Origin of the sequence: Candidatus Poriferisodalis multihospitum (genome assembly GCF_028283155.1) — a bacterium.
GTDB lineage: Bacteria > Actinomycetota > Acidimicrobiia > Acidimicrobiales > Poriferisodalaceae > Poriferisodalis > Poriferisodalis multihospitum.
In genome coordinates, this window is the sequence record NZ_JAPYOK010000122.1 from 1 (window position 1) to 42,665 (window position 42,665).

Annotated in this window: 38 protein-coding genes and 4 pseudogenes; 28 read left to right on the plus strand and 14 right to left on the minus strand. The window is 66.6% G+C overall.

From position 1 onward, the window contains the following. Positions 1-299 precede the first annotated feature (299 nt). Positions 300-1,352 (minus strand): hypothetical protein, encoded by a 1,053-nt coding sequence (locus VI480_RS14975; RefSeq protein WP_323673663.1) that lies wholly within the window; start codon positions 1,350-1,352, stop codon positions 300-302. Positions 1,353-1,445: 93 nt separating this feature from the next. On the opposite strand from VI480_RS14975, the gene VI480_RS14980 reads away from it, so the two are divergent. The 5 genes from VI480_RS14980 (at position 1,446) to VI480_RS15000 (ending at position 6,230) form a co-directional block, all read left to right on the plus strand. Beyond that, on the plus strand, positions 1,446-2,075 hold the full coding sequence (locus VI480_RS14980) for a TlpA disulfide reductase family protein (protein ID WP_323673664.1): 630 nt from the start codon (positions 1,446-1,448) through the stop codon (positions 2,073-2,075). A 187-nt stretch (positions 2,076-2,262) separates the two neighbouring features. Then, entirely contained in the window at positions 2,263-3,492 is a 1,230-nt protein-coding gene (locus VI480_RS14985) for a magnesium transporter (protein WP_323673665.1), read from the plus strand. A gap of 188 nt (positions 3,493-3,680) precedes the next feature. Further along, positions 3,681-4,886, plus strand: coding sequence for a potassium channel family protein (locus VI480_RS14990; protein ID WP_323673666.1), 1,206 nt, complete (start codon positions 3,681-3,683; stop codon positions 4,884-4,886). A 136-nt stretch (positions 4,887-5,022) separates the two neighbouring features. Beyond that, positions 5,023-5,880: a PIG-L family deacetylase gene (locus VI480_RS14995; RefSeq protein ID WP_323673667.1), complete on the plus strand. Its 858-nt coding sequence runs from the start codon at positions 5,023-5,025 to the stop codon at positions 5,878-5,880. Continuing rightward, the gene (locus VI480_RS15000) at positions 5,877-6,230 is read left to right on the plus strand and encodes an SCP2 sterol-binding domain-containing protein (protein ID WP_323673668.1); all 354 of its coding nucleotides are present in this window, start codon (positions 5,877-5,879) and stop codon (positions 6,228-6,230) included. Before VI480_RS14995 ends, VI480_RS15000 begins: the two co-directional genes overlap by 4 nt. A 16-nt stretch (positions 6,231-6,246) precedes the next feature. On the opposite strand, the gene VI480_RS15005 is transcribed toward VI480_RS15000, so the two are convergent. From VI480_RS15005 to VI480_RS15020, 4 genes are all read right to left on the minus strand, one after another. Beyond that, positions 6,247-7,092 carry a ChbG/HpnK family deacetylase gene (locus VI480_RS15005; RefSeq protein ID WP_323673669.1) on the minus strand — a complete coding sequence of 282 codons (846 nt, stop codon included), beginning with the start codon at positions 7,090-7,092 and terminating at the stop codon, positions 6,247-6,249. A gap of 9 nt (positions 7,093-7,101) precedes the next feature. Further along, complete coding sequence (locus tag VI480_RS15010; protein WP_323673670.1) at positions 7,102-7,518, minus strand: thermonuclease family protein; 417 nt, start codon at positions 7,516-7,518, stop codon at positions 7,102-7,104. 203 nt (positions 7,519-7,721) lie between these two features. Then, on the minus strand, positions 7,722-8,915 hold the full coding sequence (locus VI480_RS15015; protein WP_323673671.1) for a steroid 3-ketoacyl-CoA thiolase: 1,194 nt from the start codon (positions 8,913-8,915) through the stop codon (positions 7,722-7,724). Between the two features lie 73 nt (positions 8,916-8,988). Then, positions 8,989-9,159 (minus strand): hypothetical protein, encoded by a 171-nt coding sequence (locus tag VI480_RS15020; protein WP_323673672.1) that lies wholly within the window; start codon positions 9,157-9,159, stop codon positions 8,989-8,991. A 109-nt stretch (positions 9,160-9,268) separates the two neighbouring features. On the opposite strand from VI480_RS15020, the gene VI480_RS15025 reads away from it, so the two are divergent. The 6 genes and pseudogenes from VI480_RS15025 to VI480_RS15050 all read left to right on the plus strand — a co-directional run bounded on the left by VI480_RS15025 (position 9,269) and on the right by VI480_RS15050 (position 14,644). Then, positions 9,269-10,255 carry an LLM class F420-dependent oxidoreductase gene (locus VI480_RS15025; RefSeq protein WP_323673673.1) on the plus strand — a complete coding sequence of 329 codons (987 nt, stop codon included), beginning with the start codon at positions 9,269-9,271 and terminating at the stop codon, positions 10,253-10,255. A gap of 75 nt (positions 10,256-10,330) precedes the next feature. Continuing rightward, entirely contained in the window at positions 10,331-11,119 is a 789-nt protein-coding gene (locus VI480_RS15030) for an enoyl-CoA hydratase/isomerase family protein (RefSeq protein ID WP_323673674.1), read from the plus strand. 161 nt (positions 11,120-11,280) lie between these two features. Further along, on the plus strand, positions 11,281-12,405 hold the full coding sequence (locus VI480_RS15035) for a RidA family protein (protein WP_323673675.1): 1,125 nt from the start codon (positions 11,281-11,283) through the stop codon (positions 12,403-12,405). A gap of 32 nt (positions 12,406-12,437) precedes the next feature. Then, positions 12,438-13,463: a MaoC/PaaZ C-terminal domain-containing protein gene (locus VI480_RS15040; protein WP_323673676.1), complete on the plus strand. Its 1,026-nt coding sequence runs from the start codon at positions 12,438-12,440 to the stop codon at positions 13,461-13,463. A gap of 121 nt (positions 13,464-13,584) precedes the next feature. After that, positions 13,585-13,776: pseudogene (locus tag VI480_RS15725) on the plus strand (acyl-CoA dehydrogenase family protein); the annotation flags it as partial. Positions 13,777-13,939: 163 nt separating this feature from the next. Further along, positions 13,940-14,644: an acyl-CoA dehydrogenase family protein gene (locus VI480_RS15050; protein ID WP_323673678.1), complete on the plus strand. Its 705-nt coding sequence runs from the start codon at positions 13,940-13,942 to the stop codon at positions 14,642-14,644. 14 nt (positions 14,645-14,658) lie between these two features. Here the strand turns inward: VI480_RS15050 and proX are convergent, their stop codons facing one another. Further along, a complete protein-coding gene (gene proX / locus VI480_RS15055) occupies positions 14,659-16,707 on the minus strand; it encodes a glycine betaine/L-proline ABC transporter substrate-binding protein ProX (RefSeq protein ID WP_323673679.1) in 2,049 nt (682 codons plus the stop codon). 204 nt (positions 16,708-16,911) lie between these two features. Here proX and VI480_RS15060 point away from each other — a divergent pair, with 204 nt between their 5' ends. Together VI480_RS15060 and VI480_RS15065 are read left to right on the plus strand one after the other, a co-directional pair. Next, positions 16,912-18,738, plus strand: coding sequence for a BCCT family transporter (locus VI480_RS15060; RefSeq protein WP_323673680.1), 1,827 nt, complete (start codon positions 16,912-16,914; stop codon positions 18,736-18,738). Positions 18,739-18,769: 31 nt separating this feature from the next. Beyond that, positions 18,770-19,735, plus strand: a complete 966-nt coding sequence (locus VI480_RS15065) for a glycine betaine ABC transporter substrate-binding protein (RefSeq protein WP_323673681.1) — start codon at positions 18,770-18,772, stop codon at positions 19,733-19,735. Between the two features lie 18 nt (positions 19,736-19,753). Here VI480_RS15065 and VI480_RS15070 read toward each other — a convergent pair whose 3' ends face one another. From VI480_RS15070 to VI480_RS15080, 3 genes and pseudogenes are all read right to left on the minus strand, one after another. Beyond that, positions 19,754-20,086, minus strand: a complete 333-nt coding sequence (locus VI480_RS15070; RefSeq protein ID WP_323673682.1) for a hypothetical protein — start codon at positions 20,084-20,086, stop codon at positions 19,754-19,756. Positions 20,087-20,151: 65 nt separating this feature from the next. After that, positions 20,152-21,288: an amidohydrolase family protein gene (locus VI480_RS15075; RefSeq protein ID WP_416246709.1), complete on the minus strand. Its 1,137-nt coding sequence runs from the start codon at positions 21,286-21,288 to the stop codon at positions 20,152-20,154. Positions 21,289-21,294: 6 nt separating this feature from the next. Next, positions 21,295-22,194, minus strand: a pseudogene (locus VI480_RS15080) (DapH/DapD/GlmU-related protein); the annotation flags it as partial. Between the two features lie 139 nt (positions 22,195-22,333). Between VI480_RS15080 and VI480_RS15085 the strand changes: the two are divergent. The 4 genes and pseudogenes from VI480_RS15085 to VI480_RS15100 all read left to right on the plus strand — a co-directional run bounded on the left by VI480_RS15085 (position 22,334) and on the right by VI480_RS15100 (position 27,973). Next, complete coding sequence (locus VI480_RS15085; protein WP_323673683.1) at positions 22,334-24,232, plus strand: hypothetical protein; 1,899 nt, start codon at positions 22,334-22,336, stop codon at positions 24,230-24,232. Between the two features lie 99 nt (positions 24,233-24,331). Then, the gene (locus VI480_RS15090; protein WP_323673684.1) at positions 24,332-26,026 is read left to right on the plus strand and encodes a hypothetical protein; all 1,695 of its coding nucleotides are present in this window, start codon (positions 24,332-24,334) and stop codon (positions 26,024-26,026) included. Positions 26,027-26,066: 40 nt separating this feature from the next. Then, positions 26,067-27,048 (plus strand): annotated as a pseudogene (locus VI480_RS15095) (NAD(P)H-dependent flavin oxidoreductase). 40 nt (positions 27,049-27,088) lie between these two features. Then, entirely contained in the window at positions 27,089-27,973 is an 885-nt protein-coding gene (locus VI480_RS15100) for an SDR family NAD(P)-dependent oxidoreductase (RefSeq protein ID WP_323673686.1), read from the plus strand. A 27-nt stretch (positions 27,974-28,000) separates the two neighbouring features. Here VI480_RS15100 and VI480_RS15105 read toward each other — a convergent pair whose 3' ends face one another. Both VI480_RS15105 and VI480_RS15110 read right to left on the minus strand, forming a co-directional pair. After that, entirely contained in the window at positions 28,001-28,900 is a 900-nt protein-coding gene (locus VI480_RS15105) for a metal ABC transporter permease (RefSeq protein ID WP_323673687.1), read from the minus strand. Between the two features lie 70 nt (positions 28,901-28,970). Continuing rightward, positions 28,971-30,173 (minus strand): metal ABC transporter substrate-binding protein, encoded by a 1,203-nt coding sequence (locus VI480_RS15110; RefSeq protein ID WP_323673688.1) that lies wholly within the window; start codon positions 30,171-30,173, stop codon positions 28,971-28,973. A 136-nt stretch (positions 30,174-30,309) separates the two neighbouring features. On the opposite strand from VI480_RS15110, the gene VI480_RS15115 reads away from it, so the two are divergent. Both VI480_RS15115 and VI480_RS15120 read left to right on the plus strand, forming a co-directional pair. Next, on the plus strand, positions 30,310-31,200 hold the full coding sequence (locus tag VI480_RS15115) for a metal ABC transporter ATP-binding protein (RefSeq protein ID WP_323673689.1): 891 nt from the start codon (positions 30,310-30,312) through the stop codon (positions 31,198-31,200). A 62-nt stretch (positions 31,201-31,262) separates the two neighbouring features. Then, entirely contained in the window at positions 31,263-31,721 is a 459-nt protein-coding gene (locus tag VI480_RS15120) for a Fur family transcriptional regulator (RefSeq protein WP_323673690.1), read from the plus strand. Between the two features lie 22 nt (positions 31,722-31,743). Here VI480_RS15120 and VI480_RS15125 read toward each other — a convergent pair whose 3' ends face one another. Continuing rightward, on the minus strand, positions 31,744-32,214 hold the full coding sequence (locus VI480_RS15125; RefSeq protein ID WP_416246710.1) for a phosphoribosyltransferase: 471 nt from the start codon (positions 32,212-32,214) through the stop codon (positions 31,744-31,746). Positions 32,215-32,682: 468 nt separating this feature from the next. Between VI480_RS15125 and VI480_RS15130 the strand changes: the two genes are divergently transcribed. From VI480_RS15130 to VI480_RS15155, 6 genes are all read left to right on the plus strand, one after another. Beyond that, complete coding sequence (locus VI480_RS15130) at positions 32,683-33,531, plus strand: HNH endonuclease (RefSeq protein WP_323673692.1); 849 nt, start codon at positions 32,683-32,685, stop codon at positions 33,529-33,531. Between the two features lie 139 nt (positions 33,532-33,670). Then, entirely contained in the window at positions 33,671-34,312 is a 642-nt protein-coding gene (locus VI480_RS15135) for a nitroreductase family protein (protein WP_323673693.1), read from the plus strand. Positions 34,313-34,395: 83 nt separating this feature from the next. Next, the gene (locus VI480_RS15140) at positions 34,396-35,706 is read left to right on the plus strand and encodes a hypothetical protein (RefSeq protein WP_323673694.1); all 1,311 of its coding nucleotides are present in this window, start codon (positions 34,396-34,398) and stop codon (positions 35,704-35,706) included. A 139-nt stretch (positions 35,707-35,845) separates the two neighbouring features. Then, positions 35,846-37,288 (plus strand): AAA family ATPase, encoded by a 1,443-nt coding sequence (locus VI480_RS15145; protein ID WP_323673695.1) that lies wholly within the window; start codon positions 35,846-35,848, stop codon positions 37,286-37,288. A 200-nt stretch (positions 37,289-37,488) separates the two neighbouring features. Continuing rightward, positions 37,489-37,911, plus strand: coding sequence for a hypothetical protein (locus tag VI480_RS15150; RefSeq protein WP_323673696.1), 423 nt, complete (start codon positions 37,489-37,491; stop codon positions 37,909-37,911). A gap of 60 nt (positions 37,912-37,971) precedes the next feature. Continuing rightward, positions 37,972-38,784, plus strand: a complete 813-nt coding sequence (locus VI480_RS15155) for a 2-keto-4-pentenoate hydratase (RefSeq protein WP_323673697.1) — start codon at positions 37,972-37,974, stop codon at positions 38,782-38,784. Positions 38,785-38,796: 12 nt separating this feature from the next. Here VI480_RS15155 and VI480_RS15160 read toward each other — a convergent pair whose 3' ends face one another. After that, positions 38,797-39,306: a DUF1330 domain-containing protein gene (locus VI480_RS15160; protein ID WP_323673698.1), complete on the minus strand. Its 510-nt coding sequence runs from the start codon at positions 39,304-39,306 to the stop codon at positions 38,797-38,799. A gap of 31 nt (positions 39,307-39,337) precedes the next feature. After that, on the minus strand, positions 39,338-40,261 hold the full coding sequence (locus VI480_RS15165; RefSeq protein ID WP_323673699.1) for a TauD/TfdA family dioxygenase: 924 nt from the start codon (positions 40,259-40,261) through the stop codon (positions 39,338-39,340). On the opposite strand from VI480_RS15165, the pseudogene VI480_RS15170 reads away from it, so the two are divergent. The 3 genes and pseudogenes from VI480_RS15170 to VI480_RS15175 all read left to right on the plus strand — a co-directional run. After that, positions 40,260-41,117: pseudogene (locus VI480_RS15170) on the plus strand (mandelate racemase/muconate lactonizing enzyme family protein); the annotation flags it as partial. The gene VI480_RS15165 and the pseudogene VI480_RS15170 sit on opposite strands and share 2 nt — an antisense overlap. A gap of 88 nt (positions 41,118-41,205) precedes the next feature. Further along, entirely contained in the window at positions 41,206-41,490 is a 285-nt protein-coding gene (locus VI480_RS15730) for an enolase C-terminal domain-like protein (protein ID WP_416246711.1), read from the plus strand. Then, a complete protein-coding gene (locus tag VI480_RS15175; protein ID WP_323673701.1) occupies positions 41,483-42,580 on the plus strand; it encodes an MFS transporter in 1,098 nt (365 codons plus the stop codon). The genes VI480_RS15730 and VI480_RS15175 overlap by 8 nt, the downstream gene beginning before the upstream one ends. Positions 42,581-42,665: the final 85 nt, after the last annotated feature.

The following is a 42,665-nucleotide window of genomic DNA, read 5'->3' on the forward strand; positions in this document are numbered from 1 at the left end:
CAACGAGCCGCCGCCGACCGCGCTGCCGCCCGCCCCGACCCCGGCCTCGCGGCCGGACTCGCCGGCGCACGACACCGCGAGAACCACCGCGAGCACCGCAGCGGCCATCCAGCCGCGTCCCGGCCGCGCCCAACGCTGTCTGAACATGTTCGCGAATCTACGGCACCGGTCGGCGGCGCTCCTTCAGGCTGTGAAGCGCCTTGCCGCGCTGTCGAAAAAGGCATCGGGAACGCGGCAGCGTCGCGTACGAAGGCCGCTCGTCAAGCAGACGCCTGAGCCTCAAGTTCCGACGTGCTGCATCAGCCGAGGGGCCGGCCGAAGGGCAGCTCGTCCTGCCATGTCTGCAGGAAGGCCTCGGCCCGGTAGCAGGCGGCCATGAACGGGCCGTCGTCATGGGCGGCGGTCTCGGACATGACAGCGTTCACGGTGTCCGCGGTAGCCGAACGCAGGTCGTTGTGGGTGAGCACCGCGTCGGCCCACCAGCCCAGCGCCGGTCCCACCGCTGCGACAAAGTCAGCCGCGACCGGCGTGCCGGCCGCCCGCAGCACGGCCAGCGCTTTGGATGAGACGGCTGCCGCGGAGAACGCCACGACGGGTGTGGCGCCCGCCATTGACGCGCCGTCGCCTGACATCGCGCCCGGTTTCGAGCCGCAGAACAGCACGTCGACGTCGTCCCTCCAGACCGTCCACGGCTTGGCAGGCTCGCCGTCAGTCGACAGCGCCGCCACACACATCTCGCCGTCCGCCAGCCAGGCCTCCACGAGCACCGCCGGGTCGAGCCGGCCGCCGTCACCCGGAGCGTCAGCGCAGCCTTTGGCGGTGCCGACTCGGGCGATCGCGGCCCCGGCCGCCGCAGCTTCACGCGCAATGCCGACGCCGGCGGGTCCGAACCCCTCGATGGCGACGCGCTTGCCGTCGAGGCCGCCGAGCAGGCTGGCTGCCGCTGCCGCGGCGCCGACGCCGATGAGCTCGTCGTTGAACGAGATGCCATCGCGGTCGTCGTTGCCGATCAGATTGCGCTGATCATGAGCCAGCACCGGTGCGAGCAGCTCGGCGTTCAGCCGCAGACCCGGGCTGGTCGAGAGCCGACCCGAGCTGAAGTCGTCGGCGAGTTCGTCTGCCAGGGCCTCGACTGCAGCAGCAGCCTCGGACGGGTCGGACTTCAGGCCGATGCCGGCACCGCTGCGCTGCTGTTCGAGCGTGGCGAACACATAGGTGACATGCCGGACCAGCATCGTCGCGTTGCCGGGAATGAGCCGGCTGCCGAGGCGGGCCTCCCCGACGTAGTGTTGGGCGCCGGGCAGGTCATAGATGACGAAGCCGGGCGTCGATTCGAGCTTGCGGGTCTCCACCGGCCAAGTCTGCCACCGGCCGCCCGGCACGCCCCGGGCATGGCTGCAGGGTTACGTCGGGAGAGGTCGGCGCCGTGCCTAGCCTTGACGGCGGTGCGACGACTGGCGATGTGTCTGTGTGCAGTGCTGCTGGCTGCCGCATGCGGTGGAGACGATGCGTCGGAACCCGTTGTGACCGACGCCGCTGCTGCAACTACGACACCGAGCGGTGCTGCACCCGACCGGACGCAGGTCTCCGGCACGGCATTGCCGCAATTCGAGCAACTGGAAGACGATCCGGCCGTCGGCCGGCAGGCGCCCTTGGTTGTCGGCGCCGATCTGCTCACCGGTGCCGAGGTTCGCATCGAGAGCCAGGGGCGCCCGATGGTGGTGGCCTTCTACGCCCACTGGTGCCCGCATTGCCAGAACGAGGTCGAGGACCTCACCGGCTGGCTGGAGGCGAACGAGCTGCCCTCTGGCGTGGACTTCTACGCGGTGTCGGTCCTCGAAGACGCCACACGCGGCAACCATCCGCCGGAGAAATGGCTGCGTGACGAGGGCTGGCAGTACCCCGTCGTGGCTGACACGCCGGCGATGTCGGTCGTTGACGCCTTCGGCCTGGTGTCGGTGCCGTACCTCGTTGCCGTCGATGCGGACAACGAGGTGGTGCTGCGCTTCGCGGGCAATGTCGGCCCCGCGGAACTGGCGGCTTTCTTCACCGCGCTGCTCGAACCAACCTCGTAGAGAGTCCTGCTGTCTCCACAACGGGCGCACTAACGCGCGCATCCACCGGTGAGGCTGCCACCCTTGACGTATGGCCGAGGGCGATTCCGCGCCGCGCCGCGCCCCGAGACGCACCAGCACTGCGACTCGGCGCGTCGTCGCCGGGACCGCGCGCGGGCGATCTGCCGGCCGTGCACTGCTTCGCCCGGTGGTACGGCTGCACCCGCTGGGGTTTCTGCGGGGTCTGCTCGGCCCCGACGTCACCGGTGCTCGCCAGAGCCTCTCGGCGCTCGCCGTCAGCAGCCTGACGGCCACTGCAGCCGGCGTGCTGCTAGCGGCCGTCACCGGAACGCTCGAGCGACTGCCGGGCCTGCTGGTGCTGGTTCCGGCTGCCATCGGCATGCGGGGCGACATCTTCGGCGCCCTCGGCAGCCGTCTCGCCACGACCATTCACGCTGGCACCTTTCGGGCCACGGCCCGTCGCGACACGATCGTGGGCCAGAACGTCATTGCTGCAGCAGTGCTGACCTTGGTGACTGCGGTGGCGCTGGGTGTGATGACCAAAGTGCTGGCCCCGGTGTTCGGGCTTGCCGGCATCATCGGCGTCACCGATCTCATCGTGGTGTCGGTCGTCGGGGCCGAGCTGGCCTCGGTGGTCGTGCTGGTGGTGACGCTCGGACTCGCGACCATTTCCACCCGGCGCGGCTGGGACCTCGACAACGTCAGCGCGCCCCTCATCTCGGCAGTCGGCGATGTTGTCACGCTTCCGGCCCTGTTCCTGGCGAGCTATCTCGTGGGCATCACCGCGCTCACACCGCTCATTGCGGTCGCCAGCATCATCGGGGCGGTGGCTGCGACGGCCTGGGCGTGGCGGTCGGGACTGGAGCAGCTCTGGCAGATCGTGCGCGAGTCGATGCCCGTGCTGTTCGTCGGCGGTTTCGTGCTCATCATCGCCGGTGTCGTGATCGAGCACCGCCTCGAGGACTTCATCGACAAGCGCGCCGTGCTCATCCTGGTGCCTGCCTGCCTGGCAGCCGCCGGCGCCATCGGCGGCATCCTGTCGAGCCGGCTGTCGAGCAAGCTGCATCTGGGTGTCATCGAACCGCGGGCGTTGCCGCAGCGGGGTGCTCGCCTGGACATCCTGTTTGCCTTCACACTGACCGTTCCGGTGTTCATGCTGAACGGCCTGCTTGCACATGCCTTTGCCACGGCGTTCTCGATGTCGACGCCGGGCCTGCTCCGGCTGGCCGCGATCTCGCTGATCGGCGGCATGATCGCGACGGTCTTGGCGGGAGCCATCGCTTACTACGGAACGGTGGTCGCGACCCGGGTCGGCGTTGACCCCGATACCTACGGCATCCCACTGGTGAACAGCACCGTCGACCTGGCCGGTGCCGCCGCGCTGGTGCTCGCCGTGAACTGGGTGGGCCTGTCATGACGGGCCTGATGCGATCGCCTGTCGTGAAATCCATCTTCGCCACTCCGTCGCTGTGCCTACGCTTGGCGCAGCGGCGTCATCATGTCCCCGAGCCGACCAATTCAGACCAGCGGCGAGCCCGTCGCGTCGCTCGCTGACGATGTGCAATGCGATCAGATCCTGAAGACAAACCTCGAAATCTGAAATCCATGCTCTCCGAGGCCAAGGACGCCTCCGAGCTCATGGTCGATCTGGCCTACGCCGCGCTCTATTTCGACGACGAGGGCATGGCCGATGCCGTTCTGGGCCTCGAGGAGGACATGTCCGCCCTCGTGCACGAGATGCGATCGCTGGCGATGCTGGCTGTGCGGCACCCGCGCGAGGTCGACGGCATGAGCTCGGTGCTTCAGGTGGTGTCGTCGATCGAGCAGATCGCCAATGCAGCGGTCGACATCTCCAAGATCGTGTTGCATCACTTGGGAATCCCCCGGGCGCTCATCGTGGACCTGGCGCAGGCAGCCGAGGTTTCGCATCGGCTGGTCGTGGCGGAAGGCAGTCACCTGGCCAACCGGCCGCTGCGAGACATGGAGCTGCCCGTGGCGGTCGGCATGCGCGTCGTCGCCATCCAGCGAGGCCGCCACTGGCTCACTGACGTCGGCGGCGACAGCATTGTGGAGCCGGGCGACGTGCTGTTCATGCGCGGCGATCCCGCAGGCATCGTGCGGTTGCGCGAACTGGCGGCCATGGAGCGCTGGAACCCGCCTGAACCCGACGAGGCGCAGGCGCCGAGCGACCTCGACCGAGCGGTCGACACGCTGGTCGAGATGAAGAACCTGTCGGAGGCGGCCATCGGGTTGGCCTATTCCGCACTCGTTTTGCATGACCTGTCGCTCGCTCGCGAGGTGCGGTCGATGCAGGAACGGCTCGACGGCATGAAGGTGTCCATGCAGACATGGGTGCTGCGCGCTGCGGCAGAGGCCGACACGGCAGGGACCGATCCGGCGGGGCTGCGTGGTCTGCTGCACGTCGCCGAGGCTGCCGAGGACATCGGCGACCAGGCTCGCAACATCACCTCGCTCGTGCTCGAGGATGAGGACATTCACCCCGTGCTCGCGCTCGCGCTCGGCGACACCGACGATGTCGTCGTGCAGGTGCCGGTGGCGCCCGGTTCACAGGCCGACGACTCGACACTCGGGTCACTGGGGCTGGCCGTGGATCCCGGCTATCACGTGCTGGCCATCCGCCGCGCCGCCAGCTACATCTACAACCCGCCCCGTACCGTGCGGCTGTGGGTGGGCGACGAGCTGCTGGCATCGGGTCCGGAGGAGGGCCGTGACCGCCTCGCTGCTATCTGCGGCTACTCCATGGACATCGACGAGGAAACCGGACACGTCGAGCTGACACCGGTCGCTTGACCGCCGAGGCTGTGATCGGAGTCACCGGACGGTCGGCCAGCACAGTGCTGACACCGGTCGCTTGACCGCCGAGGCTGTGATCGGAGTCACCGGACGGTCGGCCAGCACAGTGCTGACGCCGATAGCTTGACCGCCGATGTCGCAGGACACGGGACTGTCAATTCTCGCGGTTCACGCTCACCCCGACGATGAAGCGTCGAAGGGGGCAGGCACTGTCCGCCGGTATGCCGACGAGGGCATCCGCACCACGCTCGTGTGCTGCACCGGCGGCGAGGAGGGCGACATCCTCAACCCGGCAATGGACCGGCCCGAGGTGAAGGAGAACCTCGCCGAAGTCCGCCGTGCCGAGCTGGACGCGTCCGCGGTCGAGATCGGCTACGACGAAGTCGTCATGCTGGGCTATCGCGACTCGGGCATGCCCGATACCGAAGCCAACGCCCACCCCGACGCCTTCGCCAATGCCGATCTCGACGAAGCGGTCGCCAGGCTCGTGACCGTGATCCGCCGGGTGCGCCCGCAGGTCATCCTGACCTACCCGCTGGTGCAGTCGCGCTACCCCCATCCCGATCATCTGCAGGTCACGGCCATCTGCATTCCGGCCTTCGCCCACGCCGGTGAACCGGCCTGGCGCCCCGAGTGCGGCCCTGCGTTCACGCCGATGAAGATGTATGCACCGGTGTGGTCGCACAAGCGCATGAGGCTGATCCACCAGGCCTTCTTGGATCTCGGGCTTGAGTCGCCGTTCGACGAGAAGTGGCTGGGGCGACCCAGCCGGGACGACCGCATCACTGCGGTCATCGAGGTGAACAACGCGGTCCGGCGCAAGGCGCTGCTGGCCCATGCCACCCAAGTCGATCCGGACTCGCCGTTCTGGTTCGGCCTGCCCGACGATGTCGCCGACTCGATCCATCCCTACGAGGAGTACATGCTGCTCGAGTCGCGCATCGCGACCGAGCCGATGGAGCATGACCTCTTCGCAGGGCTGCGCCCATGAGCTTTCTCGACGACGAGTTCCTGGCGGCGTGGGCCGAGGCTGGCCACCAACCCCTGGGGAACGTGTCGGGCACCGTCGTGATGAAGACCGCTGGCGGTCCCGACGGCAAAGTCGCCGCGAGCTTGATCTTCGAGGTCGGCGTGCTGACATCTGCGTCTGCGGGGACTACCCGGGGTGCTGATCTGACCCTGGAGGCCCCGTGGCAGCTCGCCGCCGACGTGGTCCGCGGCGATGCCGATCCCGCCCGCTACTACATGGCTGGCGATCTCAAAGTCTCCGGCGACATGGCGCTCTGGCTGGAGCTGCTGCCGGCCTGGTGCGCTGCGGGTTCGCTGGGCACGCCGGGCTGAACAGGGCCGGGTTCGCTCAGCCGGTGCTGGATCGCTGCAGCTGCCGCAGCGTTCGATAACCCACCAGACGTATCTCGCTGCGCTCGATATGGGCACGCAGCTCAGCGTTGTCACGCAGGTGGAGCAGGTCCTCTACGCGTGATCCCCATTGGGCGGTCAGCGATCGCAGCTCCGGCAGGTCAGCCGCTGGCTGGAGCTGCAGTTCGGTCACTCCCGGTTCGAGCGAGTCGAGCAGCGCTTCGATGCGCCGGTACCGCCCCATGGCCCCGGGCGCGATGCGGACAACCCGATCCGGCGTCACAACGCCCTCGGAACCGAGCAGATCCTCAGCGGGGAATCCGAGCTGACGCCGGGCGTCGCTGGAGATGAGCCGCACCGGCAACCCGAATTCCACTGCGAGCTCCAGGTACACGTCGAAGAACTCGGGGCGCACGCTGAGCACGTCGAGGTGACTGTCGAGGTGCGTGACGTCGAAGCCCCACAGGATTGCCCGCTCGATCTGTGCCCGGCATTCCCGCCGGACCTCGTCGACGTCGGCATGGTCCCACACATCTCCCACCGTGCTGGGCATCCCGCCGTTGCCGTCGAGCAGCGATGGGCCGTAGGTGATCGGCCCCCACCGGTAGAGCTCGAACTCGGCGTTCAGCGTGAGCGCAACCCCGATGTCCTCGCCCCGGAATCTCGCTGCTGCCTCGCGTGACCACGGGCACGGCACGAGCAGCGTTCCTGTGGTTGCCAAGCCGTCTCGCAGCGCGGCGTAGACGCCTTCGTTCATCGCGTGACAGCCGCCGAGTCCGGCCGCGCTGATGATCAGCAGTCTGTCGTCGGGGCCGTATCCGAGCCGCTGGGACAGCGGTGCCACACCGACACGCTAATGGGCACCTTCGAGTTGCCGGTTCGGCCCGCCGCAGTCGGCCCAGATTCCTCTGCCGGCGGCGCGAGCGTCGGCTTGGGCCTCGTCGAGCACGGCCTGGTGCTCCGTGTTCGGCTCGAAGTGCATGGTGCCGGCGTAGCCGTCGAGCACGAGGTAGCGATTCACGAACAGGCCATCGTCGGCCCGGTACACGTACGCCAGCAGTCGGTCATAGCGGTCATAGAGCTCAGCGTCGCGCTGCAGCAGCACCGCAGTGCCGGGCGGGAGCAGCTCGGCCGTCCGCCGGGTGGCAGCATCGCCGCCGCACTCGGCGGGCAGGTAGCCGCCGGTCTTCTCCGGAGTGTCGATGCCGAGAAACCTCACCGTCGTCCGGCGCCCGCCGAGGTCGACGTCCATTGTGTCACCGTCGATCACTGCCAGCACGACAGCGTTCGGCTCCAACGCCGCCGCCGCGGATTCCGATTCCGAAGAGTCTGCGGTCGCACTGCCATCGGCCGCCGCCTCCGTGCCGGAAGGCGTAACTGTCGCTTCGTCAGATGGGCCGAAGTACTGCCAACCGGCCCAAGCCGCCGCACATGCTGCGGCGAAGGCGCCGAGGGAAGCTGTTCGGCGCCTGATCAGAGCCGCTCGATGATGGTGCCCGTGCCCAGCCCGCCGCCGCAGCACATGGTGATGAGGGCCGTGTTCTTGTCGGCCCGGTGCAGCTCGTGCACCGCCTTGGTCAGCAGGATCGCACCGGTGCCGCCCAGCGGATGACCCAGCGCGATCGCGCCCCCGTTGGGGTTGACCCCGTCCATGTCGGGGTTCACCTCGCGCTGCCAAGCGAGGACGACCGATGCGAATGCCTCGTTGATCTCGACGATGTCGATGTCGGACATCTGCATGCCATTGCGCTCGAGCAGGTAGTTCGTGGCCTCGATCGGGCCGGTCAGCATCAGCACCGGGTCGCTGCCGACCAGGCAGGTGTCGACGATGCGGGCGAGGGGGCGCAGGCCCAGCTCGCTGGCACGGCCGGCCCGCATGAGCAGAACCGCTCCCGATCCATCGCTGATCTGCGACGAGCTGCCCGCGGTGTGCACGCCGCCGTCCATCACCGGCGAGATCCCGGCAAGGCCTTCCGCCGTGGTGGGCCGGATGCCGCCGTCGCGCACGACGTGGCGGATCTCGTCGGTGGGCTTGCCGTCTTCGTCGAGCACCGGCGCGTCGATCTCGACGATCTGTGTGGCGAAACGGTCTTCGGTCCACGCCCGGGCGGCGTTGCTCTGGCTTCGCAGGCCGTAGGCATCGCATTCTTCACGGCTGATGCCCCACTGCTTGGCCATGAGCTCGGCGCCTTGGAACTGGGTTGTGTACTCGTAGTGCTCCTTGTAACGGGATGTGGCCGTGCGCTGGCCCTTCTTGTAGCTCGATCCCATCGGATTGCGCGTCATCGACTCGACGCCGCACCCGATGGCCGAGTCGACCACGCCGCTTCGCACGAGGCCGTACGCCAGCGTGGTGGCCTGCTGGCTCGAACCGCACTGTGCGTCGACGGTGGTGGCCGCAACCGACAGGGGATAACCCGCGCCGAGCCATGCAGTGCGCGCGATGTTGGCTGTCTGCTCACCGGCTTGGCTGACGCAGCCGCCCACGATCTGGCCGATGCTGGCCGGGTCGACCTGGGTGCGCTCCATCAATGAGGTCAGCACGTCGCTCAGGAGATCGGACGGATGGATGCCGCTCAGGTCGCCGCCGCGCCGGCCGACGGGAGATCGGACGGCGTCGACAATGACGATGTCGTCGGGATGCTGGTTCACGGATGCGCTGCTCATGGCCGGCACTGTACTTGCGCCCTCGTACTGCCCGCCCAATGGATTGGCCGGCACTGGCCTGTTGCGGCTGGCATCAGGCGGCGTGGAGATCGATTTCGGGCGGACGTGCCGTGGCGGCCAGCGCCGCCCGCGCCCGAGCAACTCCCCGCAGGCCTTCCTGACGGGTAGCCCGGTTCAGCCGGTGGGGCATCCGGCTGGTTGACACCAGCCGGAGCTGAGGTGCGATATCAAGCTGTTCTGCCATGTGCCCAGTGTGATCGGGGGGTGTGACACGAATAGCCCCAGTGCGTTTCCGCCGCACTGCGAAGCCGCCTCACGGAATGGTCGCGCCTCCGCTCACTAGCCTGCGCGCCGTGACCGACAATCGACACGACTGGCGCTACGGCATCACGGTTCCCTTTGATGATCCCCTGCATGCCCAGGCCGACCTCTACCGCGAATTCGCAGATCTCGGCTACACCGAGTTCTGGAGCTCGGAGGCAGACGGCACCGACGGCTTCACCCCGCTGGTGCTGGCCAGCCAATGGGTGCCTGACGTGCGACTGGGCATCGCCATCATCCCGGCCTTCACCCGCGGCCCTGCGCTGCTGGCCCAGCAAACGGCAGCCATCTGCGAGGCTGCGCCCGGACGCTTCGCCATGGGCATCGGGGCATCGTCAAACGTCATCGTCGAACGCTGGAACGGCATCGGCTTCGACGAGCCCTTCAAGCGGACACGCGACACTGCCCGATTCCTGCGCCAAGCCCTCACCGGCGAGCGGATCAGCGAGACCTACGACACGTTCGACATTCAGGGTTTCCGCCTGGGCCGCCCACCGGAAACCCAGCCTCCAATCCTGCTGGCGGCACTGCGGCCCGGCATGCTGCGGCTCGCGGGCAGCGAGGGCGACGGCGCCATCATCAATTGGCTCTCGGCCGACGACGTGTCCACTGTCCGCCCCTACGTCGACGAGGGCGGCGCCGGCAAGGAAGTGGTGGCCCGCATATTCGTGTGCCCCAATCCCGACGCCGACACCGTCCGAGCCGGCTTCAAGCGGGCCGTTGCCGCCTATCTCAACGTCCCGGTGTATGCCGAATTCCATCGCTGGCTCGGACGCGGCGAATTGCTCGCCGCCATGTGGGAACGCTGGGCCGACGGCGATCGCCGCGGGGCGCTCGAGGTCATCGACGACGATCTGGTCGACGAACTGCTGGTACACGGCCCGCCGGAGGCATGCCGGGAGCACATCGACCGCTACCACGCGAACGGTGTCGACGTGTCGGCCATCTCGATCATGCCGTTCGGCGGCATCGACCCCGTCCAGGCGGCCCGCGACTTGTCACCGGCCGCTCGCGCTTAGCCGGCTGGAACGACCAGCAGGCGGGGCGCGTAACCTCCCGTGGACCGGCTAGCGCCAGCATCCACAGGAGCGAACATGGACCTCGAGACGATCATCTACGAAGTGCGCGACGGGGTGGCGCACGTACGGTTCAACCGACCGGAGGGCGCCAACGCCGTCAATCCGCAGTTCTCACGCGAGCTGCGGGCAGTGATGCTGGAGATCGAGTTCGATGATGCGGTCAAGGCGACGTCGGTCACCGCCGAAGGCCGGGTGTTCTCGGCAGGCGGCGATCTGAAGGAATTCCACGCCGCAGGCGACGGCCTGCCGCAGCTCGCATCGGACATGGTCATCGACCTCCATGCAGCAATCAACAAGATGAACCGCACACCGAAGCCGTTCGTTGCCGGCGTGGGCGGCAGCGTGGGCGGGGCCGGCATGTCGCTGGCAGCTTCATTCGATCTCGTGGTCGCGGGCGAGTCGGCGAAGTTCACCATGGCCTATACCCGCGCCGGCGTGACGCCCGATGGCACATCGTCCTACTTCCTGGCCCGCCACATCGGGCTTCGGCGGATGCTCGACCTGACCCTCACCAACCGCGTGCTGTCGGCGGAGGAGGCCGAGCAGTGGGGCTTGGTCAACCGGGTGGTTCCCGACGACGAGGTCGATTCGGCCACCGCCGAGTTGGCCCAGGCGCTGGCCGACGGCCCGGCGTGGGCGCTGGGCCACGCCAAGCGGGTGATCTACAACGGCATCGACTCCCCGCTTGAGCAGGCGGGCGAGTTCGAAGGCAAGACGATCACCGACGCCATGCTGACCCATGACGGCCGCGAGGGCATCGCCGCCTTCGTGGAGCGCCGCGCGCCGAACTTCACCGGAAACTGACGCGCCGCTCGGTGCGAGGGGCTGCAGCCCAGTCCTCACGGGGAACTTCGCCGAGGCGCTCGGCGCCGTTGCGAGCATCCTAGCGTCGAACGCTTGCGCGCACTAGACAAGGTGTGAGCGGCACCGACCGTGTCGCCGTTTGTGCATGAGGAGCACGAACCATGCCTCCCCAGGAGATCACCCCGGAGCCATTTCCGTGGCTGGACACCAGCCGGTATTCCTTCTCCCAGGGCATCGACGCCTCCGGTGCGGCGTGGCTGGCGGGGCAGACTGCGGGCGCGTACGACACAGAGTCCGGACGGGTCACGGTGCGCGGCGATGGTGCCGAGCAGGCCAGCGTGTGCTGGGCGAAAGTGGAGGCGGTGCTCGACGCGGCCGGGCGCGACATCAGCGAATGCTCCGAGGTAACCGAATACGTCACCGTCGCGGGCGCCCCTGAGCGAGACGCCATCGCGGGCGAACGTCCGCATGGCTTGGGCTCGGCTGTCGGTGGGGTCCGACCCTCGACGTTCGTCGTCGAATCGCTCGTGCGGCCCGAGGCGCTGGTGGAAGTAGAAGTCGTGGCCGGCCGGGTCGATGGGCTGGTGCACGTGCCCCAGGTGCTGCCCGTCGACGACGATGGCAACGCGGTGCTGCCGGGCGACTTCGTCGGTCAGTGCGAGTGGGCGCTCGAAGAAGCCGGCCGCCGCCTCGAATCTCACGGCATGGATCTGAGCAACGTCGTGAGGATCGTGCAGCAGACGACCGCGGCCACCCGCCGCCAGTACAACGAGACCGCGGAGGCACGCCGGCGGCTGCTCGCACCGCAGTTCCCGTCGTCGACGGGGTTGCTGATGCCCGAGCTGCCTCATCCCGAAGCCCTCGTGGCGCTCGATGTGTGGGCGTCGGCGCATCCCAAGACAGTCGTGCCGTACCTGGCTGAGGCCTACTCGTCGCTCACCTTCAGCCCAGCGGTAGAGGCCGGCGGGCTGCTGTTCATTTCCGGCACGACAGCGTTCAATCTCGGCACTGGCGAGACCGTCGCCGAGGGCGACATCGGCGGGCAGGCCGAATTCGTCTACGGCGAGATCGCCGCCATCTGCGAGATGGCCGGCACCTCCATTGACAACCTCGTCAAGACCGTCGAGTACGTGACGCCCGACGGCGTCGGCGACTACCGGGCCGTCGGAGAGGTGCGCCAGCGGGTGATGGGCCGACCGTTCCCCGCCTCTACTGGTGTCGTGGTGTCGGGGCTGCTCAGTCGCCGCTGGCTGATCGAGGTGGAAGCCGTCGCCTTGATGCCCTGAGAGGCAGAGCCGGGCGAACCAGAGCGGGAAACATGACGCAGTTGCTGACCCCTGAAGTGCGCGCCGCGCTCGGCACGACGGTGACGTACATGGCGCCCGAACCGCTCGGCCAGGCGTCCATTCGCTATTTCGCCCTGGCCATCGGTGCCGATCCGGGGCGTTGGCGGGACGAGGCGCCGCCGACGCTCATCTGCGAGACAGCGCAGCTCACCGGCCGCGCAGTGCCAGATGGGAATGCGTATCTCGGGCACGCTTGGGAGCTGCCGCTGCCGGTGCGATGCGCCATGTTCCGGGGAGGCAACGACTACCGGTTCGATCGGCCTGCCCGGTTCGACGATGTCATCTCCACGACGTGGACACTGACCGATGCGAGCGAGCGGCCCGACCGCGAGGGCCATCCGCTCCTGTTCGTCACTGCCGAGGCGGCATATTCCGCCGGCGGCGACCGGTTGGCGACGAATGCCGAGACGATGATCTTCCGCCCCCTCGAGGCCGCTCAGCCCGAGAGCGATCCGCCCGATGAGGAAGCAGAGGCGGACGCGGCACAAGGCTCCGCGGCAGCCGCCGTGCCGGCGACGCCAACCCCCGAGCCGGACGACCCGGCGACCACTGGTGCTGCCGAGTCTCTCGGTGCCCCTGCTGGCCCTGAACCGCTGCCTCGGGAGCGTCTGAGCCCGGGCCGGTCGCTCCGGCCGCTGCACCGGCGGATCGCCTTGGCAGACATGGTCGCGTACGGAGCCGCCACGTGGGACTGGCATCGCCTGCACTACGACGAGGCTCACGCCCGCCGGTTGGGCGCTCCGGCGCCGCTGGTAGACGGCCAGATGCTCGGCGCCTTGCTGGCGGAATGCGTCTTGCGCGCCGCCGGCCCTAGCGCCCGGCTGGTCCGGCTCGCGTACCGGAATCGCGCGCCGGTGCACGCCGGTGAGACGGTGACCTGCTCCGGCACGATCGCGACAGCCGACGATGCTGGATTCAGCGTCGACCTGTCAGTCTCGGTCGGCGACCGGCTTGTCGTCGCCCCAGCGTTCGCCCAGCTCGACTGGACCACCGGCTAGCCGCAAACGCCCAGGACCCTGCCGCCTCCACGGTCAAATGGGGTCGCGTCCGACAGGTCCCGAAGCGGGCTGAGACCTAGCATCGGGCGCCGAAGCAAGGAGATGCAGCGTGGATTTCTCCATGAGCGACGAGCAGGCGCTGATCGTCGAGACGGTTCGACGCTTCGTCGAGAGCGAGATCATCCCCCTGGAGGCCGACCTCGACCCTGATGCCGGCGAGCTGGAACCCGACGACGCTGCCCGGCTCACGCAGATGACTCGCGACATGGGCTTCTACGGGCTCGACATCCCGGCGGAGTACGGGGGACCGGGCCTCGACACCACCACCCGTGCGCTCATGGCCATCGAGATGTCCAAGCACCGCGCCGGGCTCTACAACCCCTGCTACGGCGTGTTCGGCGGGGCCGGGCTGATCGGGCGGATCGGACCCGGGGCGGGCCATCCGCACCCGGGGCTACAAGGACGGCGACGAGTGGGTGCTGAACGGCTCAAAGCTGTTCATCTCCGGTGCCGACAAGGCCGACTACGCGCTGCTGTTCGCCCGCACCTCCGACGACCCGGGGCGCAACGGCGTCACGGCGTTCATCGTCGACACCGACACGCCTGGGTTCAACGTTCGCCGGGTGGTGCACACGCTTCGCGCCACCCGCTATGCCACCGAGCTGGAGTTCACCGACATGCGGGTGCCCGAGAGTCACGTGCTCGGCGAGGTGAACGGCGGCTTCGGAATTGCCAACGACCGCCTGAGCCGCCAGCGCATCCCGTATGCAGCGGGCTGCTTGGGGCCGGCGATCATGGCGCAGGAGATGGCGATCGACTGGGCCCGCAGTCGAGAGACGTTCGGGTCGGCGCTGGCCGAGAAGCAGGCGGTCCAGTGGATGATCGTCGACAACGAGATCGACATCCGCCACGGTCGCTGGTGCGTGCTCGAGGCAGCTCAGAAGGCCGACCGCGGCGAGCGTTTCCGCACCGAAGCGGCTATGGCGAAGCTGGTGGCGTCCGAGGCCGCTGGGCGGGTAGTCGACCGTTGCATCCAGATCCACGGCGGCATCGGCGTCACGAAAGACCTGCCGCTGGAGCGCTGGTACCGGGAGCTGCGCATCCGACGCATCGGCGAGGGCCCCAGCGAGGTGCAGCGGCTGATCATGGCCCGCGACATCCTTGGCGGCAGTTTCAAGTAGGCGAGACACCGAACTCAGGAACTGTCACTGCCGAACCATCCATCGTGCAAGCGGGCGTAGATCCCTGACTCCATCAGGTCGAGCAATGCGAGATTGAGGCGCTCACGCAGCTCCGCGTTGTTCTCGTCGATCATCAGGCCGTAGCGGACGCGCCGGAAGTCTGATCCGACGGTGACAAAGTCACCGCCGCCTCGATGCGAGGCGTAGTAGTGCAGCACGGGCGCGTCGAACACCACCGCCTCGACATCTCCCTCTGACAGCAATTCGTACGCGGCGTCGATCTCATCGACGACGACCGGGCCGATGCCGATCGACGGGAGGTAGGTCTCCCCAGCGGAGTGCTTGACCGTGGCGACCCGCCGGCCGGACAGATCCGCCGGTCCGGAGATCTCCGACCGCAGCTCGTTCACGGCCAGCGACGATGCGATAGCTGCGGTGAAGCTGGCGAATACCAGTGTGCCCAAGGCGATCCACAGCAGTGCCAGCACTCGGCCACGGTTGCCGCGGGCCACCTTGTCGCCGTAACCGACCGTGCTCATGGTGACAACCGACCAGTAGAAGGAATCCCAGATCCCCTTGCGATACGGCACGGCGAAGTCGGGATTGTGACGGCGCTCGAGCAGCCAGATCAGATGGGCGGCAATGAGCACAGCCAACGCAAACACCCCGAGGAGCCACGGCAGGTCCGATGACGCGATTGCCGTGAAGAACGTCGCGATGCGGTCGCCGATGTTGCGGGAAGACTCGGCTGTAGTGAGGATGCTGAGACCCGAGTCGAGCACCGGCACCGAGAAGTCGATGTCTTGTTCGCGATGAGCTGTGACCGCCGTGCCGCCGAGACCGACATCGGCGACGCCGCGCTGGATGTCGTCGATCTGCTTGGCAACCGTGTCCACCGCGTAGATCTCGGCCTCCATGCCGAGGTCGGCTGCGAGCAGTTTGATCAGCTCCACCTCGAAGCCGCTGTAGCTGGCGTTCTCGTAGATCACGAACGGCGGCAGGGCACGGGCGGCCACGGAGAGCGTGCCGCCCACCGGCGCATCGTCGCCGTCCGACGACACTCCCACGGCAGCGGGATCGGCAGTACGGATCCACTCGTGCACCGTTGCCAGGTTGGCCTGAATCCACTCCGCGGCGTGGCGGCGGATATCGGCAGGGTCGCCGCCCTCGGTGATCATGCGGGCGTTCTGCGCGGAGATGTCCTCGAGCGGTATGACGACCTGCTCCAGCAGTGTCCGCACGGCCGGGTTGGCGTCGAGAAAGTGGGCGTTGGCGACGGCCCTGATGTCGTTGGGCGGCCAGCCGGTCTGGCATGGGTCGTTGGCGCAGCCGTCGATTCCCGCGACGAATGTGCGGTCGATCGCGGATGCTTGGTCGTCGGGCAGGGAGGGGAAGGGCGTCTCCAGCCACACCACGTCGACGCCGGGCACGAGCTCGCCGACGGTCCAGTTCGGCGTCCACGTGAAGTACAGCACCGGCTCGCCGGCTCGTTGGCGGGTGATGGTCTCGGCGATGAGCGGCGAGTAGTCGCCCTGGATTTGCTCGACAGTACCGGTGAGTCCGTACGCATCGAGATGGTGGTCGATGGTCTGTGCACACGACCAGCCGATGCTGCAGCCCACTAGGTCCGCTTTGCCGTCGCCGTCATGGTCGAACAGCGTGGCTACGGACGGATCGGCGAGATCTCCCAGATTGGTGATGCCGTAGGCGGCGGCAGTGCCGGAATCCACGAAATAGCCCTGCAGCGCACCGTCGTCGACGGCCGTGCCGACCACTTCCACCGCAGCGTCAGGGGCAATATGCACATCGTGCAGTGGGAACCAGCCGCTGGCCCAGAGGTCGACGTCGCCTGACGCGACAGCCTCATAGAACTCAGCGTTGTCCATGGTGATCGGGCCGTCCGCTCGGTAGCCGAGCCGCTCGAGCAGCAATCGAAGCACCTCCGCTTGGAACCAACCCGTGTCCCAGGTCGGACGCGCAATGTGCACCACTGGCCCGTCGGCGGTCGTCTGCGCCTGCACCGCTGGAGCTATTCCCATGAACGGTCCGGCAAGCAGCACCACCGTCGCCAGCCGTGCTGCGACCCGGCGCAGCCGGGTGCCGACGCAGCACCTCCGCGCTTGTGGGTCCTGCGGGATCGCTGATGGCCAAGAGTGGCGGCGGCACTCTTTCACGTGAACTACGTTAGGTCTCAGCCCGCGAGGCAGTCGCCGGCTTGACTGCGATCTGTCCCGGGCCTTCCTTTGGGGGAATACAGGGGGTCCAACATGGACGAAGACCGAGAAAGCGCGGCCGTTGACCCGCGGATTCACCGAAGTCCCGACGACACGGACATCGACCTCACCGAGGCGACGCTCGCCTTGCACGATTGGGAGGAGGAAGAAGAGCGCCGACGCGACGAGGCGATTCACAACCGTCGGCCGCTGCAAGGCCTGCAGATCGATCCGGACATCGACTTTTACCCCGAAGTGGCCGACCGGGAGCCAGGCGACCGCAACATCGTGCGTGCCGGCTTCGACATCCATCCCCAGGTCACGTTCTGGTCGTCGGGAATCCTGCTGGCCTTCATCCTGCTGTCGATCTTCGTCGACGGCACCCAGGATGTGTTCAGCTCAATCCTCGACTTCATCAACGAGAAGCTCGGCTGGTTCTACATCCTCGACTTCAACATCTTCCTGATCGTGGCGATCTATTTCGCGTTCAGCAGGTACGGGAAGATCAAGTTGGGCGGCCCGTTCGCCCTGCCGGAATTCTCCACGGTCTCGTGGTACGCGATGCTGTTGTCGGCGGGACTGGGCATCGGGCTGATGTTCTGGGGGGTTGCCGAGCCGATCTTCCACTTCACGTCGCCGGCCCCGTTCTTCGAGGGCGTCGAGGCCGGAACCGGCGCAGCAGGCAAGGCGGCGCTCGCGACGACCTATCTCCACTGGGGGGTTCACGGCTGGGCCCTCTATGGGCTGGTCGCGTTGGCGCTGGGCTTTTTTGCCTACAACCGAGGCCTGCCGCTCACGTTCCGCTCGATCTTCTTCCCGATTCTCGGCAAGAAGATTTACGGCACATGGGGCAACGTCATCGACATCCTGACGGTCATGGCCACGCTGTTCGGGCTGGCCACATCGCTCGGCTTCGGTGCGAGCCAGGCCTCAGCGGGCCTGAACAAGCTGTTCGGCCTTCCTGACGAGCAGTGGTTCCAGGTGCTCCTGATCGTCGGCATCACGGTCCTGGCGACCATCTCGGTGGTTGCCGGGCTCGACGCCGGCGTGAAGCGGCTCAGCGAGCTGAACATCTGGCTGGCAGGCGCGTTCTTGATCTTCGTGCTGCTGGTCGGCCCGACGCTGTTCATCCTGTCGCTGTACACGCAGAGCTTGGGCAACTACATCCAGATCCTGCCGGAGTTCGCATTCTGGAATGCAGCCTTCACCGAGACGCAATGGCAAGCGTGGTGGACCATCTTCTACTGGGGATGGTGGATCTCGTGGTCGCCATTCGTCGGGATGTTCATCGCCCGCATCTCCAAGGGCCGCTCGGTGCGCGAGCTGCTCTTGGGAGTCATCGTCCTGCCGTCGATCCTGTGCTTCTTGTGGATGGCGGTCTTCGGAGGCTCTGCCATCCACCTGCAGCAGAACGGGTTGCGCGACGTGGCGACCGCAGTGAATGAGAACGTCGCCACCGCCCTGTTCGACATGCTGGAGTCGTTCCCGCTCACCGGCCTCGTCTCGTTCGTCGGCGTGCTGCTGCTGGTGTCGTTCTTCGTGACGTCCTCGGATTCGGGTTCGCTGGTCGTCGACCATCTCACCTCCGGCGGCAAGCTGGACTCACCGAAGCCCCAGCGGGTCTTCTGGGCATGCATGGAAGGCGCGGTGGCGATCGCGCTGCTGATCGGCGGCGGACTGAGCGCCCTGCAGACAGCGGCAGTCTCCATCGGATTGCCGTTCGCACTGATCCTGCTGATCATGTGCTGGAGCTGCAAGAAGGCGTTCGATGAGGAACTGGACCTGCTCGAGAGCCACTACGACGAACAGATCTTCCGATCACAGCACAGCGGACTGATCGCCACCGCCAAAGAACGTCTTCAGCACGGGCCGACACGGTGACCGGCCGAATACAGCAACGAGGAGACAAGAAATGACAAAGCAACGACGCAGAAATCTGATCTTGGTCGGCGCTTTGGTTGGTTTGGTTGTCGTCGCACTCGTCGTCATCTTCTCAAGCGAGGAGGAAGACGGCACGGTGCGCATGGCCCGGGCCAACTGGGACAGCGGCTATGCACAAGCGGAGATCTACGCCTCGCTCATCGGAGAGCTGGGCTACGAGGTCACCGATCCTTCCGAGCATGAGCAGGGGCCGCTCAACTTCTATCCCGCATTGAGGACGGGCCAATACGACCTGTGGGCCAACGGCTGGTTCCCCAACCACGACTTGTTCCTCGATTTTGAAACCGCCGCCGGGCTCTCGACCGAAGGTGAGATCGAACCGGTCGGCGTCCAAGTGGGCGGCGGAGGCCGAGAAGGGTACCTGGTCGACAAGGCTACGGCCGACAGGCTGGGCCTGTCGTCGATGAGCCAGCTGTCCAACCCCTCAATCGCCGGGGAGTTCGACACCGACGGCGACGGCACCGCTGACCTGTACGGATGCAACGCGGACTGGGGATGTGCCCAGATCATTGACGGCCACATTGCCGACAGCGACTGGGGCGCCAATGTCGAGCAGGACTCGGGCAACTACAACGACCTCATCGGCGAGGTGCGATCCCGCGTCGATGCCGGCCAGCCGGTGCTGTTCTACGGCTGGACGCCGAACTGGACCTACACCATCCTCACCCCCGGTGACAACGTGGTGTGGCTGGACTCCGCGTTCGAAGTGAACGACATCCGAGCCGTCGCCAATGCCGATTTTCTCGACAGCCATCCGGACATTCGCAGCCTGCTCGAGCAGGTCAAGATCGATCTGGGATGGATAGCGACACAGAACGAGCGGATGGCAGCGGGTGGCTACACCCAGGAGCACATTCGTGCCGATGCGATGCAGTGGATCGAGGACAACCGGTCCAAGGTCAACGGCTGGCTCGAAAACGCACGGGCTGCGTCCTAGGCCGTCAGCCGCCGCTGCTCAGGAGGGGGTGAGCCGCCCGACCCGCTCCGCTTGGTCGCGCTGCGGCTCGGGCAGGTCGCCGTGGTCGGCGAGGTGCAGCATCAGCAGCTCATCCCAACGGCTGCGGTAGTTCGACGTGAACTCGCACCGGAACTGCGTGGCGCCGCCGTGCTGTTCCATTTCACGCCGGAGTGCGGACTGCATGCCGAAGAGTTCGTGCGCACCGGCATAGCCCACGGACAGCACCGTGCCGTCGTCGTCGCCGATGTGATACACGCCGAGCTGCGCCGGCATGGCATCGATTGCAGCGCCGTCGAGCGGCTGCCATGGCTTGTCGAGCCGGATTCCCATCTGGCGTTACCTCTCGGGTCGTGGTCGCGCGGGCGAGTCGATCTGCGCGTCGTGTGCCTTGGGGCCTATGCAGCCGCCACGACCGGCACGTCAGCCACTGCCGTGCCCATCAGGTCCTCGAAGTTCAGCCGGAAGAACCTCTCCTGCACATCGGCGGGCAGGTGCTCTACCTCGCGATCGAAGCGCCGCAGCGGGTTGCGACCGCCTTCCACGTGGGGATAGTCGGAGCTGAACATGCAGATCTCCGGGGCCGTGTTCTCGATGATCCAGCCGGTCGGCTCGGTGGGGTAGGGGGTGACCCGTACCTGTCGGTGCACGTACTCCGAGGGGCGCAGGCTGAGCTTGCCGAGCCGCTGCTCGTGCCGCTCGAACGCGTCAAAGGCAGCTTCGAGCTGGCGCATGAAGCCCGGCACCCACACGGCGCCCAGCTCGATCACGCCGATCTTCAGCGCCGGAAAGCGCTCGAGCACGCCGTCGAAGATCAGCATCGACAGCGCCTGCAGCGGGGCGGCCGAGATCGCCATGTACGACACGGAGCGGAAGTTCTCGCCGCCTCCGTGGAAGTCGGGTTCGGGCGGCAGGCCGTTGTTGCGGTGCTGCGGCGGCATCACCAGGTCGGGGGTTGCCACATGCATCACCACCGGGATGCCGGCTTCCTGGGCGGCGGCCCACACCGGGTCGAAGCCGACATGGCTGTGGGCGTGGTGCTTCGGCATCCGGTTGGGAATGAGCAGCGCCGCCGCGCCGTCTTCGATCGCCTGGCGGGCGTGCGGGCCGGCCCGGTCGATGTCCTGCAGCGGCACCGAGCACACCGGCAGCAAGCGGGGATCGTCTGAGCAGAACGCGATCTGGGCCCGGTTCGCCGCTGTGGCAGCGGCGTAGGTGAGGGCGGGTTCGGCAGTGTGCTCCATCTCCTCGATGAGCGTGTTGGGCATCGAGGGAAACACGAGCTGGCTGGCAAAACCCAGGTCGTTGAGTGCTTGAGACCGATCGGCGGGATCCCAGGCGCCCGGGGCGATGTAGTTCTTGCGCAGCATCACCTCGGCCGCAGCGCCGGCGCGGAATTCCGGGTCGGTCTGGCGGGCACGGGCCTTCTCGATGTCCGCGAGCACCTTGTCGTTGTCGCCGATGGAGAAATGGTCGAGCGCGTATCGCGCCACCTCGGGCGAAGCGAAGGGCTCCAGCCACTCCGGCGGTTCCATGGTGTGCGCATCGATGCCTTCCCAGCAGCTGGGGTCGGCAACTCGCATCTCGATGGCGCCGGTGACGCTGTTGCGGATGAGCAGCATCCCTGAGCTCCCGGAGATGTCACGGCCCTTCACGACCGAGCCGTCGGGCAGGGTGATCCGGCTCCCCGCGGTGACATACAGCCCTGCTTCGACTGTGCAGTTGTCGCCGAGGGCGATGCCGATGCCCGAGTTGGCGCCGAGCAGGCAGTGCTCGCCGATCGAGACTCGCTCCCTGCCGCCGCCCGACAGCATGCCCATGGTCGACGCGCTGCCGCCGAGGTCCGAATGTGCGCCGATGACCACGCCCGCGGAGATTCGTCCTTCGACCATCGCAGGGCCGAGCGTGCCTGCGTTGAAGTTGACGAATCCCTCGTGCATGACGGTGGTGCCGTCGGCCAGGTGGGCGCCGAGCCGCACCCGATCGGCGTCGCCGATGCGCACGCCCTGAGGGATCACGTAGTCGACCATGCGGGGAATCTTGTCGACCGCCGTGACCGTGACAGGCTGGCTGCGCGCGGCTGCCGCAGTCCGCAGATCGTCGACCCGTTCGGGGAGCACCGGCCCCGCGCTGGTCCACGCGCAATTGGTCATCAGACCGAACATGCCGTCGAGGTTGGCGTCGTGAGGCTTGATCTCACGGCGGCTCAGCAGGTGCAGCCGCAGGTAGGCATCGGCCAGATCCGCCGGAGGCGCCTCGAGATCGTCAATCGTGACGGTGACCGTCTCGCCCACGTTCACGCCGAGCTCGACCGCCAAGCACGACCGGGCCGGAGGCGAGTCCTCCGTTGCCCCCTCCGGGAACCACGCATCCAGCTTGGTGCCCGTGGCCGTGTCCACGTAGCTGTGCCCGACTGCGCTGATGCTTCCCGAGTTGCTCATCTGCGCATCCTGCCATCGCAGCCCCTCAACCCGTCGCTGCATTTTGTTCACGGGCCACCGTCGTTGCCCGCGCGAAGCGTTTGTCGAGGCACCCAGACCTAGGCTCGCATCAGTGGTTCGTCAGCGGTGCACGAACGCAGTGGGGAAGCTGCTTGCGTCGCTCGGCATCGTGGTCACGGCGTGGGCGCTCACAGGGTGTGGAGGTGGCGAGAGCGGCACGGTCGTTGCTGATGGCAGCGACGAATCTCAGCAGGCAATCGCGACTGAGGCGGAGCAGAGTGCCGGAGCGCGCATCGAGACGGTCGCCGGCGAAGACGCTTCCTCGCAATTGGCAGCTCGGTCCGATCGCGTGGACGCCGCGACTACTGCCGATGACGGAATTGCCGGTGTTCCCACGCCTGAGGGCGGGTCCACTGGGCCGCTGCTGCAATGGAGTGAGTTCCATCCAGGCATCCAGTGGCCCGGTGTGCTGCTCTCGACCGGCGACGGCCGGGTGGTAGTCGGCGGCCAGTCATCGGGGGGCGAGCCGCACTTCATCGTCACCGAAGACGGCTCCGACTGGTCGGAGCTGCATCTGCCCACCGCCATCTGGCCGGACAGCCTCGACTTGACCGGCGAGCGGTGGGCGGTTGCTGGATGGTCGCGCAACGACCAACGCGACGCAGTGATCGGCGGCCGTATCTATGTCTCCGACGATCAGGGCTCGACATGGCACGAGGTTCGGCCCGAGGCAGAGCCGCGTGAACTGCCCGAGTACGTCGTCGCTCACTCAAGGGTGGTCGCAGTCGCAACTTCGGGCCCGCACGTCGTTGCGGTCATCGAGAGGCACCTCTCCCTCGACGTCGAAGCGTTGCTGCTGGATCGAGGCTTGTTGCCGCCAGGCACACACCTGCGCTGGGTCTCCATCGTCGGCGACGGATTCGGCTTCGAAATGAGCGTCGATGTGCTTGAAGAAGCGGCTCCGGACGACGCCCAAGGCGACCATACGTCGCAGATGCCTACCGAGCCGCTGACATTCACGGTCGAAGAACTCGACTTGTCGGCTGAGCAGACGGCGATCCTCGCGGGAGAGCATGAGCCCGGGTCCATTCGCGTGTACTCAGGCTCCGGCTCCGAACTCGCCGAGACGGCGATCCTTGACGGCTGGTGGGCCGGCGCGGCCGGTACTGAAGACGGCTTTGTGATGCTGGTTGAGTCAGGCCGAGACGGATTCACGATGCTCACCTCGCCCGATGGCCAAGATTGGGACAACCGGACGTTTGATGCGCCCTCCGCTCGAGGATGGCTCCGCGGCACCGCGTTCGAGCCCGATGGCACCGTGTGGATGCTCCGATCCGACGGCATTGACGGCTACGTCGCTCGATTGAGCAGCAGCGGTTCTGACGTGCAAAGCGCCCGGATCGGGAACTTCAGCGGCTTCGACGAATTCAGTGTGGGGCCAGCGGGACTTGCGACCACAGGGACACCGTCCGAGCGGGGTGTCAGCGACGACTCCGGAATGCCGATCGGCCGCGTGGCAAAGGACGGCTACGAACTTCGCTACGGCGAGCCGGAGGGCGGGATCACGCTGTGGGATCTCACCGCGGACGCAGCCGTGTACGTGTTCGGCCCAGAGGCCATCGAGAGCGTTGAGCCTCCTGAAGGCGTGCGTGAAGTCGAGGAAGGCGATGTCTTCGAGCTGACCTTCGAGGATCCCGACACGGGCGAGGACCTCGTGACGTTCACGATGGAGGATCTCGAAGCCGCGTTCGGCGACCAGATGGAGACTCGGGACTCGCACTACCCGGAGATGTGGGTGGGATGGTCGGCCGACGGCGCCGCCTGGGGCTGGCAGACCGTCCGAGAGGCATTCGGGCTTGGCGACGCCGATGCGCAGGCCATCGTCGCCGTCGGCGGAGACTTCGTCGTCGCATCCGTACAGGTCTTCGAGCCAGTGGGGGCGAACGGTCTCCGTGAAGGCGATTCCGGTGAGGGCGGCGCGCTGGTGCAGAGCGCAGTAGCCAGAGGGCCGCGCTGGTTCATCGCCCGCGTTCCGTGACGCCGCTTGGCGATCGTGGACGGTGCTCTCGGGTAGCACCGCAATCGGTCGTCGCAATTCGTTGGGGCACCGTTTGACCGACTACCTACGCTGCGGCGCGTGCCGCCGTTGAACTGGACCGAGCTGCGATCCTTCTCGGACGATTACGCCTCGTACGGTCCGCCTGAGTCCGTCGGCGGCGGCTGGGTACTCCGTCGCCTGTATCAGGGACCCGAGGCGCCGACCCTCGCAATCGTGAGTTCGGACGGCACCGAGTGGCAGCCGATGCGCCTGCCTGATGGCTTCCGCGTTGCCGACATCGCGTCAGATGCCGACATCGGCGTTGACCTGTCCGGTAAGCAATGGGTTGCGTTCGGCCAGGACATTTCGGACAGCGAGTCGGACCCACGTGAAGTCGAAGGTCTCGTCGAACGGGTATGGCATTCCGACGACCGGGGCTTGAGTTGGACTGAGACCTCCGTGAATGTGGCGCATCTCATCGACCCCTCAGTTCCGTATGTCACACAGACCTGGCAATTGCTCGAGGCGATTTCGTGGGACGAGCAAGTCGTGGCGGTGGTGCAGTGCACTGCTGAGTTCGACATCGATGCGCTGCTCGCCGACCGAGGTATGTACCCCGCCGGAATGCGTCTCGTGTGGGTGAAACCCTCAGACGAGCACATCACCCTTCAGTTCACGGAAGATCGACCGCCCGCAAGCGATCTCGAGCGAGAACATGAAGGCACCTGGGTCGAGCTCACGCCGTCATACCGGGATCTCGGCCTGTCAGACGAGCAACAGCAGTGCCTGCGGAAACGGAAGCAGAAGGTCCAGATGGTCTTCGTCGGAGATGGCGTCATCACTGAACCGCATGCTGAATTCGAAGCGACGGCGTTCGACATCACCGGTGTGGCCGACCACGAGGGAATAGTGCTGGTCTGTGAGGGCGGCGCCACCACGCTGTTGCGGTCGAGGGACGGCCGGTCGTGGTCCGACACGGTCGTGGACGACGGCGCGACGCGGGTGCGCAGGGGCGGTTACCGGCGTAGTCGGCGGACCGTTCGAGGCGACGGGTCGATTTGGACGGCGACGAGCGTCGACGAGGGCGTTCGAATCGACTGCCTGAGTCCTCGTGATGGTCGCCAGACGTCGTGTCTGCTCCGCGGAATGGGCGAGATCAGCAGTCTGTCTGCTGCCGCTCCAGGAGTCGCCGTGGCGGTCTCACCGGGCCGTGACGCCGCCGATTCCGACAGTGACGTGCCCGCTGGGCGCGTTACGAAGGGCGACTACGAACTCCGATTCAACGAGCCCTCCGGAGGCCTAACGCTGTGGGACGTTGCGAACGACATGCCGATTCATGTGTCTGATGCAGGCCAAGCTGCGCTTGATGAGCCGCCCGACGGTGTCCGCTGGGGCGTCGTCGACGGAACCTACGGATTGGTGTTCAGTGATATCCATTCGGGTCAGGACTTGGTTGTCTTCACACGTGCCGATGTCGGCCACGTCTATGAGGAGCATCGTCGGCTGCGCCACCTCGGCGAGTCAGACAACAATGGCCCGCGAGACATCCAGATCGGCTGGTCGCCCGACGGTGTCGAGTGGGACTGGCAGCTCGCTGCAACCGCATTCGGCTTTGATGCTGAGGCGGAGGCCGTCGTTCGCCTGGCGGTTGGGAGCGACTTCGTACTGGCCCGAGTTCATGACTTCGGCCCAGTCGCGGCGTCGGCACCGGTTCCGTCGGAGGCAACCGCAAGCGAGGGCATCTTCGAATGGGTCGACCTGAGACAGCGCTGGTTCATCGCTCGCGTGCCCTGAGGCGCTGCGAGGAGTTGTGCTGCGCCGGTAGTTTCGGGGCATGAAGACACCTGTGTGCGAGATGCTGGGATGTGACGTTCCGATCGTGGCGTTCACCCATTGCCGAGATGTGGTGGCGGGGCGAGCTGTCGGTCAAGGATCTCAAGGCGATGATCCCGCCGGCGCACCGCGATTTCCTCGACGACATGATGGAGCGCTACGACGTGCCGCCGCTGCCGGCCGAAGACAAGCCCGGCGCCATTGCTGGTGACGCCGAGCCGCCGATGACGTACGCGCAGGCAGTGCCGCTGATGGACGTGGCATTTTCGTACCCGATCCGGCTGGCGGTGAACGCGCTCGGCCCGCCGCCGCCCGACATGATCCAGCGGGCGCACGACAACGACGTGCTGGTGGGCGCCCTGGCCGGCAAGAAGGTGCACGCCGAGCGACATGTCGCTGCGGGCGTCGACATCGTGATCGCCCAAGGCCACGAGGCCGGCGGCCACACCGGCGACATTGCCACCATGGTGCTGGTGCCCGAGGTGGTAGATGCCATCGCCCCGACGCCAGTGCTCGCAGCCGGCGGCATCGGCAACGGCCGCCAGGTGGCCGCCGCGCTGGCGCTCGGCGCGCAGGGCGTGTGGTGCGGGTCGGTCTGGCTCACCACCCAGGAAGCCGAGACGCACCCCGTGGTGAAGGACAAGTTCCTGGCGGCAGGCTCGTCAGACACGCTTCGCTCGCGCTCGCGCACCGGCAAGCCTGCCCGCCAGCTTCGCTCGGCCTGGACCGACGAGTGGGAGGGCGAGAACTCGCCGGGGACGCTCCCCATGCCGCTGCAGCCGATGCTCATCGGCGCAGCCAGCCGGCGCATCGACCGGGCAGCCATGAACCCCTCCAACAAGGGCGCAGTGGAGCTGGCCAACTACTTCGTCGGCCAGGTGGTGGGGCAGCTCAACGAGTCGATCTCGGCCACGCGGGTGGTCGAGGAGATGATCAGCGAGTATCTCGACGTCATGGAGCGCTTCGAGCATCTCAACGCGTGAGCGCCGCCGAGTTCGAGCCAACCGACACAGGGGGACAGACATGGAAACCATGACCGGACGCGTCGCGGTGGTGACCGGGGCGGCATCGGGCATCGGCAAGGCCTTGGCATTGGGCTTTGCCGGCGAGGGCGCCAACGTGGTGCTCGCCGACATCGAAGAGGAGCCGCTGCGTGCCGCCGAGGCCGAGATCGCCGGCCACGGCGTCGAGGCGCTCGGCGTCATCACCGACGTCACCGATGCCGACTCGGTGGGTGCGCTGGCGCAGGCCACCATCGACCGCTTCGGCGCAGTGCACATGGTGTGCAACAACGCCGGCGTCGGCGGGGGAGGGCTCATCCGCAACCAGCAGCTCGTCGACTGGAAGTGGGTAGTGGATGTCTGCCTATGGGGTGTCATCCACGGCGTACACCACTTCCTGCCTCACCTCATCGAGGCAGAGGAATCTCACATCATGAGCACCGCCTCGGTGGCGGGGCTCATGTCGGTGCCGGGGCTCGGCCCCTACAACGCCGCCAAGTACGGCGTGGTGGCCATCATGGAGACGCTGCACCTCGAGATGCAGCGCGACCGCAACGCCGATGTGGGCGTGTCGGTGCTGTGCCCAGGCGTGGTGCGCACCAACATCGCCACCGCGCAGCGCAACCGGCCCGAAGAGCTGCGCCGCGAGCGGCGACCCCGGCCGGAAGGCGAAGCACCGACGGAAACTGCCGACGCCCGCCGCCGCAACGCCAATATCGCTGCGGCCCTGGAACGGGGCATGGACCCATCCCAGGTGGCTGCCAAGGTGATCGAGGCCATGTACGAGCGACGCTTCTGGGTGCTGTCACATCCAGAGCTGCTGGCCGACGTGAATCATCGCAACCAGCAGCTCGCTGATCTCGAGAACCCCACCATCTACACGAGCTTCACCGACGGCGAGCAGTAGCCGGCCGCCGCTGCTCGCAACGGCAGCTCAGCGGCTGTCGGCGAGCATCTGCACGGGCAGCGCATCGTCCGGCGGCCCTGGCCGCAGCGCATGCACCAGCGCCCTGATCAGCATGGTCGCGAACAGGATGGCCACGGCGGTCAACGCCATCGATCCTCCTCCGGCGAGCCGGTGGTGGTAGCTCAGCAGCAGCCCGACATAGACCGACACGGCTCCGATCAGCACCGCCGTGACCATGATGAGCGCCACACGCCGCACGAACATCGCGGCAGTCGCCGGGGGAGCGATCAAGAAGGCCATGACGAGCAGGCTTCCCACCACCTGAAACGAACCCACGATGGTGATGGCCAGCAAGCCCATGAGCACACCGTGGGTGAGGCGCGGCCGAAGCCGGGCCATCTCTGCTTGCACCTCGCAGAACGTCATCACGAAGAACGCCCGGTAGAAGACGACCGCACCGCCGACGGCTACGAGAGCGACCACCGCTTGGCGCACCAGATCGGTGTTCTGCACCCCGGTGATCGAGCCGAAGAGAAAACGGTCGATATCGCCGCTGCCGGCGGCAGCTCCCGACGACATGATCACCACGGCGAGCGCCAGCAGTCCCACGAACAGCACGCCGATGGACGTGTCCTCCGACAGCGGCGAGATGCGCGGGATGAACGAGATGGCACTCACCATCACGACGGCAGCGGCCAGCGCGCCCAGACCCGTGTCGAAGCCCACGATGAATGCGATCGCGATGCCCGGAAGCACGCCGTGCGCCAGGGCGTCGCCGAGGAAGTTCAGGCTCCGCAGCACCACCCAGGTGCCCACCATCGAGGTGGTCAGCACAGCGAGCAGCCCCGCGGCCAGCGCCTTGGTCATGAAGGGGTTGGAGGTGAACGGTTCGATCCACCAGCCCACCGGATCAGTGAGGAACGTCATGTCATCCCCCTGGTGGGCTGGTGGTCGGCTCGCCCCTGGTCAGGGGTGGTGTCGCGCCAACGCTAGGCCCTCAGCCCAATGCGTCGGCTATTGCTTGCGCGTTGAACCTCAGCATGCCGATCAGCGTGTCGCCGTCTTCGCCTGCCGGCGCGAGGCTGCCGGTAAGCAACTGCACCACGGAGATGTCCCCTGCGGCGGTAGCCAAGGCTTGGATATCGACGTCAGAGTGCGTCGTCTCGGAGAACACTGCAGGCACGCCCTCGTGCTCGATGATCTCGGCGAGCTCCTCCAGCAGCGCAGGATTGGTCTCCGCTGTCGTGGAGAGCGAAGGAATCACCGTTCCGACGACCTCGAAGCCGTAGCGGTCGGCGAAGTAGCCGAACACATCATGGTTGGTGATCATGATGCGCCGGTCAGCCGGCACTGCGTCGAGAATTCCGGCGACCTCGGCATCGGCTTCGGCCAGCGCCTCACGGTAGGCATCCAGGCAGCCGTTGACCGTGTCGGCATCGGCGCCGGCATGAATCAGCTCGTCGGCCAGTTCGCCGAGGACACCTGCGACACGCTGCAGATCGAACCAAACGTGGGGGTCCCCACCGCTGTGGTCGTGACCGGCGTGGTCGTCATGGTCGTCGTGCCCGTCTTCCTCGTCGTGGTCGTCGTGTCCGTCTTCCTCGTCGTGGTCGTCGTGCCCGTCTTCCTCGTCGTGGTCGTCGTGTCCGTCCTCTTCGTCGTGGTCGTGCCCGTCCTCTTCGTCGTGGTCGTCGTGTCCGTCTTCCTCGTCGTGGTCGTCGTGCCCGTCCTCTTCGCCGTGGCCATGGTCGTCGTGCCCACCGCTGAACTCGAATTCGATCGTGTCGATGTGCTCGGCCACCTCAAACACATGCACGCCCTCGGCAGTGACAGCTTCCAGGGTGTCCTCGAGTCGCTCCTCGAGACCCAGGCCGTTCGCAACCACCAGATCGGCTGCGTCCATCGTCTCGCGGTCTCGCAACGACGGCTCGTACGTGTGCGGGTCGCCGCCCTGAGGGATGAGCGTGGTCACCGAGACGCTGTCGTCGCAGCCCACGTTGCTGACCACGTCGGCCCAGATACCCGTGGTGGCGACCACAGACGGCACCGCCGACGGTGCATCTGTCGCGTCAACGGCCTCGGCGTCGCTATCGGATCCCGTGCACGCAGCTGTGAACAGCACCGCAGCAACCGTCACCACCAATCCGCTTCTGCGCATCCGCCGACGTGTCGGTTGATTCGCGACCGCTTCGACCGTCATGTATGCCTCCCGTAAGCTCCGATTCAGGTGCGGAAGAGCCCCGATGGTGCTCTAACCTCGCCGAAGGTTTTGAGAATGAGAATCAGTTTCAGCTACCCTATCGAGGCTTGATCACCCATCCACATGCGACGCCGAAGTGAGGCGCACCCTGTTCCATCTCCACGATGTCCGTGTCTCGTTCGGGCCCTGCCATGTGCTCGAGACAGGCGATCTGAAGCTCGACGGCCCGTCGTCGGTCGCACTCATGGGTCCGAACGGGAGCGGCAAGACCACCTTGCTGCGGGTGCTCAGCGGGTTGCAACGCCCGACGTCGGGCCGATTGGAATCGGCCGGCGACGTCAGGGTGGGGTTTGTGTGCCAGCATCACCAACCGCACCCCTTCATGCCGATGACCGTGCAAGAGGTCTTGACCATTGGGCGATACCGCAGCAGCGGACTCTTGAGGCGGTTTCGTCGCAGCGACAAGGAAGCGGTTCGCGTTGCTGCTGAGCGGCTCGACGTTGCACACCTGCGCCACAAGTCGTTCGGCGAGCTCTCCGGGGGCCAGCGTCAGCGAGTGATGGTGGCGATGGTGCTCGCGTCCGACTATGACTGCTTGCTCTTGGACGAGCCGATCACCGGCCTGGACCTGCCGAGCCAGACGACCATTCTCGAGGTGATCGAAGCTGAGCGTGCCGCCGGCCACCTCGTGGTGATGTCAACGCACCACCTGCAGGAGGCACGACGCTGCGATCGCGTGCTGCTGCTGAAGGGGATGGTGCTTGCCGACGGGCCTCCCGGTGAGGTGCTGACCGATGCGCACCTGACGGCGGCATTCGGCGGCGCAGTGGTGGCCCACGACGGCACCGAGCACGAGTTCATCATGGAGAGCGCCCACGCCCACGAGGCAGGCGATCCCAGTCACGGCCCGTATGTCGGCGTTGTCTCGCACGCCCGTCACAGCCAGCTTGCGCCGCCAGGCAGCCACCACGGCCACCACCACGACCATGACCACGAGGCAGAGCACCAGCACGCCCGACGTCTATGACCGCCCGGGGCGGCCTGCCGTCGCCCCGCTGATCTGTTTGCCAGCCTGACCGGGAAAGCCAGATGGAGCCTCCGAAGGATCTCGATCAACTCCACGAAGAAGTTGGGCGGCGCCTGGCCGTATCCGGTCAGCGCTACACGGGCGGGCGGCGTGCTCTCGTCGACGTGCTTGCGACGGCGCAGCGCCCGTTGACGCTGCGCGACATCGTGCTGCTGGTTCCCGAGCTGCCCCAGAGCTCGGCGTACCGGAATCTCGACGCTCTCCGGGAGGGGGGCATCGTCTACCGCATCAGCGCCGGCGGCGATCGAGCCCACTTCGAGCTGGCCGAGTCGCTGCTCGGGCATCACCATCACCTGATCTGCGTGTCGTGCGGGACCATCGAGGACATGCGCCTCGACGGCAAGCTCGAGGACGAGGTCGACCGAGCGCTCGTCGGCGCTGCGGGCCAGGCGGGTTTCACGCCCCTGCGTCACAGTCTCGATCTGTACGGCGAGTGCTCCGACTGCGGAGACGAGGCCTAGGCCGCCTCAGCCGACGCCTGCGTCAGGCGCGGGCCTGCTCGTCGGTGACGATGGGCGGTTCGGTTGACCAGGGGAAGTTGATCCACAGGTCGGTGCGGCGCCACACCCAGTCGCAGTTGACCGTCGACCACGGCTTCTCGTACAGCACGGCGGTGCGGACGCTGCGCACCCGCGGCAGGCAGAAGTCGTACACCAGCTTGAGCGTGTGGCCGGTGTCGGCCACGTCGTCGGCGATGAGGATGTCGGAGTCTCGGTGGTCGACCAGATCGGGCGTGGGCGGCAGCATGATCGGCACTTCGAGGCGCTCGTCGACGCCGGTGTAGTACTCGCAGTTCATGACGTAGATGTTCTTGACCGACAGCGCGTAGCCCAGCGAGCCCGCACAGAACAGCCCGCCGCGGGCGATGGCCAGGATCATCTGGGGCCGGTAGCCGTCGTCGGCGATCATCTGCGCCAGCTCCCGCACGGCAACGCCGTAGCGCCGCCAGTCCATCACCTCGCGTTCTTCAGCGTCAGTTGCTTCGCTCACCCGCCCTCCCAGGCCGTCCCGCACCGTCCAGCCCCGAACCTAGGCGCGCGCCGCCACGCGCTCCCGCTCATCCGTCGGCGTCCGCATCACTGAGCTCCGAAACGTGCCTGTTCGATGCTGGCGCTACGGTCGGTTCCGGTGACACTTGACGCATCTGACGGTCCAGCGCGCTTGGACCCGATTCAAGGTGTGCTGGAGATCCTCGACCGTGCCTCCATGACGGGCACCAACAAGCTCGGACTCCTCCTCACGCTGCTCGACTTGGCCCCAACCGTTGACAGCGATGCGCCGGTCATCACCCGAACGCAGATGGCAGAGCGCTGCATCGAGATCCACTGGGAGCATGCGCGTCCGTATCAAGGAGTCACGCTGCGCCAGAGTTCGGCACGCAAGCGGCGAGACGACGGCACGGTTGCAGATGACACAACGGTCATGCAGGAGATTCACCGACTCCGCGAGCTGCTGCTGGACTGCAGACGCGGCGATCTGCGCGACAAACCGCTGGGCGTCGTCAAGCGGAGCGCCGAAGGCACCACCTGGCACTCAAGATGGGAAGAATCACTCGAGACTGCGCTCGCGAGGGTCCGCGCTTCCCTGCTGAAGAACCCGGTACGTCTGCTGCAGGAGCTGCCGGGTAAGCCTGCGCCTTTCTTGTACGACCTCGAATCGGACACGGCGGGCCTGACGCTGTTCCCCGATGCCTTGCAAGGCCTGACGAAGTTCGGAGGTGTACTGCGACCGTTAGTCGAGTTCAGGTTCGCCCAGGCGGTCATGAGGATCAACCGCGAAACGCTTCAACTGCCGGTCGACGATGTCTATTCCCATCTGTTCGGACGGGAGCGGGTGATGCCGCCGCCGAAGATGCGCGAGTGTCTGATTGACATTCAGAGTGGTCGCTGCATCTACACGGGCGATCGATTGAAGGGGGCCAGCGGATCCCTCGATCATGTTGTGCCGTGGTCGCGGGCGCGTCTCTCGCAGATCGAGAACTTCGTTATGACATCCCGGACCGTCAACAGCAAGAAATCCGACTCATTGCTTGCGCCAACGGCGATGGAGAAGTGGATTCACCACGTCGATCGCAGTTCCGACGATCTGCGCGAGTGTGCACGTGACCACGGTTGGATGGCTGATCTCGACAGCGTGCGCCGTGTGGCATTTCACATCTACCGGGCTGCCGACGCCAACACCGGCGTCTGGAGCTTTGAGAACGGAGAACACCGAATTGAACCGCTTGGCGACAAAGGCAAGCGCGTTGTGCTCAACCTGCTGCAGGACTGACGTTCTGAGCCGATCGCACCGGGTGACGGGCCGACAGTTCGAACCGACCTGATGTTCGGGCGGTGGCTACTGTGGCGCCGTCGTCGGCGGGGTTCGGCGTGGGGCCGGCAACGGCGCAGTCCAAGGAAACGAGGAAGTCATGGAACTTGGCGAAGCAGCACTGACGTCGATGACGACGAGGTACTTCACGACCGACCCGGTGTCGGACGAGACGCTGGAGCAGGCGTTCGACTACGCACGGCACGCACCGCAGGGCGGCAACCGCCAGCCCGTGCGGTTCATCGTGGTCCGCGATGAGGCGAAGAAGCAGCAGCTGCAGGAGTGGTACCTGGAGCCGTGGAAGGCCTACCTGGGCATGGCCCGGTCGGGCGACATCGAGATCGTCGGCGAGAAGGCCAACCGGCTTCTCGACAGCGCTGACCACTTCGCCGAGCACTTCGCCGAAGTGCCGGTGATCGTGGTGGCCTGCGGCTACATCGACGGCGTCCATCCCACCGACACCGAGCTGGGGCGCCTCAGCGTCGTGGGCGGCGGCTCGATCTACCCCGCCGTGCAGAACTTCCTGCTCGGCTGCCGAGAGGCCGGCCTGGGCACCGCGCTCACCACGCTGCTCTGCATGTACGAGCCGCAGGTCGCCGAGATGCTGGACATTCCCGAAGGCGTGGCCACTGCGGCCCACATTGCCGTCGGCTACCGGTCCACGCCGTTCCCGCGCAAGCTGGACCGCCTGCCGCTGTCGGAGATCGTCTTCGACGAGACCTGGGGCAACTCGACCTACTAGCCAGCTCGGGAGCGTTCCCGGCTGCGTGGGGGCGAGACCGACGATGACTGAAGCCCAGCCGGGCACTGAATCAGAGTCGCGCAATGGCTGAGTCCGAAGACTGGGTGGCTGCGGATCCGCAGGTCACTCACGCTGGCCTGAGGGTCGAGACTGAGGCGTTGCAGTCAGCGGGCCTCGCCGCAGACGAGGCGCTGCTGGTTGCCGCGCGGCGGCTGGCCGGGAGCGACCCCGAGGTGAGGGCCTTCGCTCGGGAGCGCTTTGCCGGACTGTGGGACGAACCCGAGCCTGCGCCGACGGGAGCGGACGAGCGGGGCTCCGAGCGGCGCGGCTTCTGGGTCATGGCGGCGTTCGCAGTGGCGGCAGCGATTGCGGTGCGACTGCCCGAGGCCTTCGGATTCAGTCTGACCAACTCCGATGACGCCAGCTTCTATGCGCGCAACTTCAGCTTGCTCGTGTTGCCGGCGCTGGCGGGCTGGTTCGTGTGGCTGAAGCAGCCGCCGTACTGGGTGATTGCCGTCATCGGCGCCGTCGTCGCCGCCTCGGCGGCGGTCGTCAACGCGTATCCGTTCGACGACGACAGCTCCACGTTCGTGCTCGCGGTGCTGCACCTGCCGGTGCTGCTGTGGCTGGTCACCGGCCTGGCTCGAACCGGAGAATGCTGGAGGCTGCCAAGCCCGCGCATGGACTATGTGCGCTTCACGGGCGAGTGGTTTGTGTATGGCGTGCTGATAGTGCTGGCGGGCGCGGTATTCAGCGCCCTGACCGTCGGCGCCTTCGTGGCCTTGGACATCGACACAAGATGGATGACCGAGTGGGTGATGGTCGCCGGGTCGGCCGGCGCCGTTGTTGTCACCGCCTGGCTCGTCGAGTTCTGGGCCGGTGCCGTCTCGAGATTCGCCTCGCTGCTGGCGTACATCTTCACACCGCTGTTCGCGGCGATGTTGGTCGTATTTCTCGTGGCAGTGCCGGCGACCGGTCGGAGCATCGAGGGCGAACGGGAAGCGCTCATCCTGTTCAACGTGCTGCTGGGCTTCGTGGTCGGCCTGTTGCTGTTCAGCGGCGCCGCGAGACGCCCGAGCGATCGGCCGGGATTCTTCGATGGCGCAGCTGCTGTGCTCGCCGCTGCGGGACTGCTCACCAGCGTCCTGACGCTGGTGGCTGTCATCGGCCGCATTGCCGACTTCGGGTGGAGCCCGAATCGGACGGCGATCATGGGCATCAACGTCATCTTTCTGGTGAACTTGGCCGGGAGCGTGTGGCTCTATCTGGAGCTGTGGCGCCGCCGACGCCCCTTCGGCGACATCGTGCGCTGGCAGACCGCTCACTTCGGCATCTACGCCGCCTGGGCTGCGTTCGTCGTCGCGGCCTTCCCGCCGATCTTCGGATTCGCGTGACCCACAACACCTCGCCTTCGAACTCACCCAATGACGCGCCTAGCATGCGAAAGGTGCAGGATGATCGATGCCGCTGGCTGTGTCATACCCCGCGACGCCATGCGTTGCGGCGCAGCGCGGAACAGCGAGATGCGCACACATGTTGACTCGTCTTGAGGTTGACGGCTTCAAGAATCTGCTCGATCTCGATGTCGAATTCGGGCCGTTCACCTGCATCGCCGGCGAAAACGGTGTTGGCAAGTCGAACGTATTCGATGCGATCGAGTTCCTCAGTCTGCTGTCGTCGAATCCGTTGATGGAAGCGGCTCACATGGTTCGTTCAGCAGGCGAGCGCGGTTCTGGCGACCCTGCGGACCTGTTCTGGCGGGGCTCCGTTCGTGAGCAGCGGCGAATGCGATTCGCAGCGGAGATGATCATTCCTGCCGAAGTACACGACGACTTCGGCAGGGAGGCTCGCGCCTCTATCACTTTCGTCCGCTACGAAGTTGAAGTCGGCTACGAGCGGCCCCGTGGCCGCGACAAATCCGGAGGTCTCGTACTTGTCCGGGAATCGATGACACCTATCAGGATCGGACAGGCGCATCATCATCTCCGCTTTCCTCATTCCAAGAAGAACTTTCGTGATTCCGTAGTTTCCGGCCGTCGCGCAGCCGCATTCATCTCCACCGAAGATCGTGACGGCGAGGCGGTGATCGAGATTCACCAGGATGGCGGCAGCCGTGGACGACCGAAGCCGGCGTCGGCTGCGCGTGCCCCGGCGACGGTTTTGAGCACGATCACAGGTGCCGACAACCCGACCATTCTTGCGGCCCGGCGTGAGATGCAGAGCTGGCGGCGCCTCGCTCTTGAGCCGACATCGTTGCGAGCAGCCGACCGCTACTCGGATCTTCGGCGGCTTACCGCCGCAGGCCGACACCTTCCGGCGACCTTGCACCGGGTAGCGAACCGCCATTGTCAGAACGCCGATGGCAGTTCCGATACGGGCGAGACGTACGCCCGTATCGCTGCCCGACTTGGCGCGCTCTCGGGCGTTGGGGCGCGCCGAGTGCGAGTAGATGAGAACGACACCAACGAGCTGTTCACGCTCATGGTGACCGAGCTCAATGGCATCGAGCTGCCAGCCCAAGCGCTCTCTGAGGGAACTCTCAGATTCCTCGCACTGGCTGTCCTTGAATCTGATCCGGACGAAAGCGGGCTCCTCTGCATGGAAGAGCCGGAGAACGGCATCCACCCAGCCAACGTCTCTGAGATGGTGGAGCTGTTGAGGGACCTCGCTGTTGACCCCGACCTGCCAGTCGCTGACGACAACCCGGGCCGTCAGGTGATCGTCAATACGCATTCGCCTGCGCTCGTTCAGCACATCCACCCCGACGAGCTTCTCGTTGCCAAGTCGAGTGTTCGCTGCGAACGGGATGGTATGCCCGAGCGCGTCCTTCGTCTGCTGCCATCTGCCGACAGCTGGCGCGGGCCGCACTCCGAAGTCGGTATCGCCACGCGGCTCGACTTGGTGCCGTATCTGACAACAGCGGTGGGCACGCAGCTCTCGCTCGATGACTACGGACTCGAAGCGCAGACGGCGTGATCCGACGCGCCATTCTGTTTACCGACGGAACCTCAGATCGTCCGCTGGCAGCGCATCTCGAGGCGATGTGCATCGAGCGTGGCGTGCGAATCAACGTGACTGCACCCGAGTTCGAGCGCTTGCCAGAGCCCCCGGGCTTGCGCATCAGCGACCGCCTCGAGTTCGTGCTGCGGGGAGAGCGACAACCGGACCTGCTGTTCGTGCATCGCGACGCCGAGAAGGATGGCGCGCAGGCTCGGCTGGATGAGATCGAACATGCCGTGCAGCAGGTGGCCGAAGGACTCCCGACAGTGCCTGTGATTCCGGTACGCATGACGGAAGCATGGTTGCTCGCCGATCAGCAACTCATTCGGCAGGTCGCTGGCCGACCCGGCTCGACCGACGATCTGGAGATTCCGGAGCTGCACCGCTTGGAGAGCATTCCGGACCCAAAGGATGTGCTGCAAAGAGCATTGGCCATCGCCTCCGGTACCAGCGGCCGTCACCGAAAGAAGTTCGACAGGCGGTTCAGTTCGCATCGCCGGCTGCTCGTGGAGCGGCTCGACCGAACAGGTCCTGTCAGTCAGCTCCCGCGTTGGCAGGCGCTGGAGTCTGATCTCGAAGGTGTCCTCAGCTCCATGTAGCTTGCGGAGCGGCCGATGCCGAGGCGTGGCACGCTGGCGCGCCGGAGACAGGGGCAAGACATGGCGATGACCGACGAGGAGCGGCGGGAAGCGGCTGCGGCGCTGCTGCATGCCGAGAACACCCGCGAGTGGATCGACCCGATCACCGACACCTACCCGGGCGCCGACAACGAGGACGCCTACGCCATCGGCCAGTACGTGACCGACGCCAAGGTGGCGGCCGGCCGCGTCATCAAGGGCTACAAGGTCGGCCTCACGTCCAAGGCCATGCGTTCGACATCGGGCGCCACCGAGCCCGACTACGGCACGCTGTTCGACAACTGGTTCCTCGACGAGGGCTCCATCGTGCCCGCCTCGATCCTGAATGTCCCGCTGGTGGAAATCGAGATCGTCTTCGTGCTGAAGTCCGACCTGGGCGGGCCCGACACCAATGCCATCGATGTGATGCGTGCCACCGACTTCATCCTGCCTGGCATCGAGGTGGTGGATCGGCGCTACAACCGGCGCAGCACCCAGGCCGGCGTAGTGGACAGCATCGCCGACGCTGCTTCATGCGGGTTCATCATCGTGGGCGGCCGGCCCACCGAGCTCACCGACATCGACATCCGTCACATCGGCGGTGCGCTGTACCTGAACGGCGACCTCGAAGAGTCCGGCACCGCCGCAGCCGTCATGGGCAACCCGCTCAACTCGGTGGCTTGGCTCGCCCGCAAGCTCCATGAGTTCGGCGTCACGATGTCAGCCGGCCACTCGATCCTGTCCGGCTCGTTCATCCGGGCACGCACGATCCGCCCCGGCGATGCCGTCGTTGCCGACTTCGGCCCCCTCGGGCAGATCAGCTTCGGGGTCGGAGACCCCGAAGACGACGACTGAGGGCCCGGCGTCTCAGTTTTCGACGTAGGCCACGAAGGTGCAGGAGATCTGCACCGGCCCGCCGCCCTCCACCTTCATGTTGTGGCGGGACGGCCGCGACTCCGGGTCGGGAAATCGCTCCAGCCACGGACCGTTCAGTGCCGGGCGTGAGGCTGCCGGGTCGGTGACGTAGAACGTCATCTTGGCCATGTCGTCCCACGTGGCACCGGCGCCTTCGAGCATCTGGCCGACGTGGGTGAACAGGTTCTCGATCTGCTCCTCGAGCGTGTCCGGCACCTCGCGACTGCCCGGGTTGGTCGGCGGCGTGATGCTGGACACCACCAGCGGCCCGATCCGCGTCGCAGCGGGAATCGGGTTCTGGTGCTGGAAGCTCTCGATCTCGATCGACCTGCGCGCGGTGGCGCCGCCACGGACGAGAAACCGCCCGCCAGCAGCCGACACGGCGCCCGGCGACAGCTTCATGTACTTCGCGTATTGATCCGGATCGGTGACGTCGACCCGCACGATGACGTATGCAGCCACGTCGTTCCTTTCGGTTCCGGTATCGGACCGGTCAGGAAACCGAGTTCATGATGGCGTCGCGGCCGTGCTTGAACCCCGCCGTCTCAGCGGTGTGGTTCAGCGCCAGCTCTGACTCGATCTCGCCGGCGATGCGCGAATGCCACATCTTGCGCGGCTGGGACATGTCGAACGGCACGCCCTGGTGCATGAGCCGGCGGTTGTCCCAGATGACGGCTTCGCCTGCGCTCCATGCGTGCTGGTAGGTGCGCGGCGGCTGGCAGGCCTCTTGATTGAGCCGGTCCAGCAGCGCCACCGACTCGTCTGGGTCCATGCCGATGATGTCGTGCGCGTGCCGGCCGATCAGCAGATTGGGCCGACCGGTGTCGGGGTGGTACTTCACCATCGGCCGAATTGAGATGTCCATGTCGTGGTAGCCGTACATGCCGTAGGTGCCGTCGTCCTTCTTCTGCGGCAGCAGCCCTGCCCGGCCCTGGCTGTAGTAGAGCGAGTGGTGCGCCTCCAGCGTGTGCACGAGCTCACGGTCTTCGTCGGACAGCACTTCGTACGCCGCCCGCATGTCGGCCCAGCCGGTGTCGGCCCCGTCCTTGGGCACAAGCTCGGCAGTGAACACAGCGCCCTTGGCCTGCAGTGGCATATACGTGCTGTCGTGGTGCCAGCCCCAGTTTCCCTTGAGCGACTTCACCAAGTCGTCGGCGGGCTCGTGGTGGACCTTGCCGTCCTTGCCGACGTTCGAGATCGGCGCAGCGTTGAATTCCAGGTTGCCGAAGCGCAGGGCGAACGCGTCCTGCTCGTCGTTGGTCAGGAACTGATCGGAGAAGATCAGCAGCGCGTACTCGAGCCACGTCTCGTGCAGTGCCTCGAACGTGGCTTCGTCGATGGACCGGAGCTCGATGTCATGGACCCACGCTCCGAACGTGGCATCGAGCGGTTCGATATTCAGCGTGACAGCCGTCATGGCCGGATCGTACCACCAGCCCCGAATTAGCTTCAGGGTGCGGTCGGCCGATGGACAGTTGGCGCCGCGGCGCTCGTCAGGGAGAACAGCAGTGAGTGATGTGACCGCCAGCAGTGGATCATCGGACCCTGGAACGGTGGTCGAGCGCGTCGAGACGCTGTCGTGCGACGCCGCGTGGCGGAACTACTACTTCTTGAAGGTCACCACCGCCGACGGCGTGGTCGGCTGGGCCGAGTACGACGAGGGGTTCGCCTCGCCCGGCCTCACCACCGCCATTGAAGCCCTGGCGCCGCTGGTGATCGGGCGCTCGGTCTTCGACCACGAGCCCACCTACCAGTACCTGTTCGCCCGCACCCGCCAAGCCGCCAGCGGCATCATCGGCGAGGCCATCGGCGCTGTCGAGAACGCGCTGCTCGACGCCAAGGCCCGCACGCTCGGCGTGCCCTGCTACGACCTGCTCGGCGGCAAGGTGCGCGATCGCATCCGCGTGTACTGGTCGCACTGCGGCACCTGGCGCATCAACCTCGGCCACATCTACGGCAACCGCATCACCGACCTCGACGGCGTGCGTGCGCTCGGCGCCGAGGTCGCCTTCAAGGGCTTCACCGCCCTCAAGACCAACATCTTCCGCCAGACGCCCGACGGCTTGCGCGGCTGGCTGCCGGGCTTCGGCACGCCGTACGCACCTGAGCTGAACGTGTCGCGCCAGCTCATCGACGAGATCCGGGCGACCCTTCAGGCGTTTCGAGACGGCGCCGGCGACAGCATGGACCTCCTGCTGGACCTGAACTTCAACGCCCGCACCGAGGGCTACGCCCGCATCGTGCGCGAGCTGGCCGACTTCGGCATGTTCTGGATCGAGATCGACTCCGACCATCCCGATGCCATGGCGCACATCCGATCCAAGGCCGGCTGCACGATAGATGGCCGCTATGGCCGACGGCATGGGCCACAGCGTCGCGCCGCACAACTTCTACGGTCACCTCGCCACCATGATGAACGCCCACTGGGCAGCGGCGACACCGAACATCATCGTCATGGAGACCGACATCGACCGGATCGCGTGGGACGACGAGATCGTGACGATCGCGCCCGACTACGTGGACGGTCACCTGGTGCTGGGCGACGAGCCCGGCTGGGGCACCGAGCCCGTGGAAGAGGCTCTCGCTGCACATCCGCCGCGGCTCAGCGGCCTGCGCGACCGACGTCCGCCGGCGGGCGATGACTGAGGATCTCGCTTCAGCGTCAAACCCCGCACCGCAGGTCGTCCAGCTCCGGCTCAGCGAAGGTGCAGCGCGCCTGGTTCCCAGCGCGGCCGCCGCGCCGCCGCCGCGCATCGACCGCGTCACGTCCGAGCCCGCAGATCACATCGAAACGCAGCGCATCGACCCTGCAGCGTCGGCGCGCCCGCCGTCGGCGCCGGGCCCGCACCGGTCCTCCGGCGATGCCGAAGCTCCCCGCGGCCGGGCAGGCCTCGCACTGGCGACGGGATCGCTGGCGTTCGTGCTCGGCACGGTCAACGTCACGGTCACCAACGTGGCGTTCCCCGACATCGTCCGCTCATTCTCTGGGGTCTCCGACGCCATCACCGGCTGGATTGTCAGCGGCTATGCGCTCGCCTTCGCCTCGACGATCATCGTCGGGGGCCGGTTGGCCGACCGCTATGGACGCCTGCTGGTCTTCCGGGCAGGGGTGCTGGGATTGCTGGTCTCGTCGATCGTCGCCGGATTCGCGCCGGGCATCGGCGTGTTGCTGGCCGCCCGTGCTGTTCAAGGCCTGTGCGGTGCGCTCACCGTCCCGTCTTCGCTGGCGTTGGTCCTGCCGCAATTCCCCGCGGGCCGCCAGGCCAGCGTCATCGGTATCTGGGCAGCCGCGGGCATGGTCGCGTCCGGCATTGCGCCCGGACTCGCGGCAGTGATCCTGGAATTCTCAAGCTGGCGAGGCGTCTACCTGGCGATCGCGCCCATCGCGGCGCTCGCATTCTTGGGGTCGCTGCGGTTCCTCTACGAGACAGCCAAGCGAGATTTGCGCACTCCCTTGGATCTGCTGGGCGTCATCATGGGCACGGCGGCGGTGTTCCTGATCGTGCTCGCGACGCTGCAGGGCCGCCACTGGGGCTGGTCGTCCGCCTGGACCTTGGCGTGCTTCGGCAGCGGCGCAGCCCTGCTGCCGCTCTTCTTGCTGCGCTCGGCGCGGCACCCCGAGCCGCTGTTCGATCCGCGGCTGTTCCGGATTCGGAGTTTCGCAGTGGCCAACCTCGCGGTTGCGCTGTCGATGATCGGCGCCTTCACGAGCTGGTTCCTATTGTGTTGCGTCTGACTTCGCGCGACAGGTTCTGAGTTTTTTCAAGCAGCATCGGTCAAGGTTGGCTGTCTCAGCGCAGGAGGCTGCCGATGACCGCTCC

Coding starts and splice junctions, on each gene's coding strand:
- VI480_RS14990 (WP_323673666.1), top strand. CDS start 3,681: ATGCTCTCCGAGGCCAAGGACGCCTCCGAGCTCATGGTCGATCTGGCC.
- VI480_RS14995 (WP_323673667.1), top strand. CDS start 5,023: ATGTCGCAGGACACGGGACTGTCAATTCTCGCGGTTCACGCTCACCCC.
- VI480_RS15000 (WP_323673668.1), top strand. CDS start 5,877: ATGAGCTTTCTCGACGACGAGTTCCTGGCGGCGTGGGCCGAGGCTGGC.
- VI480_RS15015 (WP_323673671.1), bottom strand. CDS start 8,915: ATGAGCAGCGCATCCGTGAACCAGCATCCCGACGACATCGTCATTGTC.
- VI480_RS15020 (WP_323673672.1), bottom strand. CDS start 9,159: ATGGCAGAACAGCTTGATATCGCACCTCAGCTCCGGCTGGTGTCAACC.
- VI480_RS15030 (WP_323673674.1), top strand. CDS start 10,331: ATGGACCTCGAGACGATCATCTACGAAGTGCGCGACGGGGTGGCGCAC.
- VI480_RS15035 (WP_323673675.1), top strand. CDS start 11,281: ATGCCTCCCCAGGAGATCACCCCGGAGCCATTTCCGTGGCTGGACACC.
- VI480_RS15040 (WP_323673676.1), top strand. CDS start 12,438: ATGACGCAGTTGCTGACCCCTGAAGTGCGCGCCGCGCTCGGCACGACG.
- VI480_RS15060 (WP_323673680.1), top strand. CDS start 16,912: ATGGACGAAGACCGAGAAAGCGCGGCCGTTGACCCGCGGATTCACCGA.
- VI480_RS15065 (WP_323673681.1), top strand. CDS start 18,770: ATGACAAAGCAACGACGCAGAAATCTGATCTTGGTCGGCGCTTTGGTT.
- VI480_RS15070 (WP_323673682.1), bottom strand. CDS start 20,086: ATGGGAATCCGGCTCGACAAGCCATGGCAGCCGCTCGACGGCGCTGCA.
- VI480_RS15075 (WP_416246709.1), bottom strand. CDS start 21,288: ATGGAACCGCCGGAGTGGCTGGAGCCCTTCGCTTCGCCCGAGGTGGCG.
- VI480_RS15100 (WP_323673686.1), top strand. CDS start 27,089: ATGGAAACCATGACCGGACGCGTCGCGGTGGTGACCGGGGCGGCATCG.
- VI480_RS15105 (WP_323673687.1), bottom strand. CDS start 28,900: ATGACGTTCCTCACTGATCCGGTGGGCTGGTGGATCGAACCGTTCACC.
- VI480_RS15110 (WP_323673688.1), bottom strand. CDS start 30,173: ATGACGGTCGAAGCGGTCGCGAATCAACCGACACGTCGGCGGATGCGC.
- VI480_RS15120 (WP_323673690.1), top strand. CDS start 31,263: ATGGAGCCTCCGAAGGATCTCGATCAACTCCACGAAGAAGTTGGGCGG.
- VI480_RS15125 (WP_416246710.1), bottom strand. CDS start 32,214: ATGGACTGGCGGCGCTACGGCGTTGCCGTGCGGGAGCTGGCGCAGATG.
- VI480_RS15130 (WP_323673692.1), top strand. CDS start 32,683: ATGCAGGAGATTCACCGACTCCGCGAGCTGCTGCTGGACTGCAGACGC.
- VI480_RS15135 (WP_323673693.1), top strand. CDS start 33,671: ATGGAACTTGGCGAAGCAGCACTGACGTCGATGACGACGAGGTACTTC.
- VI480_RS15140 (WP_323673694.1), top strand. CDS start 34,396: ATGGCTGAGTCCGAAGACTGGGTGGCTGCGGATCCGCAGGTCACTCAC.
- VI480_RS15145 (WP_323673695.1), top strand. CDS start 35,846: ATGTTGACTCGTCTTGAGGTTGACGGCTTCAAGAATCTGCTCGATCTC.
- VI480_RS15155 (WP_323673697.1), top strand. CDS start 37,972: ATGGCGATGACCGACGAGGAGCGGCGGGAAGCGGCTGCGGCGCTGCTG.
- VI480_RS15165 (WP_323673699.1), bottom strand. CDS start 40,261: ATGACGGCTGTCACGCTGAATATCGAACCGCTCGATGCCACGTTCGGA.
- VI480_RS15730 (WP_416246711.1), top strand. CDS start 41,206: ATGGGCCACAGCGTCGCGCCGCACAACTTCTACGGTCACCTCGCCACC.
- VI480_RS15175 (WP_323673701.1), top strand. CDS start 41,483: ATGACTGAGGATCTCGCTTCAGCGTCAAACCCCGCACCGCAGGTCGTC.